The following is a 56909-nucleotide window of genomic DNA, read 5'->3' as shown; positions in this document are numbered from 1 at the left end:
ACACGGAACTGAGCATGTGCGCCGCACCGAAAGTGCCGCAGGCGCGTGCCACGCTCGCTGCACCATCCGGATCGAAGATCTCGAGCGCGCCGACGGGGGCGAGCACCACCGGCAGGCGCATCTTGCGGCCGAACTGCTCGACCGAACCTGTAACCGTGCGGACATCGCGCAGCACGCGCGGGCGGAAGGCGATCTCGTCCAGCGCCATGCGGTTGCGACGCATCGTGGTCTCGGTCTCGGCCGCGCCGACGATATAGTCCCAGGCATTCTGGTTGAGGTTGGCGCGGGCTTTCCGGATGAATTCATGCAGATTCTGGAACGGCTCGGTGCTTGCGCCGAGCTCGACGTTCCTGTCTGGTTGGATGCGGGGTGCTTCGTTCATTGTTATCCTCCCGAGAATTTGAAGCCTTCCCTCATCGCCTAACCCGTCCGGGGCGCCAAAACCATCCTAAAATGGCATGGCTGCGAGGCGTGGGCCGGCCGGCCGACCCCCGCTGCGCACGAACCGGGTCCTGCAACGTTGCCGAAAGTTTAGGTCCGGACGAAGCGATTTTTACGGTGTACCCGCCGGCGTGGCATCCCGGCCTTGAAGAAACCAGAATGGTATTGTGAGAAGCAGGCTGGATCGCCATTTGCATGGCGGCTCCCAGCCCCACCGAACCGCGAAGCAAGAAGGCCAGCCTATCCATGCGGAAAACCCTGCTGTTTCCACTGGGCGCGCTCACCGGAGCGTGTCTGACCCTTTTGGCAGCCAGTCCGCACGGCGGCGTATGGGCGGCACGGGCGGCAGCGAGCGCGGATGACGCCTATTCCAAGCTCAATTTGTTCGGCGAAGTGTTCGAGCGGGTGAAGGCGAGCTATGTCGAGAAGCCCGACAATGCCAAGCTGATCGAAGGCGCGATCACCGGCATGGTGACCTCGCTCGATCCGCACTCGCGCTACATGAACGACAAGGCCTGGACCGAGATGCAGGAGACCACCTCCGGCGAGTTCGGCGGGCTCGGCATCGAGGTCACGATGGAGGAGGGGCTGGTCAAGGTCGTCTCGCCGATCGACGACACGCCGGCGTCCAAGGCCGGCATCATGTCGGGCGACCTCATCAGCAAGATCGACGGCGATGCCGTGCAGGGCATGACGCTCGAGCAGGCCGTCAACAAGATGAAGGGGCCGGTCGACACCCAGACCAAGCTCACGATCATGCGCAAGGGCGCCGACGCCCCGCTCGACGTCGCGATCAAGCGCGAGATCATCCATGTGCGCCCCGTGCGCTTCCATGTCGAGAACGGGGATATCGGCTATATCCGCGTCACCTCGTTCAACGAGCAGACCACCGATGGCCTGAAGAAGGCGATCGCATCGATCTCCAAGGACGTTCCGCCGGAGAAGCTGGTGGGCTACGTGATGGACCTGCGCAACAATCCGGGCGGATTGCTCGACCAGGCCGTGTCGGTGTCGAGCGCGTTCCTGCAGCGTGGCGAGGTCGTCTCGACCCGCGGCCGCAATCCTGAAGAGACCCAGCGCTTCACCGCGCATGGTGGCGACCTCACCAAGGGCAAGCCGCTGGTGGTTCTCGTCAACGGCGGCTCCGCCTCAGCCTCGGAGATCGTGGCCGGCGCGCTGCATGACCACAAGCGCGCCACGCTGATCGGCACGCGCTCGTTCGGCAAGGGCTCGGTGCAGACCATCATTCCGCTCGGCACCGGCAACGGCGCGCTCGCGCTGACCACGGCGCGCTACTACACGCCCTCGGGCCGCTCGATCCAGGCCCAGGGCATCGCGCCCGACATCGAGATCCTCCAGGACGTGCCGACCGAGCTGAAGGGCCGGATGGACACCATGGCGGAGTCCCAGATGCGCGGTCATCTCCAGGCGGCCGATGGCACCGAGCAGACCGGATCGCAATCCTATGTCCCGCCGGAAGCGAAAGACGACAAGGCCCTGCATACGGCCTACGACTTCCTGCACGGCCAAACCGCGAACGCGGTCGCCGCCAAGCCGGCGCCGAAGGCTGCGGTGCCGAACTAGGCGCTCGCGACGGTAAGGTGTTGATCGCCCGGGAGCGGATAGCCGTTCCCGGGCGAACTTGTTTCGGGGCGCTGTGTCAGTGCGGGTTCATGGCCGCGAAGGTGGCCTCGTAGCAGCCGTCGTGCTCGGCCCAGCGGCGGGCGCGATCGCGCTCGACCAGCACCTCGCCGCCGGGATGGACACTTTGGCCTGATCTCACCGTCAAGCTGGACGGGCGGATCCTGGCCCTAGCTTGCCTCGCGGCGGCGGCTTTCGTTGCCGCCGCGCCGGGCGAGACGGCTGCGATGGAGCGCGAACAGCTCCAGCACCTTGTCGGCGGGTTTTGCGGCGCTGAACAGATAGCCCTGCATCTCGGAGCAGCCGAGTGCGCGCAGCAGACGCTGCTGCTCCTCGGTCTCGACACCCTCGGCCGTGGTGGTCATGCGGCGGGCGGCCGCCAGATTGACGACGGCCTGCACGATGCTGGCGGAGCCGTCGGGGCCGGCGATGTCGTTGACGAAGCAGCGGTCGATCTTGATCTTGTCGAACGGGAAGCGGTGCAGATAACTCAGCGAGGAGTAGCCGGTACCGAAATCGTCGAGCGCGATGCGAACGCCGATAGCGCGGAGTTGGTGCAGGATCGCAAGCGCGGTGTCGTCGTCGCGGATCAGTACCGCCTCGGTGATCTCGAGCTCGAGCCGGCTCGCCGGCAAATTGGAGGCGGCAAGCGCCGCCATGATCTTCAGCGCCAGCGTGCCGCTCTTGAACTGCACCGGCGAGACGTTGACGGCGAGTCGGATGTCGTCGGGCCACTTCGCCGCATCCCGGCAGGCGGTCGCCAGCACCCATTCGCCGATCTCGTTGATCAGGCCGGTGTCCTCGGCGATCGGGATGAACTCGGCCGGCGAGACCGTGCCGCGCTCGGGATGGCGCCAGCGCACCAGCGCCTCGCAGCCGGTGATGCGGTCGTCCTTCAGGCTGAGGCAGGGCTGGTAATACACCTCGAGGCCGCCTTCGAGCCCGCCTTGGGCGATGGCTTGGCGCAGGTCGATCTCGAGCTGCCGCCGCTCGTGGATCTTGGCGTCCATCTCCGGCTCGAAAAAGCGATAGGTGCGGCGCCCTGCGGCTTTGGCGGCGTACATCGCCATATCTGCGTTCTTCAGGATCTGGTCCAGCGCCGTTCCATGTTGCGGCGCCAGCGCGATGCCGATACTGGCGTCGGTGGCAAGATGATGTCCCATGCAGTCGAACGGCGCCCGGATGGCCTCAAACACCCGCGCGACGAGCTCGTTGACCTGATCCAGCGATGTCACAGCGCTCTGGACGATGGCAAATTCGTCGCCGCCGAGGCGCGCCACGAAGTCCGTCGGACCCGCACACCGGTGGAGGCTCTGCGCGACCGACTTCAGGAGCTCGTCGCCGACGAGATGTCCGAGCGCGTCGTTGACGCCCTTGAACTCGTCGATGTCGATGTAGTGCACCGCGAGTTGTTCGCCGCCGGCGACCAGATCGAGTTCCTGACGCAGATGCTCGTGGAACAGGGTGCGGTTGGGCAGGTCGGTCAGCGCGTCGTAATGAGCAAGATGGGTGATGCGCTCCTCGATACGCCGGCGCTCCGTGATGTCCTCATGCGTCGCCACCCAGCCGCCGTCCGTGAGCGGTTCGTTGACGATCTGGATCGAGCGACCGTCGGAGGTCTCGACCACCATGGAATTGCGCACATGGATGTCGCGCAGGACCCGTGCGACATATTGGTCCGCATCGCCGGTGAACGAGCCGGTGGCTCTGCGGTGCGCAATGATGTCGCGGAAGCTGCAGCCGGGCCTCACGATTTCGGACGACAGCCCGTACATCTCGATGTAGCGCTGGTTGCAGATCACGAGCTGCTGCGAGGCGTCGAACAGCAGCAGGCCCTGGGTCATGTTGTTGACGGCGCGGTCGAGACGCTGCTTTTCCAGCGTCAGCCGTTCCCGCGAAAGACGATGCTGCTCCAGGAGCTTGCGTACGATCGCGATCAGCACGCCCGCGATGGCGAGCGCGGAAGAGGCGGCGACCGAGATCAGGATTCCGATCTGCTCGCGCCAGTCCGTCAGGGCCGTCGCGCGTGTCGTGGTGGCCATCATCAGGATCGGGAAGTGAGGCAGGGCGTGCGAGGAAATCAGCCGGTCCTCGCCGTCGACGGGGCTCATGAAGCGGCCAGTAAAATGGTCGAGCCCGAAAATCCTTTGATGCGCGAACGGACCGTTCTTGAAATTCCGTCCCATCAATTCGCTGGAATGGGGATAACGAGCGAGCATCGTGCCGTCCCGGTGCAGCATCGAGATCGTGGTGCCTTCGCCGAGCACGGCGGACTCGAAGAATTTTTCGAAGTTTGCCGGCTCGATGCCGCGTCCGACCACACCCATGAATTCGCCGTTCGGTCCGACGATCTTGCGCACGATCAGGATGGTCCACGCGCCGGAGATGCGGCTGTAGAGTGGCTCGATCAGGACGTCTGGAGCGTCGGGATCGTACCGGAACGTCCGAAAATAGGCGCGATCGGCAACGTTCACGTTCGGGGCCGGCCATGCCGTCGACGAATTGATCAAATTGCCTTCGGCATCGATGATGTTGACGCCGCCCATGTAGGGCAGTGCCTCGATCTTCGAGCGCAGCATCCGGTGGAGGTCCTGGCCGGCGAGGCGCTTGCGATAGTCCGCCGCACTGATGATGCCGCTCGCACGGACGTAGTCGACGAAATCCTTCTGGATGACCGCGAAATCCTGCAATTGCTGGTCGAAATGATGGGCCAGCATCAGCACGGTGTTTTCCAGCTCGCGGCCGGAACTGCGCAGCGCGCGTTCGCGGAAATTCTGCGCCATCAGCGTCGCGCCGACGGCGATCGCAGCGATCAGCAGCGTGCCGCCCACCACCAGCCAGCGGATCGGTCCGCTGCGCACGAAGGCCTGGTCAAAAAGGCGACTGCCGAATCCCGTCATCATGATCGATCGTTGTGTGCACACGTCAGGGTCAATTCCTGGCCCCGTAAACATCCGTTGGTTTACGGGAACGGAGTGGAGGCGAAGTTAGCAAGCTGGGTTAACGCGCCGTGAACGGACGGTCGCAAAAGCAATCAATATGCGAGCGAGTATGGCCTGATCGCCGCCGGCATATTGCCGTGGTGAACGCCTGCGCAGCAAGCTCAATTCAAAATTCGGGTCGATCAGCGCGTCCCTGAAGTAGCAGCCGCAATCAGACGCGGTAATGGCCGGACTTGCCGCCGAGCTTCTCGACCAGGTGGATGCCTTCGATGCGCACGCCGCGTTCCACCGCCTTGATCATGTCGTAGATGGTGAGGCAGGCGACCGAGACGGCGGTGAGCGCTTCCATCTCGACGCCGGTCGGGCCGGTGACCTTCACGCTGGCGCGGACGAGGCAGCCCGGCAGCGTCGCGTCGGGCTCGATCTCGACCGTCACTTTCGACAGCGCGAGCGGATGGCAGAGCGGGATCAGCTCCGCGGTGCGCTTGGCGGCCATGATGCCGGCGATGCGGGCGGTGCCGAGCACGTCGCCCTTTTTGGCGTTGCCGGACACGATCAGGTCAAGCGTCGCCCTGGTCATGACGACGCGTCCTTCCGCGACCGCGAGCCGCTCGCTCGCGGGCTTGTCCGACACGTCAACCATCCGCGCCTCGCCGGAGGCGCCGATATGGGTGAGGGCAGGGCCGGACTTGGTCGGTTTGGCCTTTGCGGGCTTACGCGCCATCAGTTCGTGCCTGTGGCGCGCGCGGTCTCGCGCGCCAGCAGCGTGCGGGTCGCAGCGGTAACGTCGGCTTGCCGCATCAGGCTCTCGCCGACCAGGAAGGTCGACATGCCGACGCGCTCGAGGAGGGCGAGATCGGCGGGCGTGAAGATGCCGCTCTCGCCGACCATCAGTCGATCCCGGGGGATCAGCGGCGCCAACGTTTCGCTGGTCGCAAGCGTGGTTTCGAAGGTGCGCAGATTGCGATTGTTGACGCCGATCATCGGCGAACGCAGCTTCAGCGCGCGGTCAAGCTCGGCGCGGTCGTGGATCTCGATCAGCACGTCCATGCCATGGGCGATGGCGGCGTCCTCGAGCTCGTTGGCCGTGGCATCATCGAGCGCCGCCATGATGATCAGGATGCAGTCGGCGCCGTGCGCGCGGGCCTCCGCCACCTGATAAGTATCGAACATGAAATCCTTGCGCAGCACCGGCAGTGACGTTGCCGCGCGGGCCGCCACCATAAAGTCGAGATGGCCCTGGAACGAGGGCGTGTCCGTCAGCACCGACAGGCAGGCAGCGCCGCCGGCCTCATAGGCCCTGGCCAGCAGCGGCGGATCGAAATCGGCGCGGATCAGGCCCTTTGACGGCGAGGCCTTCTTGACCTCCGCGATCAGCGCGAAGTCGCCATTGGCGTGCTTGGCCTTGATCGCACGCACGAAGCCGCGCGGTGCCGCTTGCGCCTTGGCCTTCGCCTCCACCGCCGATAGCGGCTGCGCGCGCTTGGCCGCCGCGATTTCCTCGCGCTTGTAGGCTTCGATCTTGGTCAAGATGTCCGACATGTCAGGCTCAGCCGTTCGAGACCGCGATCAAATGTTTCAGCCGCGCGCTCGCCGCGCCGCTGTCGAGCGATTTTGCGCCGATCACGACTCCTTCCTTGAGATCCCTGGCACGCCCCGCCACGACCAATGCGGCAGCGGCGTTGATCAACGCGACGTCACGATAGGGGCTCGGCTTGCCGTCGAGCACGCCCTGCAAGGCGATCGCGTTGGCGTCGGCGTCGCCGCCTTTGAGTGCACCGGCCTCGCAGCGCGGCAGGCCCGCGTCCTCCGGCGTCACCTCGAAATTCCGGATCTCGCCATTGTGGAGCGCGGAGACGAAGGTCGGGCCTGTGAGGGTGATCTCGTCGAGGCCGTCGGAACCGTGCACGACCCAGGCGGATTCGGAGCCGAGGTTCTTGAGCACTTGCGCCAGCGGCTGCACCCATTGCCGGGAGAACACGCCGACCATCTGCCGCTTCACGCCGGCGGGATTGGACAATGGGCCGAGCAGGTTGAAGATCGTGCGTGTCGCAAGCTCCACCCGGGTCGGGCCGACGTTCTTCATGGCGGGATGATGGGCGGGGGCGAACATGAAGCCGATGCCGCATTCGCGTATGCAGCGGCCGACCTGCTCCGGCCTCAGATCGATCTTCACCCCGAGCGAAGCCAGCACGTCGGCGGCGCCCGAGCGCGACGACAGCGCGCGGTTGCCGTGCTTGGCCACCGGCAGACCGGCGCCCGCAACGATGAAGGAGGCACAGGTCGAGACATTGACCGAGCCGGAGCCGTCGCCGCCGGTGCCGACGATGTCGACGGCGTCCGCGGGCGCATCGACCGTGAGCATCTTGGAGCGCATGGCCGAGACCGCGCCGGTGATCTCGTCCACGGTCTCGCCGCGCACCCGCAACGCCATCAGCAGGCCGCCCATTTGCGAGGGCGTAGCCTCGCCGGACATCATGGCGTCGAAGGCGGAAGCCGCTTCGTCACGCGACAGGCTGGCGCCGGTCGCCACTTTTCCAATGATCGATTTCAGGTCGTCCATCGCGTGCTTTCAACTCACTGGTTCGCGCCGGTCACCTGCGCGAAGGCGGCCTGATTGATGCTGGTTCCGATGTCTGTTTCAAGCCTGTTGACGTAGGACGCGACCTGCTCCTCGGTCTGCGCGCGGTCGAGAGTGTCCTTCAGCTTCTTGACCGCCTCGGAAGCGGCATCGACCGTGGGATCGACGATCTCGGTGACGCGGAACACGATCACCTCGGTGCCGCCGGTCACCGGCGACTGCCCGACGCCGTCCTTGGCGACGCGGAAGGCGGCCGAGACGACGGTTGCGGGCACGCTGGCGGGCGAGTCGTCGCGCTTGAAGCCGGTGGCGGTCTCGACCTTGGCGCCGATCGCGGCTGCTTCGTCGGCGAGCTTGCCGCCGGATTCGAGCTTCTGCACCATCTCGGTCGCCTTGGCCTTCAGCTTGGTCGCGATCTGGTCCTGGCGCCAGCGCGCCTCGACCTGGTCGCGGACCTCGTCGAGATTGCGGTCGCGCGACGGCGTGATGGCAAGCACGTCGTACCAGACATAGCCGCCCTTGAACGAGATCGAGTCATTGTCGACGCCGACATCGGTGTTGAAGGCCTGTGACACCACGTCGAGGCCCTGCGGAATGCCGGAGACCGGCTGGCCGCTCGGGGCGCGGCCGGAACGGTCGACGGCGTCGATCGTGACGGCGGTGAGGCCGAGCTTCTGCGCCGCATCGATCACGCTGGCACCGCCGCCGCGCTCGTCTTCCATCTTGTCGCGGAGATCGGCGACCTTGACGCGCGCACGCTCGGTGGCGATCTCGCGCTTGATGTCGGCGGCAACGCTCGCGTAGTTCGCCTCAACGCCCGGCTCGATCTTTTCGACCTTGACGATCGATGTGCCGAGCCGGCCCTGGATCGGCTGGCTGATTTCACCGGCGGGAAGCGCGAAGACGGCGTCTCCAACTGCGGGATCGAGCGAGGATTTGGTCACGAGCCCGAGATCGACGTCGGACGCGCTCAGTCCGCGCTCCTTGCCGAGGTCCTCGAACGACGTCCCGCTGGTGAGCCGCTCGCGTGCGGCCTGCGCCTCGGCGGCGTTGGGAAATACGATCTGCTGGATCTGGCGCTTCTCCGGCGTGCCGAGCCGGTCCTTGCGCTGGTCGAACACCTTCTTGGCGTCCTCGTCCGACACCTCGCTCCACTTGCCGATCTCCTCCGGCGAGACCACGACGAACGCGATCTTGCGATATTCGGGCGCGCGGAACTGAACCTTGTGATCCTCGAAATAGGCGGCGAGCGCCTCGGGCGACGGCGCGTCGATGGTGCCTGCCTGGGCTGCGTCGAGCCTGACGAATTCAATGGCGCGCTGCTCGTTCTGGAAGCGCGTCAGCACGTCGAGCATCGCCTTCGGCGGCTCGAGGCCGGCACCGATCGTGCCGGTGATCTGCCGGCGCAGCGAGACCTTGCGCTGCTCCGAGACGTAGCGCTGCTCGGTATAGCCGAAATTGCGGATCACGGACTGGAAGCGGTTCGGATCGAAGCTGCCGCCGACGCCCTTGAAGTTCGGATCGTTCATGATGAGCTGGCGGATCTGGTCGTCGGACTGGCCGAGCCCGAGCCGGCGCGCCTCTTCGTCGAGGGCGGCTTCCGCGATCGTCTGCTGCAGCACCTGACGGTCGAGGCCGAAGGCGCGCGCCTGTTCAGGCGACAGCGGGCGGCCGAACTGGCGGCTGATCTGCTGGAGGCGATCGGTGTAAATCTGGCGGAACTCGTTCAGGGAAATCTCGGTGCCGCCGACCTTGGCCACGGTGGATTGCCCAAAGCCCTTGAAGATGTCGGCAATGCCCCAAACGCCGAAACTGATGATCAGCACGCCCATCACAACGGCCATAATGGTCTTGCCGAGCCAGTTTGATGAGGCCTTGCGCATTCCTCGAAGCATTTGGTCCAACTTGTTTGGCAGGAGGGGAACGGGAGCGCGTCTTAATGCAGATTCCGCAAAAGCGCGTCACCAAATTGATCAATCATCATAAAGTGGTGGCTTTCCCCCCGCAACCTCGGGTCCGGCAGGCTTTCGATCCCTGCGGTTAAAAGCCCCTGGTCTCTGGAACTGCCACGGGACCTCTGCTAGCGCATGAACAAACGAATTTTGCTGGAATTTGACATGACCGATGCCATCCGCCCCCTGATCGCCGGCAACTGGAAAATGAACGGCCTGAAGGCCTCGACTGCCGAATTCGACGCCATGCTCAATGGCGCGGCAGAGGTGGCCGGCAAAGCCGACCTGCTGGTTTGCCCGCCGGCGACCCTGATCGCAGCTTTCGCCGAGAAGGCGCGCGGCAGGAAGGTCGCGGTGGGGGCCCAGGATTGCCATCCCAAGGCCTCCGGCGCCCATACCGGCGACATCGCCGCCGAAATGCTGGCGGATTCGGGTGCGACCGCGATCATCGTCGGCCATTCCGAGCGCCGCGCCGACCATGGCGAGGGCGATGCCCTGATCCGGCAGAAGGCCGAGGCCGCCTGGCGCGCCGGGGTGACGGCGATCGTGTGCATCGGAGAGACGCAAGCGCAGCGCGATGCCGGCCAGACCCTGGATATCCTGCGCGGCCAGCTCAACGGTTCGCTGCCGGATGGCTCGACGGCCGCCAATCTGGTCGTGGCCTACGAGCCGGTCTGGGCGATCGGCACCGGCCTGACCCCGACGTCCGGGGATGTCGAGCAGATTCATGGCTTTATACGGGAATTCCTGACCTCCAGGTTCAAGTCCGACGGCGCCGGGATGCGCATCCTCTATGGCGGCTCGGTCAAGCCCTCAAACGCGGCCGAGCTGATGGCCGTGAAGAACGTCAATGGCGCGCTGGTCGGCGGTGCCAGCCTGAAGGCGGCCGATTTCCTTGCGATTGCGCAGGGCTGTCCCTAGCTAACTCCAAACCTTAGGACCCGGCTGATCGGGGGTGGCAATGCCCCGTCCGATCGTGTAACACCGCGCAACTTCAGGAAAACCCCGCGAAGCACGATTGGCCGCCGTCTCGGCGCTGTCGGCTTGTGACGGAAGGACACTATGCAGACTGTTGTCATCGTCATTCACCTCATGATCGTCACTGTCATGATCGGCGCCGTCCTGCTCCAGAAGTCGGAAGGCGGGGGCCTGGGCATGGGAGGCGGCGCAGGCTTCATGTCGAGCCGCGGCACCGCGAACCTTCTGACGCGGACCACCGCGATCCTGGCCGTCGGCTTCTTCCTCACCAGCCTGTTCCTGTCCTGGTATGCCGGCTACGACCGCAAGCCGTCGTCGATCATCGGCGCGCCGGCGTCGCAGACCCAGCCGGCCGGTGGCGGACCGATCGCGCCGCCGACCTCGGGCGGCATCCTGGATTCGCTGAAGAAGGCCGACGAGCAGCAGCAGGCTCCGGCACCGAGCGGCCCGCAGGTACCGCGTTCGCAATAAAGCAGGGGGGCCATGCAGGGGCGGCTTCTACCGTCCTGCATCAACAATCCCCATCAAGGCTCTGTCACCACTCTCAGTTCTGGCTCACCCACAGCCCCGCAAAATGTTTGGGGCGGAATACGAATCGCTTTGGCGAATCGAATTCGAGGGATTAGAGGTTAAGCCCCATGGCGCGGTACATATTCATCACCGGCGGCGTGGTTTCTTCGCTCGGCAAGGGTCTGGCTTCGGCGGCACTCGGTGCCCTGTTGCAAGCCCGGGGCTACAAGGTCCGCCTCCGCAAGCTCGATCCCTATCTCAACCTCGATCCCGGAACGATGTCGCCGTATCAGCACGGCGAAGTGTTCGTGACCGATGACGGCGCGGAGACCGACCTCGATCTCGGTCACTATGAGCGCTTCACCGGGCGGCCGGCGACCAAGGCCGACAACATCACGACCGGGCGCATCTACCAGGACATCATCTCCAAGGAGCGGCGCGGCGATTATCTCGGCGCCACCATCCAGGTGGTTCCGCATGTCACCAACGCCATCAAGGATTTCGTCCTCGACGGCAACGACGATTACGACTTCGTGCTGGTCGAGATCGGCGGCACCGTCGGCGACATCGAGGGTCTGCCGTTCTTCGAGGCGATCCGCCAGCTCAAGAACGAGCTGCCGCGCGATCACGCCATCTACATTCATCTGACGCTGCTGCCTTACATCCCGAGCGCCGGTGAGCTGAAGACAAAGCCGACGCAGCACTCCGTCAAGGAGCTGCGCTCGATCGGCATCCAGCCGGACATCCTGCTCTGCCGTACCGATCGCGAGATCCCGAAGGAGGAACGGCGCAAGCTCGGGCTGTTCTGTAACGTGCGCGAGAGCGCCGTCATCGAGGCGCGCGACGCCGACAGCATCTACGCTGTCCCTCAGGCTTACCACGCCGCAGGCCTCGACGACGAAGTGCTTGCGGCCTTCGGCATCGGCTCGCGGATTCCGCCCGAGCTGCGGAGCTGGCAGCAGATCAACGAGCGCATCCGCAATCCCGAGGGCAACGTCACCATCGCCATCGTCGGTAAGTATACCGGTATGAAGGATGCGTATAAGTCGCTGATCGAGGCGCTCTCGCATGGCGGCATCGCCAACAAGGTGAAGGTCAATCTCGACTGGATCGAAAGCGAGATCTTCGAGAAGGAAGATCCCGCGCCGTTCCTCGAGCACGTCAACGGCATTCTGGTGCCTGGTGGCTTCGGCCAGCGCGGCGCCGAAGGCAAGATCCGCGCGGCGCAGTTCGCGCGCGAGCGCAACGTGCCGTATTTCGGCATCTGTTTCGGCATGCAGATGGCCGTGATCGAGGCCGCGCGAAACCTTGTCGGGATCGAGGAGGCCAACTCCACCGAGTTCGGCCCGACCAAGGAGCCCTTGGTCGGCCTGATGACGGAATGGCTGCGCGGTAACGAGCTCGAGAAGCGCACCAACGCCGGCGATCTCGGCGGCACGATGCGCCTGGGTGCCTATCCGGCGGCGCTCAATCGCGGCAGCCGCGTCTCGGAGGTGTACGGCGGCGCGACCGAGATTTCCGAGCGCCACCGCCATCGCTACGAGGTCAATACCGCCTACAAGGATCGCCTCGAGCAGCACGGGCTGAAATTCTCGGGCCTGTCGCCCGACGGCGTGCTGCCGGAGATCGTCGAGTACGAGGATCACCCCTGGTTCATCGGCGTCCAGTTCCACCCCGAGCTGAAGTCGCGGCCGTTCGAGCCGCATCCGCTGTTCGCCTCGTTCATTCAGGCGGCGATGGTGCAGTCGCGGCTCGTGTAATTAAGACTTAGGCGGAACGATTGAATCGTTCACGCCGGAAAATCAACGGCTAGTCTCAGATTCAGCGGAGCAGGGCGCTCACACCTCGCCTGACATCTGGTGGGTCGATCTGAATATCTAGCTTGTCCAAGCCAAAGATGTCGCAAAGGCCGGTCTGGCCAGCAGTTGTCAATTGCACGGCCCGTGTATCAGTCACGCGAACCAGCCAATTCAGCTCCATGCAGCATCGTTGGATCTCGGCTCCGACATGGCCGGCGATGTGATATCGGCGCTCGCTCCAGTCGAGGCACGGCTTGCAAAAGATGCGTTTGTTTTGGCGCTTTCGATTCAGGTCGACGCCAAATTCTGTCAGTAATTTTGCGCCGGCATCGGTCACGTCCCCACCATCCTCACCCAGAACGATGTAGCCGCCGGCGGCCAAAGAGTCTGCAATCGCAACGCCCAATCGACCCGCCAAATGATCGTAGCAAGTCCGGCCGAACCGCAACGCCGAGTCACGCGCCGATCGAGGTTGATATCGCTGAGGAACCTCGAGAGCAGCCACTAGCTTGATGCTCTCAAGCATGCTGGCAACCAGCGGTGAGGAAATTCGGTAGTACCGATAGCTGCGCTTCCTGGTCACTGAGATAAGCCGGGCGTCGACCAGCTTGGACAAGTGCTCGCTGGCCGTCGGTCGCGAAATTCGCGCGAGAAACGCCAGCTCACTTCCGGTCAAGGATTGTCCACCCATGAGGGCTGCCAACATGGTCGCGCGCGCGGTATCGCCAACGAGCGCTGCAACCTCGACCATGTTCGCCGCTGCGACCATTGCCCCCTCTACCATCGTCGCCATCGGGTCAACAAGCGACATGAGTTCGGTATGCACCAAACTCATGAATGGAGACAATGGGCGCCTCGGATGCGACAGCCGGGCCGTGTTGAGTCCACTTCATCGATAGTGACCTGCAGGAGCCGGCCGTGAAGCGCGAACCAGTCAGAGTTGAACCCATTTCCACCTATTTGGAGCAACGGCGGAAGGGGCCGATCTGCCCAATCATTGTCGCCGGTGAGACGGTTTATGTGTCAGGCCTTCCGCCATTTGATCCGGTCACCGGTGAGGTTAAGCGATTGCCGTTCGTGCAGCAGAGCGAGATCGTGCTCGACCAACTGAAACTTTGCCTGGAGGCTGCCGGCTCGTCGTTGCGGGATGTCGTGAAATGTAATGTCTACTGTACGCCTGAAAGTTCAAATTTCGATGCGTTCAATGATGTCTACCAACGCTATTTCCCGGTTTCGCCTCCTGCGCGGATCTATTTAACGGTCCCTTCCTGGCCGGGTGAGTTTGATGTTGAGGTCGATTGTGTTGCGATCAAATCCGATCTGGAAGATCGGCCGGCGACCGCAAGGGACATGAACCAACTAAAGCATCTCAATGCCGGCTATATGCGCTCGGTCGCCTTGAAGGATGTCGATTGGTTTCGCGAAAATCTGAGCGATGATTTCGTCAACAGCAACCCTGACGGATCGATGGTTGATCGTGCCGGGTTCATTGAACAAATTGCCAAGCCTGCAGCCATATCGAATTTGGGATACGAGGACGAGCGGATCCGGATTATGGGTGATATGGCGATTATCCATGCGAGGACCACCTATACCAAAGCCGATGGCTCGGCCGGACTCGGACGATATACCGACAGTTGGGCGCGTCGCGAGGGCGTCTGGGTTTGTGTTGCCGCCCACGTGACCCGGGGGTGAGCAAAGGCAGGATTTGCGGCAACCTGAGTTCGTGGTTGTCGTGCTGCCGGAGATCGTCGCGTCGGAGGATCACCGTGGTCCACCGGCGCACAGTTCCCGCCGAGCTGAAGTCGCGGCCTTCGAGCCGCACCCGCTATTGGCCTCGCTCGTCCAAGCTGCGATGGATGCAGAGCCGGCTGGTCTGACTTCCCACCTTTACGATCGCGTCATTTGTTGCGACAACTCCCTGCCGCAAGAACAACAATACAGGGATTGAACTCCGATGATCTACGAAATGCGCATCTATCGCTGCGTGCCCGGCCGCCTGCCGGCACTGCTCAAGCGGTTCGAGACCGTCACGCTGAAGGTGTGGGAAAAGCACGGCATCAAGCAGGCCGGGTTCTTCACGACGCTGATCGGTGAATCCAACCAGGAGCTGACCTATTTCCTGGCCTGGGAGTCGCTCGCCGAACGCGAGAAGAAGTGGGCCGCCTTCATGACCGATCCGGACTGGATGAATGGGCGCGCCGAGAGCGAGGCGGACGGCCAGATCGTCGGCAACATCGTCAGCCAGATCCTGGCGCCGACCGCCTTCTCGGCGGTGAAGTAGAGGGTGCCGGTGCGAGGCGTCGCGGGGGCCTGGGCGCAACCCTGATATTCTGGGAGCCCAGGCCGAATGGGGTTGATCCGCCCTTCATCGCGGCTATGGTCGCGCCGAAACGAGGGATTTGCCTTGAGCTCTTCGACGTCAGCGGCGCCGGTCGTTACCATTGGCAAGGTCAAATTCGGCAATGATCTGCCGATCTCGATCATTGCCGGGCCGTGTCAGCTCGAAAGCCGCCAGCATGCGCTGGAGGTGGCCTCCGCGCTGAAGGAGATCGCCGCGCGGCTGCAGATCGGCCTCGTCTACAAGACCTCGTTCGATAAGGCCAATCGCACCAGCGCGTCGGCTGCGCGTGGCCTCGGGCTTGCCCAGTCGCTGCCGATCTTCGCCGAAATCCGATCGTCGCTCGGCCTGCCGGTCCTGACCGATGTGCATGACGCCGCGCAGTGCGCCGAGGTGGCGCAGGCGGTGGACATCCTGCAGATCCCGGCGTTCCTGTGCCGGCAGACCGATCTGCTGCTGGCGGCGGCCGCGACCGGCAAGGTCGTCAACGTCAAGAAGGGGCAATTTCTCGCGCCCTGGGACATGGCGAACGTCGTGTCCAAGATCACGAGCGCGAACAATCCCAACGTGCTCGTCACCGAGCGCGGTGCGTCCTTCGGCTACAACACGCTGGTCTCCGACATGCGCGCCTTGCCGATCTTGGCGCGCACCACCGGCGCACCCGTTATCTTTGACGCCACTCATTCCGTGCAACAGCCGGGCGGGAAGGGGACGTCTTCCGGAGGCGAGCGCGAATTCGTGCCGGTGCTCGCACGCGCAGCCGTCTCCGTCGGTGTTGCCGGTGTCTTCATCGAGACCCATCCCGACCCTGACAGCGCGCCGTCGGACGGTCCGAACATGGTGCCGTTGCGCGAGTTCGAGGCGCTGATCCGAAGGCTGATGGCGTTCGACGCGCTCGCCAAAGATTCGACCAAAGCCGACCCGCGCTGATGCAGCAAGGCGAGGCGCGGCCGCACGATCACGGCCTGCCGGCCGCGCTCTACGTCATCTCCGGTGCAAGCTTTGCCGCGGCGCTCTCCGCGCGCGCGCTCGATCCGGTGCTGCCGCACGTCGCGGAAGACTTTGGCGTCAGCATCGCGACCGCGGCCGGTTTTGCCGCGGTGTTTGCCTTCACCTTCTCGATCATCCAGCCGATCGTCGGCGCCGCCGCCGATCTGTTCGGCAAGACGCGGCTGATGATCGGCTGCCTCGCGCTGCTCGGCCTTGCCAACATCCTGGGGGCGCTCTCGAGCTCGTTCTCGGTTCTGTTCGCGACCCGTATCCTCGCCGGCATCGGCTCCGGCGGCGTATTTCCGGTGGCGTTGAGCCTGACCAGCGATCTCGTCGGCCCGGAGAAGCGCCAGGTCGCGATCAGCCGCACGCTCGCCGGCGCGATGACGGGCAATCTCCTCGGCGCCTCGGCCTCCGGCCTGATCGGCGATTTCCTCGGCTGGCGTGGCGTGCTGGCGGTGCTCGGCGCGCTCGTGATCGTTGCGTCGATCGCGGTCGCCGCCGGTTTTCGTGGCGCCAAGGTCAAGCATCCGCCGAAGACGAGCCTGTCGGCGCTGAAGGCCGGCTATCGCACCATCTTCACCAACCCGAACGCCTATGTCTGTTATTCGGCGGTGTTCATCGAAGGCTGCTGCGTGCTCGGCCTGTTTCCCTACATCGCTTCGTTCCTGTTCGAGCTCGGCCAGACCTCGCTCTCGATCGCGGGCATCGTCATCGCGGGTTTTGCGGTCGGCGGCCTGTTCTACACGCTGACAGTGTCGCGCCTGCTGCCATGGCTAGGCATGAAGCGAATGATGATCGCGGGCATGACGCTGGTGGCCTCGCAGCTCGTTGTCGTCGCCTTCGGCCTGCGCTGGGAAGTGCAGGCCCTCAATCTCATCGTGATGGGATGGGGCTTCTACATCGCCCATGGCTGCCTCCAGATGTTTGCCAGCGAGCTCTCGGTCGAAGCACGCGCGACCGCGCTGTCGCTGCACTCGTTCTTCTTCTTCATGGGGCAGACGGTCGGGCCGCTCGCCTATGGTCTTGGCCTCCAGCATGGCGGCAAAATGCCGACCCTGTTCGCGAGCGCCGCGATCATGGTGGTATTGGGCCTTGTCTGCGCGCGCCTGCTGAAACAGCGCGCGCCGTCCGACGCGCGCTGAGGCTATTCGGTCCCTCAAGGGGGATCGGCCCCACCAAGACACCGTCGGCCCCGTATACATGGCACACGAATTGCTTCGATTTTGGGCAAATCGAGGTGTGAGATCGTGGACGCCCAGACCAGCCGTTCGCCCAACGCAGCCAGCGTGCCCCGATCGACGGGATATCCCACCAAACCCCCGCTCCGGCGCTTCCTGACCGCGTGTTACGAAGAATTCCGGGCCGACAATTCGGGCGAACTTGCCGACTACATCCCCGAGTTGAAGCGCGCCAACCCCGACCACTTCGGCATCGCGCTCGTCACGATCGATGGCCACGTCTACGAGGTCGGCGACAGCGCGGTGCCATTCACGATCCAGTCGGTCTCGAAGGCCTTCGTGTTCGCCCTGGCGCTGGAGACGGTGGGCGAGGAGCGCGTCGCGGCCACCATCGGAGTCGAGCCGAGCGGCGAAGCCTTCAATTCGATCCGGCTCACCAACGACAACCGCCCCTTCAATCCCATGGTCAACGCCGGTGCGATCGCCTGCTCGGGCCTGATCTACGAGGTGGATGGGAAGGGCGCCTTCGAGCGCGTCCGCTCAAAGCTCAGCCAGTTCGCCGGCCGCGAGCTTGGCGTCGACGAGGCCGTGCACGCCTCGGAGACCGCGACCGGCAATCGCAATCGTGCGATCGCGTGGCTGTTGCGCAATTACGCGGTGCTACCTGACGACGTCGATGCGGTGCTTGACGTGTATTTCCGTCAATGCGCGATCCTGGTGACTGCGCGCGATCTGGCGGTGATGGCGGCAACGCTCGCCAATCGCGGCATCAACCCGGTGACGGGTGCGCAGGTGATCACGCCGCACATCGTCGCCCGCACGTTGTCGGTCATGACGAGCTCGGGCATGTACGACTATGCCGGCGAGTGGACTTATCGTGTCGGCATCCCCGCCAAGAGCGGCGTCGGCGGTGGCATCGTCGCGGCGCTGCCTTCGCAACTTGGGCTCGGCACCTTTTCGCCGCTGCTGGACAATCATTTCAACAGCGTGCGCGGCCTCAAGGTCTGCGAGGCGCTGTCGGCGCGGTTCGACCTGCACATGCTCAACCGCAACGCCGACGTACGCAGCAGCGTCATGGCCGACTATGATATCTACGGCATCTCGTCGCGTCGCAGCCGCCAGCCGCACGAGCAGCAGATTCTCGACGATCGCCACAGCGATATTCGCATCCTCGAGCTCGTCGGCGCGCTCAATTTCGGCACCATTGACTACGTCACACGAAGACTCACCAGTGAGCCGCCGAACGCGCCGCTCCTGATAATCGATTTCCGCCGCGTCCCCGACATCACCGCAGCCGGCGCAGAGCTTCTGGGTGAGACGCTGACGGCGCTCAACAATGCAGGCATCACCACGGTTCTATCAGGCATCGAGGAGACGTCCGCGGTATGGGCCGCGATTTCCGCGCGCACGGCGGATCCGCGAAGGCTGCGGCGCTTTGCGCTGCTCGACGATGCGATCGAATGGGCCGAGGACCAGGTGATCTATCGCTTCGGCGGCTTTACCGACATGAAGGAGAGCGTGCATCTCGGCGATCAAGCGCTGCTGGCCGAGCTCGACGCCGACGAGATCGCGGCCATCGTCAAGCTCTCGACCACGCGCCACTACTATGCCGGCCAGCGCATCGTCGCGGCCGGCACGCTCGCCAATTCGCTGTTCTTCCTCCAGAGCGGCATGGTCAGCGTCAAATTGCGAAGCGGCGTGCGGCTGGCCTCGCTCGGCCCCGGCATGGAGTTCGGCGAGATGGCAATCCTCGAGAGAAGCCGCAGCGCCGATGTCTTCGCCGATACGCTCGTGACCTGCCTCGAACTGCCGCTCGACAGTTTTGCCGACTACCGCCGGCTGCATCCCGAGACCGCGCTGAAGATCATGCGCAACCTCGCCGCGATCCTGGCACGGCGGCTGGTGGCGGCCAACGCCAAGGTGGACCTGCTCAGCGCTTATTAGCCGGAACGCACTGCTTCCTGGAGACTGGAAACGTTCAGCCCCGCCCGCGATAGGGCGCGACACCCTGTTCGGGCACCCACAATCCCTTCGGCGGGCGGCCGGTCTGCCAGAACACGTCGATCGGGATGCCGCCGCGCGGATACCAGTAGCCGCCGATGCGCAGGAACTTCGGCTTGATCTCGCTAGCGATGCGCTTGCCGATCATCACGGTGCAGTCCTCGTGGAAGGCGCCGTGATTGCGGAAGCTCGCGATGTAGAGCTTGAGCGACTTCGACTCCAGCAGCCATTGGCCGGGCGCGTAGTCGATCATCAGATGCGCGAAATCCGGCTGTCCCGTGACCGGACAGAGCGAGGTGAACTCGGGCACGGTGAAACGGACCAGATAGTCGGTGCCTCCTTGCGGATTGGGCACGCGATCGAGTTTCGCCTTCTCGGGCGCATCCGGCCATTCCACGGCGCGGCCAAGCTGCAGGGCAGCTGAATCCGAGCTTGAGTTCTTCGATTTGCTGGGCTTTTTCGACATCAGTCCGCCTCCGTGGCGCCCTCTTAGCCAATCATCGTGCGGCCGTCACCCGGCCTTTTCCGCTTCGATGCATTGCGGTAGAAGCACCCCAACTGACCGCTTAGTCCCCCGAAAAGAGGCCCTCATGACCGCCATCATCGACATCATCGGACGCGAAATCCTGGATAGCCGGGGCAATCCCACCGTCGAGGTCGACGTCGTGCTGGAAGATGGTGCGCTCGGCCGTGCTGCCGTGCCGTCCGGCGCCTCCACCGGCGCCCATGAGGCGGTGGAACTGCGCGACGGCGACAAAGCCCGTTATCTCGGCAAAGGCGTCACCAAGGCGGTCGGCGCCGTCAACGGCGAGATCTTCGAGGCGTTGAGCGGCCTCGATGTCGAGCAGCAGGCCCAGCTCGACCAGATCATGATCGACCTCGACGGCACGCCGAACAAGAGCCGGCTGGGCGCCAACGCCATCCTCGGCGTGTCGCTCGCCTGCGCCAAGGCGGCCGCGAACTCGCTCGACATGCCGCTCTACCGTTATGTCGGCGGCACCTCGGCGCGTCTCTTGCCGGTGCCGATGATGAACATCATCAATGGCGGCATGCACGCCGACAACCCGATCGATTTCCAGGAGTTCATGATCCTGCCGGTTGGCGCGTCGTCCTTTGCCGAGGGCCTGCGCTACGGCGCGGAGGTCTTCCACACCCTGAAGTCCGAATTGAAGAAGGCGGGCCACAACACCAATGTCGGCGACGAGGGCGGCTTTGCCCCGAACCTGCCATCGGCGGACGCCGCGCTCGAATTCGTCATGAACGCGATCGGCAAGGCCGGCTACAAGGCGGGCTCCGACATCGTCATCGGCCTCGACTGCGCCTCGACCGAGTTCTTCAAGGACGGCAAGTACGTCTACGAAGGCGAGGGCAAGACCCGCTCGATCTCCGAACAGGCCAAGTACCTTGCTGACCTCGTCTCGCGTTATCCGATCGTGACCATCGAGGACGGCATGTCGGAAGACGACATGGACGGCTGGAAAGAGCTGACCGACCTCATCGGCAAGAAGTGCCAGCTCGTCGGCGACGATCTCTTCGTCACCAACGTCAAGCGCCTCGCCGAAGGCATCAAGGCCGGACGGGCCAATTCGATCCTGATCAAGGTCAACCAGATCGGCACGCTGACCGAGACGCTCGCCGCCGTCGAGATGGCGCACAAGGCCGGCTACACCTCGGTGATGTCGCATCGCTCCGGCGAAACCGAGGATTCCACCATCGCCGACCTCGCGGTCGCCACCAATTGCGGACAGATCAAGACCGGCTCCCTTGCGCGCTCCGATCGCACCGCCAAATACAACCAGCTCCTGCGCATCGAGCAGCAGCTCGGCAAGCAGGCGCTCTACGCGGGCAAGGCGGCACTGAAGGCGCTGGCATAAGCCAGCGCTCGGACAAAAACAGGGGAGGATCGACATGAGCGACGGCAAGACCGGCCTGCAACTGCGTTCGCGGATCAAGACGAGCGGTGAGCTCGAAATCTCGCTGCTCGACATGCCGACCCCCGAGCCCGCCGCGGACGAGGTTGTCGTCCGCGTCGAGGCGGCGCCGATCAATCCGTCTGATCTCAGGCTCCTCATCGGCGCGGCGGATATGAGCACGGCAAAGGCTTCCGGCACCAAAGACGCGCCCGTCATCACCGCGAACGTGCCGGAAGGCGCGATGCGGGCGATGGCAGGCCGGCTCGATGAGTCCATGCCGGTCGGTAACGAAGGCGCGGGCGTCGTAATCAGGACCGGCTCGTCGGATGCCGCGAAGGCGCTGATGGGCAAGACCGTAGCCATGATCGGCGGCGCGATGTATACTCAGTATCGCACGTTGAAAGTGCGCGAGTGCCTGCCGCTGCCGGAAGGCACCACGCCGGCCGAAGGTGCCTCCTGCTTCGTCAATCCGTTGACCGCGCTCGGCATGACCGAGACCATGCGGCGCGAGGGTCACAAGGCGCTGGTGCACACTGCGGCCGCCTCCAATCTCGGCCAGATGCTGAACAAGATCTGCATCAAGGACGGCATCCCGCTGGTCAACATCGTGCGCAGCAAGGAGCAGGCCGACATCCTGCACAAGATCGGCGCCAAATATGTCATCGATTCCACTGCGCCGAGCTTCCTCGATGATCTCACCAACGCGCTGGTCGAGACCGGCGCCACCATCGCATTCGACGCCATCGGCGGCGGCAAGCTCGCCGGCGACATCCTCAACTGCATGGAAGTCGCGATCAACAGGACCGCGAAGGAATACAGCCGCTACGGCTCCAACGTGCACAAGCAGGTCTACGTCTATGGCGCGCTCGATGTCCGCCCGATCGAGCTGCCGCGCGGCTTCGGCATGGCCTGGGGCGTCGGCGGCTGGCTGCTGTTTCCGTTCCTGATGAAGATCGGGCAGGCGGACGGGGCCAGGCTGCGCCAGCGCGTGGTCGACGAACTGAAGACCACGTTTGCCAGCCACTACACCAAGGTGGTGTCGCTTTCCGAGGCGCTCGATCCCGCCAACATCGCGGTCTACGCCAAACGCGCCACCGGCGAAAAATTCCTCATCAACCCAAATAAATAATCGCCACGTGCGACGGCACGTCACCCAAAGAAGGACTTGCCTTCTGAGCGAGGCGGGAGATTATTCCGCCGCCATTGAAAGCGGAAAACCGCAAGGCGCGCTCAGAAGGGGACTTCTCCATGACCGATCTCAACCGCCGCCATTTGCTCGCAGGCGCCGCCGCCCTCAGTGCGGCTGCGATTACCAAGCTTGGATCGACCACCGCCAATGCCGCGGTGCCGCAAGCCGGCACCCAGGCGCCTGGCTTCTACCGCTACAAGGTCGGCAGCTACGAGTGCACCTCGATCAATGACGGCGCGCGCACTTTCCCGATGCCGGACAAGTTCGTCGTCAACGCGCCGAAGGAGGAAGCGCTGGCCGCGGGCGAGGCGGCCTACATGCCGAAGGGCATGGTCACGGTGCCGTTCAACCCGCAGCTCATCAACACCGGCTCCAAGCTCGTGCTGATCGATACCGGCAACGGTGTCGCCAATCTCGAGTCCAGCAAGGGGGCTGTCGGCCGCACGCTGCAGAACCTCCAGGCCGCCGGCGTCGACCCCAAGAGCATCGATATCGTGCTGCTCTCGCATCTGCATCCCGACCACACCAACGGCATTCGTCTCGCCGACGGCGCGCTTGCCTTCCCCAATGCGGAGATCATGGTGCCGGGCAAGGACTGGGAGTTCTGGACCAGCGAGGACAACGCCGCCAAGGCCGAGTCGAACGGGATGATGAAGAACTATTTCGCCAATGTGAAGAAGACCTTTGCCGGCCTCGAATCCAAGGTGACGAAGTACGAGTGGGGCAAGGAGGTCGCGCCGGGCATCACGTCGATCGCGACGCCCGGCCACACCCCGGGCCACACCTCGTTCGCGGTCGCCTCTGGCGATGCCAAGGTGCTGATCCAGTCCGACGTCACCAACATCCCCGAGTTCTTCCTGCGCAATCCGGACTGGCATGTGGTGTTCGACACCGATGCTGCGCTGGCGCAGGAGACCCGCCACAAATTCTACGACATGGCGGCGGCCGAGAAGGCGACCGTGATCGGCTTCCACTTCACCTTCCCCTCGGTCGGCCATGTCGAGAAGGACGGCGCCAAATATCGCCTGATCCCGTCGGCGTGGAATCCGACGATCTGAGCCGATTTGCGGATTTGTACCAAGGAGTCAGGCCGCCACTTGGCGGCCTGATTGTTTGGGCAACCGTTAAGAAACCCAGCGTTTCCAAATCCGACCGGTCCATGCACTTGCATCCATCACTCGGGATCGCTTAAGTGCCGCCCCGGCACTCCCGCTGAAGATTTCGAGGACACTCCATGGCCTATAACATCGTCACGATCGCCGGCAGCCTGCGCAAGGACAGCTTTTCGCTGAAGATCGCCAATGCGCTCGCCAAGCTCGCGCCGGCCTCGCTCAAGCTCGAGGTCGTCACGCCGGCCGGCATCTCGTTCTTCAACCAGGACCTCGAGGGCGCGCCGCCGGCCGACTGGCTGTCCTTCCGCGAAAAACTTCAGAAGTCAGACGGCGTCATCTTCGTCACGCCGGAATACAATCGCGCGATCCCGGGCGTGCTGAAGAACGCCATCGACGTCGCCTCGCGGCCCTATGGCAAGAGCTCGTTCAACGGCAAGCCGGTCGGCATCATCGCGAACTCGCCGGGCCCCCTCGGCGGCGTCAGCGCCGCCAAGACGCTCCAGAACATCCTGCCGGGCATTTCCGGCCCGATCATGCAGCAGCCGGAGGCCTATCTGAACGGGGTGGGCGACGCCTTCGATGCCGACGGCAATTTGATCAAGGAGTCCCTGAAGCCCGTGCTCCAGGCCTATATCGACGCGTTTGCGGTGCACGTCGCGAAGCATCACGGCTGAGGCTAAATCGTCCGCAGCCACAGCGTGGGCCCTCATCCTGAGGAGACCGCGAGGCGTTCGTCTCGAAGGATGGCTCCGGGAAATTGCCGGGCCTTCATGGTTCTCGCGGCGATGCGAAGCATCGTCCGCTAGACGGCGCTTTGCGCCTCCTCACCATGAGGGTCCGCTAGCGTCGCGCGCGGGGCCCAGCCGCCCGAAATTAGCACGCCCTTAACCAACCTGTCCCATCTTCCCAGGATGGTCTCCCGCGCGCGCCTGAAATCGATCCTGACCGGTCTTGCCCTCTATGCGATGGCGGCCGCCATCGTCGGCTATTTCGGCGTCAACGCATATACCGGCAAGTACGGCCTCAACGCCCGCCAGGAACTCGACCAGGAGATCGTGGCGCTGACCAGCGAGTTGGCCCAGCTCAAGCGCGAGCGCGCCAGGAGCGAGCAGCGCGTTTCGCTGCTGCGCTCCGCGAAGATCGACCCCGACATGCTGGACGAGCGGGCGCGCTTCCAGCTCGACTACGTCAATCCGCGTGATCTCGTCCGGACGATCCCGGCGAACTGACAACTCTTCCTCAAGCTGAAGGACTGGAACCGGATTGCCGCCTTGACGGGATCGTGGCAACCGGCTCATGGCTTCCAGCGCCATGGCCAGGGTTGACGCAGATCAACCGGGCCGTGCCGGCACGCTCTAAATTGCCACCCGGAGGAAACAGTGATGAATGGGCAATCCCCCCGGCATCACGCGGCCCGTGTCGAGGCCGCCATTACGTCGGGCCAGGCGGCACGCTCGTCGCTCGTGGCCTCGTGGCGCCGTTCATCCCGATTGCATCGTCTCGATCCCGCCGGCCGTAGCTCGCCGAACCGGCTGAGCGAAGCCGAGCTGCACCGCGCGCGGGAGCGCGTCGCGCCGCTGCTCGCCGCTGCGCGAGGTGCGATGGACCGGCTCTACCAGGCGGTCGGCGCCAGCGGCTGCTGCGTGCTTCTCGCTGACGGCGAGGGCGTGCCGGTCGATCGCCGCGGCACCCCGGCGGACGACGCGACTTTTCAGTCCTGGGGCCTCTGGACCGGCGCGCTCTGGAGCGAAGAGCATGAGGGCACCAACGGCATCGGTACTTGCCTCGTCGAGCAGCGTCCGCTGACGATCGACCGCGACCAGCATTTCTTCACCCGCAACACGCTTCTGAGCTGCACTGCCGTTCCGATCTACGACCATGAGGCTGCGTTCGCGGGCGTGCTCGACGTCTCCTCCTGCCGCGCCGACCGCACCGACGTGTTTTCCAGTCTGATCGCGCTCGCGGCCGGCGAGGCGGCCAGGCGTATCGAGGCCGATCTGTTTCGCAGGGCCTTCGCCCATGCCCGCATCGTGCTGACGCAAGCTGCGGACGGCCAGTGCGGCGGCCTCGTTGCGGTCGATGCGGACGATCTCGTGATCGGTGCGACCCGGTTCGCCCGAGCGGGACTCGGGATTGCGCCCGGCCGGGCGTTGCAGCCGATGCCCGCCGCCGATCTTCTCGGCGGCGACACCGCGCGCGACCATCTTGCCGGCGGTCAGCGCGCAGTGTTGCAGCGGGCGCTCTTGCGCGCGGGCGGCAATGTCTCGGCGGCCGCCAAGGCCCTCGGCGTCAGCCGCGCCACGCTGCACAGGAAGCTCAAGCGGTTCGAGCTGAACGCGCATTGAGCTGCTGATAGACCCTCATGGTGAGGATCGCGAAGCGGTCATCTCGAACCACAAGATGCCCTGCCGTCATCCCCAGCCATCCTTCGAGACGCGCGCAAGAGCGCGCTCCTCAGGATGAGGTCAGTATGTGCGGCGGCATCATTACGTGCGGCGGCACGACGTGCAGCCTCGTCACCTGTCGCAGAACTGCGACAGGTCGGTGCCGTCATCGCGCCTATCAGGGCTGACAGAAGCCGCCTCCCGCGACATCGTCGGCCCAAGTCGCGACCACGCGACGAATTGCGCAAACAGCAAACATCGGGAGTGATCAATGAACAAGGTAGAATTCCTCAGCGTCACCAAAATTCCCTTCGCCGAACGCTACGACAATTTCATCGGCGGCAAATTCGTCGCGCCGATCTCCGGCAAGTATTTCGACAACGCCTCGCCGGTGACGGGCCAGATCGTCTGCAAGATCGCGCGCTCCGACGCGCAGGACGTCGAGGCAGCTCTCGACGCAGCGCATGCCGCGAAGGCCGCCTGGGGCCGCACCAGCGTCGCAGAGCGCGCCGCGATGCTGAACCGGATCGCCGACCGCATGGAAGACAATCTCGAGCGTCTCGCCATCGCCGAGACCTGGGACAACGGCAAGCCGATCCGCGAGACCCGCGCCGCCGACCTCCCGCTCGCCATCGATCATTTCCGCTATTTCGCCGGCGCCATCCGCGCCCAGGAAGGCTCGATCGGCGAGATCGATCACGACACCGTCGCCTACCATTTCCACGAACCGCTCGGCGTAGTCGGCCAGATCATCCCCTGGAACTTCCCGCTGCTGATGGCCTGCTGGAAGCTCGCGCCCGCGCTCGCCGCCGGCAATTGCGTCGTGCTCAAGCCGGCCGAGCAGACCCCGGCCTCGATCATGGTCTGGGCCGAGATCATCGGCGACATTCTGCCGCCCGGCGTCCTCAATATCGTCAACGGCTTTGGCCTGGAAGCCGGCAAGCCGCTCGCGTCCAGCCCGCGCATCGCCAAGATCGCCTTCACCGGCGAGACCACGACGGGCCGGTTGATCATGCAATATGCCAGCCAGAACCTCATTCCCGTCACGCTCGAACTCGGCGGCAAGTCGCCCAACATCTTCTTCAGCGACGTCACCGCCGAAGACGACGACTTCTTCGACAAGGCGATCGAAGGTTTCGTCATGTTCGCGCTGAACCAGGGCGAGGTTTGCACCTGTCCGAGCCGGGCGCTGGTCCATGCCGACATCTATGACCGCTTCATGGAGCGGGCGCTGAAGCGCGTCGCCGCGATCAAGCAGGGCGACCCGCGCGCGGCCGACACCATGATCGGCGCGCAGGCTTCCGGCGAGCAGCTCGCGAAAATCCTCTCCTACATCGACATCGGCAAGCAGGAGGGAGCAAAGGTGCTGGCCGGCGGCGGACGCGCCGAGCTCGGCGGCGATCTCGCCGGCGGCTTCTACGTCCAGCCGACCGTGTTCGAGGGCCACAACAAGATGCGCGTCTTCCAAGAGGAGATCTTCGGCCCGGTCGTTTCGGTCACGACCTTCAAGAGCGACGAAGAGGCGCTCGAGATCGCCAACGACACACTCTATGGCCTGGGGGCCGGCGTCTGGAGCCGCGACGCCAACCGCTGCTATCGCTTCGGCCGCGCGATCCAGGCCGGCCGGGTCTGGACCAACTGCTACCATGCCTATCCCGCGCATGCGGCCTTCGGCGGCTACAAGCAGTCGGGCGTCGGGCGCGAGACCCACAAGATGATGCTCGATCACTACCAGCAGACCAAGAACCTGCTGGTCAGCTACAGCCCCAAGAAGCTCGGCTTCTTCTGATCGGGCGGGCGGGCGAAGAGGGCGGCGCTGTTCTGCGCCGCCCGTTCCAAATGTCGGGACCGCGTTGGCAACGTTGCTTGACGCGGTCACGAATCTGCGCGTGCGGCGACCGTGTCGATTTGTTGCCCGATCCGCGTCAAAGATTTTGCAATATTACGATCACGTTGCAGTGCGGCATAATGAAAGTCGTGGCATGCCGCCGCGGTGCTTTCCAAGGGCGTTTGACTTGGGTTAGAGAGGGCTGAAGTTTTCTCTGACCCGGAATTCCCATGGCCGCACCCAAGAAAGCCGCCGCAAGCACTGCACAGGACAAGACCGACGGCGGTTCGCCCCCGGAATTCACCAGAGAGCAGGAGCTCAAGGCGCTCCGCGACATGCTCCTGATCCGGCGGTTCGAGGAAAAGGCCGGCCAGCTCTACGGCATGGGCGCGATCGGCGGCTTCTGTCACCTTTATATCGGCCAGGAGGCCGTGGTGGTCGGGATGCAGATGGCCCTGAAGCCGGGCGATCAGGTCATCACCGGCTATCGCGATCACGGCCATATGCTCGCCACCGGCATGGAGGCCAACGGCGTCATGGCCGAGCTCACTGGCCGTCGCGGCGGCTATTCCAAGGGCAAGGGCGGCTCCATGCACATGTTCAGCAAGGAGAAGCACTTTTACGGCGGTCACGGCATCGTCGGCGCCCAGGTCTCGCTCGGCACCGGGCTCGCTTTCGCCAATCACTATCGCGACAACGACAATGTCAGCGTCACCTATTTCGGCGACGGTGCGGCCAACCAGGGCCAGGTCTATGAGAGCTTCAACATGGCGGAGCTCTGGAAGCTCCCGGTGATCTACGTCATCGAGAACAACCGCTACGCCATGGGCACCTCGGTTTCGCGCGCCTCGGCGCAGCAGGATTTCTCCAAGCGCGGCGCCTCTTTCAACATTCCCGGCCAGCAGGTCGACGGCATGGACGTCCGTGCCGTCAAGGCCGCCGGCGACGAGGCGGCGGCGTGGTGCCGCGCCGGCAAGGGACCCTTCATCCTGGAGATGCAGACCTACCGTTATCGCGGCCACTCGATGTCCGATCCCGCAAAGTACAGAACGCGCGAGGAGGTCGAAAAAGTCCGCCACGACCAGGATCCGATCGAGCAGGTGCGCAACCGCCTGTTGGCCGCCAAGGTCAGTGAGCAGGATCTGAAGGCGATCGACGCCGAGGTGCGCGACATCGTCAACGCGTCCGCCGATTTCGCCCAGCATGATCCCGAGCCGGATGCCGCCGAGCTCTGGACCGATATTTACCGCTGAACGCGCGCAAGCTTTCTTTTGGAGTCGATATGCCAATTCAAGTGCTGATGCCCGCGTTGTCGCCCACGATGGAGAAGGGCAACCTCTCCAAATGGCTGAAAAAAGAGGGTGAGACGATCAAGTCCGGCGACGTCATCGCCGAGATCGAGACCGACAAGGCGACCATGGAAGTCGAGGCGACCGATGAAGGTACGCTCGGCAAGATCCTGATCCCCGAGGGCACCGCCGACGTGGCCGTGAACACGCCGATCGCGACGATTCTGGCCGATGGCGAGAGTGCCGCCGATCTCGCCAAGGCGCCCGCGCCTGCCCAGCAGCAGAAGGCGGCCGAATCCGCAGCTCCTGCCGCCGCGAAGGCCGAGGCTCCAGCTCCCAAAGCTGCGCCGGCACCGCAGGCCGTCGCAGAGCCCGATCCGGAAGTGCCTGCCGGCACCGAAATGGTGACGCAGACCATCCGCGAAGCCCTCCGCGATGCCATGGCCGAAGAGATGCGCCGCGACGCCGACGTCTTCGTGATGGGCGAAGAGGTCGCCGAATACCAAGGCGCCTACAAGGTGACGCAAGGGCTGCTTCAGGAATTTGGCGCCAAGCGCGTCATCGACACGCCGATCACCGAGCACGGCTTTGCCGGCATCGGCGTCGGCGCCGCGATGAGCGGGTTGAAGCCGATCGTCGAGTTCATGACCTTCAACTTCGCCATGCAGGCGATCGACCAGATCATCAACTCCGCGGCCAAGACGCTCTACATGTCCGGCGGCCAGATGGGCTGCTCAATCGTGTTCCGCGGGCCCAACGGTGCCGCTTCTCGCGTGGCCGCTCAGCACAGCCAGGATTATTCGTCCTGGTATTCGAACGTCCCAGGCCTCAAGGTCGTCGCGCCGTTCTCGGCCGCTGATTACAAGGGCCTGCTCAAGGCTGCGATCCGCGATCCCAATCCGGTGATCTTCCTTGAGAACGAGATGCTCTACGGTCACACCGGCGAGGTGCCGAAGCTCGACGATTTCGTGATTCCGATCGGCAAGGCGCGCATCGTGCGCTCGGGCAGCCATGTCACCATCATCTCGTGGTCGAACGGCATGAGCTACGCGTTGAAGGCCGCCGACGAACTCGCCAAGGACGGCATCGAGGCCGAAGTGATCGACCTGCGCACGCTGCGTCCGATGGACACCGAGACGATCGTCAACTCGGTCAAGAAAACCGGCCGCGCCGTTACGGTGGAAGAGGGCTGGGCCCAGAGCGGCGTCGGCGCCGAGATCGCCGCGCGGATCATGGAGCATGCCTTCGACTATCTGGATGCGCCTGTAACCCGCGTCTCCGGCAAGGACGTGCCGATGCCCTATGCCGCGAACCTGGAAAAGCTCGCGCTGCCTTCGGCTGCCGAAGTGGTCGAGGCCGCCAAAGCCGTCTGCTACAGGTAGACCATGGCGGGCCCGAAGGAGCAGCCATTGCCACCCGACGTCCTCGTCCGCGATGATGCGGTCGAGATCCTGCGCGTCTTCGTGCTGGACGGCGGGCTGTCGATGGCGTTCCAGCGGGCTTTCGACGAGCCCGACATGTGGGGCCTGCTGCTCGTCGATCTCGCCCGTCATGCCGCGCGCGCCTATGCGCGCGAGAGCGAATACACCGAGGAGGACGCGCTGAACCGGATCATCGAGATGTTCCAGGCCGAGATCGAGCGTCCCACCGACACCGGCACCACGACGCCGCGCGGGAAGGGGCACTGACCGTGGCGATCGAATCCTATCATTTCGATTTCATGCTGGAGGCGATCCGCGAGGCGGAAGCCTCGATCGCGCAAGGCGGCCTGCCGATCGGCGCCGTGCTGACCCGCGACAACAAGGTGATTGCCCGCGGCCACAACAATCGCGTGCAGGAGAACAACCCGATCCTGCACGGCGAGATGAGTTGCCTGCGCGAGGCGGGTGCGATTTCGTTCCACGATACCGTCATGTACACCACGCTGTCGCCATGCGCGATGTGTGCCGGTGCGCTCGCGCTGTTCAAGGTCAAGCTCGTGGTGATCGGAGAGTCCGTCACCTTCCCGGGCTCCAAGGACATCCTCGACAAGTTCGGCATCCCCTGGATCGACCTTGCCGACGACCGCTCCATCACCATGATGAAGAATTGGCGTTCCATCCCTGCCAATGAGCGCCTGTGGCAGGGCGACATCGGCAACTAACCTGGTCTGTCCGTCTTCGGTCCGGAGACGGATTTTTGCAAAGTTCTTCTTGAGGTCAGCATGCCCATCAACATCCTGATGCCCGCTCTTTCGCCGACGATGGAGAAGGGCAACCTCGCCAAGTGGCTGAAGAAGGAAGGCGACAAGGTCAAATCCGGCGACGTCATCGCCGAGATCGAGACCGACAAGGCGACCATGGAGGTCGAGGCGATCGACGAGGGCACGATCGCCAGGATCCTCGTGCCCGAGGGCACGCAGGACGTCCCGGTCAACGACGTGATCGCAGTGCTGGCCGGCGAGGGCGAGGACGTGAAGGCGGCAGGTGCCGCCAAGCCCAGCGCTTCGGCTGTGCCTCCGAAAGCCGCTGAAGCTACTGCTGCTGCACCGGCTCCAGCGCCTGCCGCGCCCAAGGCCGCGCCGGCGCCCGCCGCCGCACCTGCACCGCAGGCTGCAGCACCGGCTGCGCAGAGCAACGGCCATGCCGGCCGCGTGTTCTCCTCGCCGCTGGCGCGCCGGCTCGCCAAGGAAGCTGGCGTCGATGTTGCGATGGTGACCGGCACCGGCCCGCATGGCCGCGTAGTGGCCCGCGACGTCGAGCAGGCCAAGTCCGGCAAGGGCCTCAAGGCGCCCGCCGCGGCGCCGTCAGGCGCGCCCGCGAGCGCGCCGACCATGTCGGACAAGCAGATCCTGTCGCTGTTCGAGCCGGGTTCTTACGAGGTCGTCCCCCATGACGGCATGCGCCGCACGATCGCGCAGCGCCTGACCGCGTCGATCCAGAACGTTCCGCACTTCTACCTCACCATCGACTGTGACATCGGCAAGCTGCTCGCCGCGCGCGAGGAGATCAATGCGGCTGCTCCCAAGGACAAGGAGAAGAAGCCCCTCTACAAGATCTCGGTCAACGACTTCGTCATCAAGGCGATGGCGGTCGCGCTGCAGAAGATCCCGAACTGCAATGTGAGCTGGACCGAATCCGGCATGGTCAAGCACCACCATTCGGACGTCGGCGTCGCGGTGGCGATGCCCGGCGGCCTGATCACGCCGATCATCCGCAAGGCGGAGACCAAGACCCTGTCGACCATCTCCAACGAGATGAAGGATTTTGCGACACGCGCCCGCTCGCGCAAGCTGAAGCCCGAAGAGTACCAGGGCGGCACGACGGCCGTCTCGAACCTCGGCATGTTCGGCATCAGCCACTTCACCGCCGTGATCAATCCGCCGCATGCCACCATCCTCGCGGTCGGCACCAGCGAGGAGCGGCCTGTGGTCCGCGGCGGCAAGATCGAGATCGCGAACATGATGAGCGTGACCCTGTCCTGCGATCACCGCGCCATCGACGGCGCGCTCGGCGCCGAACTGATCGGTGCCTTCAAGCAGTTGATCGAAAACCCTGTGATGATGATGGTGTAGCCCGGGGGAGGCGCGGGGTGAATGCGAACGCGCTGGCCCTGGATCTCCTTGTTGCTCTCGGCTGTGGTTGCACTCAATCCGGTCGGGCTCGATATTCTGCATTCCGCGTTCTTTGCCGGCGAGCAGCTGGCACGGAGCATCGGCCAGGCGGTCATTATGATCGCGCTGGCTATCATGGCCGGCGCGATCCTGCTCGAATGGCTGGTCAGGGTTTTGATTTCCAGGCGCCGCGCCCGCGGCGCCACTTGAGTTGAACGGGAGCCGCCATGGCCGATACATCCTTCGACATCATCATCATCGGCTCCGGTCCGGGCGGCTATGTCACCGCGATCCGCGCCGCCCAGCTCGGCTTCAAGGTCGCGATCGTCGAGAAATCCTATCTCGGCGGCATCTGCCTGAACTGGGGCTGCATCCCGACCAAAGCGCTGCTGCGCTCGGCCGAAATTTACCACTACATGCAGCACGCCAAGGATTACGGGCTGTCCGCCGATAACATCTCGTTCGATCCCAAGGCCGTGGTGCAGCGCTCGCGCGGCGTCTCGAAGCGGCTGAACGACGGCGTCGGCTTCCTGATGAAGAAGAACAAGGTCAGCGTGATCTGGGGCGCGGCTTCGATCGACGCGCCCGGTAAGGTGACGGTGAAGAAGTCCGACGTCGAGGGACCCAAGGGCACGCTCGGCGAGGGGGCTTATCAGGCCAAGCACATCATCGTCGCGACCGGCGCGCGGCCGCGGGTGCTGCCGGGGCTCGAGCCCGACAAGAAGCTGATCTGGACCTACTTCGAGGCGATGGTGCCGGAGCGGATGCCGAAATCGCTGCTGGTGATGGGCTCGGGCGCGATCGGGATCGAGTTCGCATCGTTCTTCAAGACGATGGGCTCCGACGTCACGGTGGTCGAGGTGCTGCCGCAGATCCTGCCGGTCGAGGACGCCGAGATTGCCGCTCTTGCCCGCAAGCGCCTCGAGAAGCAGGGCATCAAGATCCTCACCAACACGGGCGTGACGAAGCTGGAGAAGAAGAGCGACAGCGTGGTCGCGACGCTCGATGACGGCAAGGCGAAGCAGACCGCCGAGTTCGAGCGCGTGATCTCGGCCGTCGGCGTGGTCGGCAATATCGAGAATCTCGGTCTCGAAAAGCTCGGTGTCAAAACCGAGCGCGGCTGCATCGTGATCGACGGCTACGGCAAGACCAACGTTCCCGGCATCTATGCCATCGGTGACGTCGCGGGTCCCCCGATGCTGGCTCACAAGGCCGAGCATGAGGGCGTGATCTGCGTCGAGGCGATCAAGGGCCTGCATCCGCACCCCATGGACAAGCTGATGATCCCCGGCTGCACCTATTGCAACCCGCAGGTCGCCTCGGTCGGTCTGACCGAAGCCAAGGCCAAGGAGAACGGCCGCGAGATCCGCGTCGGCCGCTTCCCCTTCGTCGGCAACGGCAAGGCCATCGCGCTCGGCGAGGACCAGGGCCTGGTCAAGGTCATCTTCGACAAGAAGACCGGTCAGCTGCTCGGCGCGCACATGGTCGGCGCGGAGGTCACCGAGCTGATCCAGGGCTACGTCGTCGCCATGAACCTTGAGACGACGGAAGAGGAGCTGATGCACACGGTCTTCCCGCATCCGACGCTGTCGGAGATGATGAAGGAAGCCGTGCTGGATGCTTATGGAAGGGTGCTGAATATTTGACATCAGACCCGTCATCCTGAGGTGCGAGCGCAGCGAGCCTCGAAGGATGCACGGCCGAGATACAGCAGCCGGGCTCGTCGCCCTTCGAGGCCTCCGCTTCGCTCCGGCACCTCAGGGTGACGGGATAGACATTGAGAACACCAGAACAAGAAGGAAACCACCCCATGCAGGACAACGACAACCTCACCATCGAACGCCCGAGCTTCGTCACCCATCTCGAATGCGCGATGGAGGGCGACCATTATCCCGCCGACCAGGTCCACAACCTCTCCAAGGCAGGCAAGCCGCTGCTGGTGCGCTACGACCTCGCGGGCGTGAGAAAGGCGCTGACCAAGGACGCGCTGGCGCAGCGGCCTGCCGACATGTGGCGCTACCGCGAGCTGTTGCCGGTGCGCAAATGCAAGGACATCGTCTCGCTCGGCGAGGTCACCACGCCGCTGATCCGGCTGCCCAAGCTCGGCGCCAAGCTCGGCGGCGGCGAGATTATCGTCAAGGACGAGGGGCGGCTGCCGACCGGCTCGTTCAAGGCGCGCGGCCTCGTGATGGCGGTGTCGATGGGCAAGGCGCTCGGCATCAAGCACATGGCGATGCCGACCAACGGCAATGCCGGCGCCGCGCTTGCGGCCTATGCGACCTCCTGCGGCATCAAGACCACAATCTTCTGCCCGGCCGATACGCCCGAGGTGAATGTCAGCGAGATCGAGCTGCAGGGCGCCACCGTCTACCGCGTCAACGGTTATATCGACGATTGCGGCAAGATCGTCGGCGAGGGCAAGGCAAAAGTCGGCTGGTTCGACACCTCGACCTTGAAGGAGCCGTACCGGATCGAAGGCAAGAAGACGATGGGGCTCGAGCTCGCCGAGCAGCTCGGCTGGGACGTGCCCGACGTGATCTTCTATCCGACCGGCGGGGGCACCGGCCTGATCGGGATGTGGAAGGCCTTCGACGAACTGGAGAAGATCGGCTTCATCGGCAGCAAGCGCCCGCGCATGGTCGCGGTGCAGGCCTCGGGCTGCGCGCCGATGGTGCGCGCGTACGAAGCCGGCACCGAGCATGCGACGCGCTGGGAGGACGCTCACACCATCGCGTCAGGCATTCGCGTGCCGCAGGCGATCGGCGACTTTCTCATTTTGCGCGCGGTGCGGCAGAGCAACGGTTTTGCCATTGCAGTCGACGACGACAAGATCTCGTCGGCGCTGAACGAGGTCGCGCGCGAGGAGGGGCTGTTGCTGTGCCCCGAAGGTGCCGCAACCTACGCCGCCTACAAGGACAGCCTCGCCGACGGCCGCGTCTCGAAGGGTGACCGCGTGATGCTGTTCAACTGCGCCACGGGCCTGAAATACCCGCTGCCGCCGGTCACCCGGACGCTCGATCGCCACAAGCCGATCGACTATTCGCAGTTCTAGCGCGTCATTTCGCCTCTTCACGAACGATCCCTCTTCCCGTACGCGGGAAGAGACAAAAGCAACAATGACACCGTTGGGAGAAGACAATGAAGGCCGCCTGGGCTGCGCTGATTGCTATTCTCGCTGTTGCAGGCGCCGCGCGCGCCGACGACTATCCCTCGCGTCCGATCACCATCATCGTGCCCTTCGCCGCCGGCGGTCCGTCGGATGCGATGGCACGGGTGCTTGCCGAGCGGATGCGCACGGCGCTCGGCCAGCCGCTGGTGATCGAGAACGTCACTGGCGCGGGCGGCTCGATTGGCGTCGGCCGTGCCCTGCATTCGGCCCCCGACGGCTACACGATCTCGTTCGGCCATCTCGGCACCCACGTCGCCAACGGCGCCGTCTACAAGCTCAATTACGACCTGGTTGCGGACCTGGAGCCGGTGGTGCTGCTGCCGAGCAATCCCATGATCGTCGTCAGCAAGAACGCGGTGCCCGCGACCTCGCTGAAGGAGCTGCTGGATTGGCTGAAGTCGCGGCCATCGCCGCCGACCGCCGGCACCGCCGGCGCGGGCTCGGGCAGCCACATCGCCGGGGTCTATTTCGAGAGCATCAGCGGCATCAAGCTGCAATACGTTCCGTATCGCGGCACCGCGCCCGCCCTGAACGATCTGATCGCCGGCCAGATCGACGTCATCGTCGACCAGACCTCGAACTCCATCAACCAGGTCCGCGCCGGCACCATTCGCGCTTACGCCATCACCGACGACAAGCGCCTGTCCTCGGCGCCCGACATCCCGACGGCGGCGGAGGCCGGCCTGAAGGGTTTCAACATGACGCTCTGGTCCGGCATGTGGGTGCCAAAGGGCACGCCGAAGGCGATCGTCGCCAAACTCAATGCCGCAGCCGTGGAAGCGCTGAACGATCCCGGCGTGAAGAAGCAGCTCGAAAGCCAGGGGCTGGAGATGACACCCCAGGATCAGCTCACGCCCGAAGCGCTTGGCGCGCGCCAGAAGGCGGAGATCGCGAAGTGGTGGCCGATGATCAAGGCGGCCAACATCAAGGTGGATTGAGGCGGCGCGGCGCTTGTGCGCCACGCCTTCCGACCTCGTCCTGAGGAGGCCGCAAAGCGGCCGTCTCGAAGGATGGCCACGGGGCAGCTGGGCCTTCATCCTTCGAGACGCCTGCTTCGCAGGCTCCTCAGGATGAGGGGATAGAGCGGATGTAAGCGGCTACTCCGTTCCCATAAATCCCACCGGCGTCGCCACGGCCGCCGCGTCCTTGGTCACGACGCGCTGGTCGCTCTTGCCGGCGATCATGCCGCTGCCCTCGAACCGGGCGCGGTAGACCAGCACGTTCTCGATCACGCGCTGGACGTAGTTGCGCGTCTCCGACAGCGGGATGCGCTCGACCCAGTCGACCGGATCGACCTTGGGATCCCTGGGGTCGCCGCGCGCCTGCACCCATTCGCGCACGCGGCCACGGCCGGCATTGTAGCCGGCGAAGGTCATGATCTGGTTGCCGCGGTATTCCGACATCAGTGCGCTGAGCTCGGCCGCGCCCATCTGCGTGTTGTAGACGGGATCGGAGACCATCTTGTCCCAATCATAGGTCAGGCCGAAGCGCTTTGCGGTGTCGCGGCCCGCTTCCGGCGTCACCTGCATCAACCCGACTGCATTGGCGGCCGATTTGTCGCGCTGGTCGAACGAGCTTTCGGTGCGTGCCACCGAATAGATCACGCTGGGGTCGATCGCGGGCGCGACCTGCTTATGTTCAGGAATACCGATGGTCGGGAACGCGTAGTGATCGAGCGCGAGCCCGCGCGCCAGTGCCGACTTGCCGACCTCCAGCATCACCCGCGCATCGTTGCGCCGGCCGGCGAGCTCGCCGAGCGCTTCGAGTGCCGCGACGTCGGTGCTCTCCTTGGCGAAATCCTCGGCGAAGTAAAACACCATGTCGCGCTCACCGACGCCGTAGAGCATGTCGGCGGCGCGCACACGCTCGTCCGCCGGGGGCGTGTCGATTGCTGCCAGCACGGGCGAGGGCGCGCGCAGCTCGATGCGGTCGAGACCGAGCCTGGCGCGGGCGAGTTGGCCGTAATAGGCAGTCGGATAGCGCGCCGCCGCCTGATAGCTCAGGCGCGCATCCGCGGTTGCGTTCATCGCCTCGGCCGCGCGGCCGCGCCAATAATGCGCGCGCGACAGCGCGATCGGGTTGGCCGAGCCTTCGTCGATCGCGGCGAAGTGCCTCATCGCCGCCTTGGGATCGTCGAGATAGCGCAGCGCGATCCAGCCGCACATGAAGTGATAGTCGACGCGATAGACCTCCATCGCGGGCACGGCCGCCGAGCGCACCAAATCGTAGGCGGTTTTGGACTTGCCCTGGTCGAGCAGCTTTCGCGCCAGCAGGCGGCGCTCGCGCCACCAGGCGTCGGTGTCTTGCGCCGCCATCGTATCGGGCGCGGCGGCCAGGATCACCTCGGCCGCGTCGTCGATGCGGTCATTCTGGAGATGCCATTGCGCGCGGCACAGCACATAGCCGAGGTCGCGCCGCGCCTCGGCCGAGACGTCCTCGAGGTAATCCTTGGCCTTGCTGGCCTTGCCGGTGACGGCGGCACAGGCCTTGACGATCGCGAGCGCATCTTCGCCGAGCCGCTTGGCCGCGCGCCGCGCGCCTGCGTAGTCCTTGGCGCCGAGGCGCTTGTCCATGCGGGCGCGATGATCCTCGGCGGTCAGGAGATCGTGAAACGTTTCGTAGGAATCTTCCTCGCTGCGTTCGGACAATTCGTCCGTGCGCCAGGCATCGCGCACCAGGCGCGCGGCCCTGTCGCTGTCGCCCTCGGTCATCAGCACGCGGGCAAGTGCGAACTTGCCCTTGGCGCTGGTCGGCCGGTCCATGGTGAATTTGTGCACGGTCGCCGCGTCGGCCTTCTCCTGCCACAGCCGCGCCTCGGCACGGCGGCGGAGCAGCGCGCTGCTCGGCCAGTCCGGATTGGCGGCGAGGAAGGCGGCGTAGCGCTTGAAATTCGCCGTGCTTTCGGAATGGCGCAGCATGAACCAGTCGGCGAGCTTCTGTCCGGCTGGGTCGGCAATGCGGTCGCGCGCCGCGCTTGCATCCTCGGTCTTGCCCTTCCGCGCGAGATCGATGGCATCCTTCAGCGCGGCGAGATCGCCGGTCAGGGGCGGGGCCGCCGGCTTGTCCCAGGGCGCGTCGTCCTGCTTCTTCGACTTGCGCTTGACCTCGGCATGCTTGCCGTGCCGCGCTTTGCCGGTGGAGGTGTGGCGCTGCTTGCCGGCTTTCGCCTCATGCGTCTTCTTCGGCGCTGACGATTTGTGACTGCTCTTCGCTGCCAGCTCGGTAGGGATGAAGGCCAAAGCGGCCACGGCAACGACGCACGCGAGCGAGCGTAGGCACTGGTTCATTCCGTGGTCCCCCTGCGAAACCAGTACAAACCAAAGTCCGCGACGAGATGCGGCTCGAGAATCAAAACGGCGTCAAAAACGGTGACACGACGTCGTTTCGCATCCTCAAGCTGTTCCAACAATGCGGCGAAATACGGATGGAGCGAGGGAACCTGTGCAACGGCGGGTCGAGCGGGTCTCTTAACCTTCATTAACGAACAAGGCTCGCGCGACGGTTGCGGGCGGCTCTCGGCGTCACACGGGGCGGATTGTGCGTATTCCCTCGGCCAAATAGCGTGTATTGGGTTCCATAGTAGTTCCTTCAGCCCCTTTTGCCGCACATCCCATGCCGCTCTTCAACCAGTCGATCCGGCGCAAGATCGTCGGCATCGCCCTCGGATTGATCGTCCTGATGCTGGTCACCTCGATCCTGTCGATGGTGATGTCGAGCCAGGTCGGCGTCCTGCTGGACGAGCTGACCAACCGTTACATCCCGGCGTACAGCCATCTCGCCCGCGCCAATATCCGCTCGCTGGAGCGGGCGCTGGCGCTGCGGCGCATGGTCATGACGAAGATGCAGTTGCCGTCGGACGAGGAGGGCTACGCGGCGCGGCTTCGCGATTTCGAGGCATTGGACCACAAGTTCGAGGAGGAGGCCGAGACCGCGCGCAAGCTCATCAACGCCATCATCGACGACCCCAGGACCTATTCCGACAACGCCGCACTGGCACGGCTCGACGTTCGTATCGAAAGCGCTGTCGCCGAGCTGCGGCGCAATCTGGACGAGGGCAATATGAAGCTGCTCAAGCAGATCGAGGCCAAGGACATGGCCGAGGCCCGCGGGACGCTCGAACAGCTCGATTCGCTGCGCGATGCGTTCAACCGGAAGGTCGACGCGATCCGCGGCGACATGCTGACGCAGGTCTTCTTCTCGACGTCGCAGGTGATCAGCCGACAATACCAGGCGATTATCGTGTCGGGAGTCGTGACCTTGCTGGCAGCGGTGCTCGGATTTGCCTTTGCGCTCCTGGTATCCAGCGGCATTACGCGCCCAGTGCGGCTGCTGCTCGCCGGCACGCGCGAGGTCGAGGCCGGCCGCTTCGACAAGACCATCACCGTCTCCACCCAGGACGAGATCGGCGAGCTGGCCGCAGCCTTCAACCGCATGACCGAGCAGCTCAGGCACAATGAGCGCGTCCGCGAGACATTCGGTCGCTACATCGATCCCAAGGTGGTGCAAGGGCTGATCGACCGGCCGGAGGTCGCGATCGATGGCGAACGCCGGGTGATGACCATCATGTTCTGCGACATGAGCGGCTTCACCGCGATGAGCGAGGGTATGACTCCGCGCGGGCTGGTCAGGGTGATGAACCACTATTTCACCGTCATGTCCGGTCCGATCAGGAGCAACCGCGGCATCATCGACAAATATATCGGCGATGCCATCATGTCCTATTGGGGCCCGCCCTTCATCGAGGAGGAGGAGCAGGCTCAGCTTGCCTGCTTCGCCGCGCTCGACATGGCCGAGCAGTTGCCGGCACTGCAGAAGCAGTTGCCTGACCTGCTCGGGATCCGCGCCATGCCCGCGCCCTGCGACCTGCGCATCGGCATCGCCACCGGCGAGGTCCTGACCGGCAGCATCGGCTCCGAGCTGATGATGAGCTTCACCGTGATGGGCGATGCCGTGAACCTCGCCTCGCGGCTGGAGGCCGTCAACAAGGCCTATGGCACCCGTATCCTGATCTCGCAGGCGACGGCGGATGCGACCGGCTCGCACTTCGAATTGCGCGAGGTCGATCGTCTTGCAGTCGCTGGCCAGAGCGCGGCGCAAACAATCTTCGAGGTGATGGGCCGGGCAGGCGCACTCACGGCCGCGCATGAGAGCCTGCGTTCGCACTACGCTGGAGGCCTCGCCGCCTATCGCTCCCGCCGTTTCGACGAGGCCCGCGCCGGCTTCAACGCGGCACTTGAAGCCGTCCCGGGCGACGGCCCCTCGCGCGCAATGCTTGCCCGTATTGCGCAATTCGAGGCCAATCCGCCGGGCGAGGGCTGGGACGGCGCCTGGCGGCTGGAGCAGAAATAGCCGCCGCCGCGGGAAAAATTGATTCTACTCGATAACGATGTTCGCCGTGACCTATTTCCCGGGCTTAGGTTTGGTGTCCTTGAGGCGTTTGACGGGGACACGCCGATGACAGAACTTGAGAACAGGCTCGAACGGTTCGAGACGCTCACCGCCGAATGCGAGCTGATCGCCAGGCTCGCCACCGATAGCACCAAGCGTGAGTTTTATCTGAAGCTCTCGGAGCAGTATCGCCAGCTGGCGGTGGACATGCGGCAGGCGATCGCGAGCAAAGCTGCGGCCTGACGCCGGCAATCCGTTCTTAACATTTGGCGCGCATCCTCAATGCAGATGCGGGGACGCTTGCTGTGCTTCTCCGCTGTGGGAATGCCGGGGCACGTTGCGGTGCAACGCGCCTCGCGAGATTGTTTCGTCGTGCCTTACAGGGCGATCCCATGCGCCTCCTTGCGGTCATCATATTTGGACTCATGACGGCAGCCTGCAACCAGGAGCAGGACATCACCGGCACGACCCCGGTCTGCGCGATACGGAACTACACCTCCTTCAATCCCCGCGACATGACCCAGTGCGTTGCCGCCTGCAAGGCGTGCGACCATGGCAACACGGTCACCTGCACCACGTCGTGCACGCTCAAGGGCGCCCATTGATCCGTTCCGCCTCCTGGTGACGGCCCAGGGCGCCTTGACGGTGTCGCAACGGTGTTTTGGCGCCGGAACGATTCACATGGATTAATCATTGGAGGGATGGCAGGACGCGGAGTCCTTTGGAATGGGTATGCTCGATCCCGGTCGGTTCCTGGTGTCATGCTCGCATTGCGCGGCCTGGCCGATGGCGGCCAATGTGAAACGTTCGAGCTGGTCGGCTTCGCCAAACGAGGTCCGCTTCGTGTGCCCGCGCTGCCGTCGCGAGGAGACTGCGATCATCTCCGCCTCCGGCGAGTTGACGCCGATCCGGCGCGTCGACGTCCCGCCGCGCGACGTCACCGCGGCCTGGGCTCAGGCTCAGCGTCCGAGGGGGCGGGCGTAGCCCGCCCGTTTAAGGAGAAGAGGGCGAGGCGCCTAGGTTAAGTCGCTGAGGTCCAGTCATGGCTATGACCGGACCCAGCGCCGCAAGGCGACCGCTGTCCAAACCGTCTCGACAAACCCGACGGCCAGGCGCCACGAAGCCGTCGCGGTTGCCCGTCGGGCAAAACATCTGACCATTTCTCGATACGCCCGTGTCAATCCACTCGGGCAAAATATTCCGCTTTACCGAAATTCGGTTTTGACGTATGTGTCGGTCATCCCGGCTCATCCTTGAGGGGCGATCTCGTTGTCGTCTTGATTGCGAGCCGGGCTTGCGGTGGACGCGGCAGCGTCGGCATGAGAGGTGCGGACAGGGCGGGTAGTCCCTGTGAGCCCGCAACCGCCTGCGGACGAGCGGCGCTGTGAAGTTCGTCTCGTCGGTATTTCGATGGCCACGTGCACAAGGCGGTCGAACCCTGCGGCGAAATGGCGAATGCGCGTACGGCAAAACCGTGTGGTCCTGGCCGTCGTTGCTACGGTCAAGTTTTCGCGGAGGTGTGTGCGAGCCCAACCGGGCGGACAGCATCATCCAAATTCGCGAGGCGAGGGAGGCCAGAAGGAAAGTTCGGCTCCCGGGAGAGCACGGCATAAGCCGTCCGACCATCGCGCAGGGAAGGCCGAGTGATTGGCACCACCTGTATGCTGCTGTGCGGTTTTCCTGCGTGTGCTTTTCGCGCAGCGGACCGCGGGTGCGAGGTCAGCACCCGGCCTTCCCTGCGCCCTCTTGGACAAGAGGGTGGAATGACCAAGCAAAGCTCGGGCGAAACGCGCCGCGAGGCTGCGAATCCGTGTCTGCAAGTTAGATACGAATGCGACGATGGATTTCACTCTCGTGCCCCGGACGCAGCGCAGCGCCCTTGCGGCGCGCTGCAGAGCCGGGGCCCATGTCGCGACATTGGACCGTGTCGTCATCTGGATCCCGGCTCTGCGCTGCAACGCTTCGCGCTGCAGCTTGTCCGGGACACGAGAGACGAAATTGTCCGCAAGTTCAGCGCAAGCTCGGCCTGCGGAATCTACGCGTGCCTCACCTCTGGTTCGCCACGCGCGCGCGGTCGAGATGCTCCTCGATCTTGGGACGGTCGCGGGTGCGCTCGAAACTGGTGCAGAGCAGTTCGGTTTCCTCCAGCGAAACCGGGGCGCGATACAGCCGGCACATGAATTCGGCCGTTGCGCGTCCCTTGCCGGTACCCGGCCCGCGTTCGGCGAGAAACATGCAGTCTCGGCAGATGCTGGCATCGAGCCGCTGATGTGCCGCGTCGAGGTGGTTGAGGATCTCGCGCAGCGAATCGCGCAGCCTGACGCACTCGTCTGGTCCGAGCGCCGTGACCGCGTTCAGCACGTGATTGATCGGATCGTGCTGGTTCAGGCACTTTTCGCCCTGCGCCGTGACGTGCAGCACGACAGAACGCTTGTCCTCGTGCGACGGCTTTCGCACCAGGAAAGACTTGCTCTCCAGCGTCTTCACGATCTGCGATGCGGTCGCCCTGGTGGCGCCGATGAAGCCGGCGAGCGCGGACGGCGTGCGTGAAAACCTGTTCGCCCGGCCGAGAAAGCGCAGCGCCATCCATTCCCGGTCGCGCAACCCATGCTGATTGCCTTCGAAATACCAAGCCCTCGCCGCCTGAACCAGCAGCTCGACGGCTTCTCTTGCCAATGGCATGAATTCCTACCTTGCCCCGGGAATCACGTTTGCGGCGCCCCGGAGCCGCCTTCCGTCGTTGCGCACCAGCCGTTTGCGAGAAGCCGTACTGACCGCAACGCCCGACATATGCACCGTGCTCTTCTCTGGCGTGAAGGCACGGCCTGCCCGGCGCCCGACCTGGACTGATGAGCACTGCAAGCTATGGCGCGGGAGGTGATGTTGCTGTTGGTATGCCATTCGCGGCGTCGTCGTACGGGAGCCCGAATAGCCGTCGCCAGCAGACGATGGATCGGAGTAGTTCAACCGAAGCCCCTAAGGTTCAAGTCATACGCAGACGTTTCTTATCTTCGACGAAACGATGAATGAGCTTCTCAACAAAATCAAGTAGAGACCCTCTCGGAGACTGGATGTCGTCGCAGGCGAATGTAACGTTCAAGACAATCTCGCGCTTCGGGGACACATGATGGTGAACGCAATGTCCCACCAGCAACATGCACGCGACTATGCGACAGTTTCATTGCACGGCACGTTGTTGGCCGTCGTTGATGCAAGTTGATCGAAGCTTGTGCATGACGACGATGTGCGTCGGCATGTCATCCACAACTTGTGCGTTCTGCCAAGGATTGTCCGAGGGAACTCACAGGAATTGCACGCGGCGGTTGTCCAGCCCCTATCGAGGGATCGCCGGTTCAGTCGCATTCGGCGCGGCTGCGCAATTTTCCTCACCCGAACGGTGGAGGCGATCACGGTGGAAACCGGAGAAGGGCGCGTATGCGCATGCGCTGGAAGCGTGGCGGCATGCGCAATCGCCTGTCGAAAACAAGGAGCCAGTGATCGCGGGGCGCCTCGCGCCCCGACTCATGCTGAGACTTGCTAGTCGCCCTTGAGCATGTCCCGCAACTCGCGGAACGGATCGGCGCTTGGCGGAGCCGAGGCGTCCTGCCGCATCGCGCCGTAGATCCTCGGGACCATGTCGACCGCCTGGTCCAGACCCGAATCACGTCCCGCCTGGTATCCACCCATCAGGCGAAGGTCGCGCGTGTCCTCGTATTTGGCGATCATGGCGCGCAGCTTGCTCACCAATTCGCGCTCTTCGGGGTCCCAGACATTATGGGCGAGGCGCGAGACCGAACCCAGAACGTCCACCGCCGGGTAACGCGCCTGGTCGGCGATGTGCCTGGAGAGCACGATGTGTCCATCGAGTGTGCTGCGGATGGTATCGGCGATCGGCTCGTTGTGATCGTCGCCGTCCACCAGCACGGAGAAAATCCCGGTGATCGTCCCGGACCCCTCCTCGCCGGGTCCGGCGCGCTCCAGAAGGCGCGGCAGATCGGTGAAGACGGTGGGTGCGTAGCCGCGCGCGACCGCGGGCTCACCGGCGGCGAGCGCCACTTCACGGGCGGCGTGGGCGAAGCGGGTGATCGAATCGACCATGAGCAGGACCGATTCGCCCCGGTCTCGGAAATATTCGGCGACCGCCATGGCCGTCTTCGGCGCCAGTCGCCGCATCATCGGGCTCTCGTCTCCCGTCGACACGATCGTGACAGCGCGGTGACGATCGGCGCCCAGCACGTCCTCGATGAACTCGCGCACCTCGCGGCCGCGCTCGCCCACCAGGGCCAGCACGACCGTGTCAAAACCCTGACTGCGGGCGAGCATCGCAAGCAGTGTCGATTTACCGACACCGGAGCCGGCAAAGATGCCGACGCGCTGGCCGGCACAGATCGGGGCGAACAGGTCGATGACGCGTACGCCGGTGCGCAGCGGCTTGTGGACCCGCGCGCGCTTCATGGCCGAAGGCGCCTCCGCCTCGGCCGAGACCGGACGCGATCCGGGGGTGAGAGGGCCCTGTCCGTCCAGCGGCGCCCCGAGCGCGTTGATGACGCGACCCTTCCAGCTTGGATCGGGCGCGAAGGACAGGGGGGGCATCCGGTAGGCGACCGAGCCGAGGCCGCCAGCGAACTGCCGGTCGAACGGCTTGGCGATGATGCCCTCGCTGTCGATCCGCACCACCTCGCCGATCTGGGGCCTGCCGCCGGAGTTGACGCCGATCAGTTCGCCGAGCCTGACGAAGCGCGACAGGCCGGAGACGCGGAAATGCGTCGAAGCGATCTCGGAGATCGCGCCGCTGACGCTTGCCAGGGGAGTGCTCTGCTGAAGCTCCAGCAGCGCCCACTCAAGTTGCCGAAGAGCGTTCAAGGAAACCGTCCAACTTCAATGCGCGCGGGGCGCAGTCTATTTGCTGGGTTCGCCCAGCGTCCGGATTGCGTTCTGGAGCGAGCTCTCGGTGCCTTCGATCATCGAATTGGTGCCGTCGAAGGCGCGCGAGGCCGCGATCAGCTTCGTCAATTCCATCATCGGATTGGCCCCGGAGCCCTCGACATAGCCCTGCTTGAAGCCGTCGCGGGAGAAGTCGGCGATGGCGGTCGCAGGCCGGTTGGGCGTGACGCCCGAATTGCCGTAGCGGTCGAGATTGGCGTCGGCGGGAATGTTGAACAGGCCGATAGTGCCGATCTCGTTGTTGTCCTGGGTGATCGCGCCGCTGCGCGCGATCGAGACCGGTCCGCCGTTCGGATCGAGGGTGATCTGCGCGCCGCCGGAATCGATGACGGGGAAGCCGGACACGGTCTGAAGGTCGCCGTTGGCGGCGATCTGGAGACGGCCGTCGCGCGTATAGACCGTGCCGTTCGGACCGGCGAATGCGATCCAGCCCTGTCCGACCACGGCGACGTCGAGCGGGTTGCCGCTCTCCGTGATGCTGCCCATCTCGCGCGAGATGATGTTGTCGCCGGGCGAGGAAAAAGCGACCGGGTTCGCGCCTGCCTTGGACAGCACGGTCTCGAACTTCACCACGTCGGTGCGGAACGCCGCCGTGTTGACGTTGGCGACGTTGTTGGCGATCGTCTGGAGGCGTTTTTCGAGGGCGACCTGCGCCGACAATCCTACATAGAGGGCCGATTGCATGACTTACCTGTTGAACTTGATGTTCTGAAGTGTCGTGAGCACGTTGGTGTCCATGCCGATCGACGGTGCGGCGCCGCCGATCAGGACCAGCGCCGGGTTGGTCGAGGCGTCGCTCTGGGCCTGGGTCGCATCCCACATCGCCGCGAAGCGCTGCACGAATTTGGTGACCTTGGCCGGATCCTGGAAATCGGTGAGCTTGATCTTGCTCGTGATCATCTTGGCTTGGGCATCGATATCAGCCGAACTGATCGTCGACGGCAGGCCGAGCGCCGTCTGGACCACTTGCGTCATCGCCTTGTCCGCGAGGATCTGGTAGGAATTGGTGATCGTGGAGGCCTTGCGCGTGAAATAGAGCGCCAGCCGGAGGCCCTCGTTCTGGTCGCCGGCCTTCTCTTCCATCGTCTGCGTGACGTATTGGGTCGCCGTGCCGGTCGTGGCCGCGGCGGTTTGGGTGGCCTTGTCGCCGAGTGCTGCGAAATTGAACGCGGCGGCGAATTGCCGGTAGCGGGTGTCGGTCAGCTTGTTGGCGAAGGTCTTGTTGTCGGCGATACCCTCGGTCAGCACCTTGCGCATGAACGCCTTGGCATAGGCCATGTCGCTGAGGCCATATGCCTTCATCGCGTAGGAATAGAGGCGATAGTCCTTCAGGAAGTCGTCGATGGACTTCACGTTGCCGATGTGGCTGAGGAAATAATCGGTGTCGCGGCTGACGTCCGGCTGCGTCGCGACCTGTGTCAGCGACTTGCCCATGTCCTTGGTCAGTCTGGTGTAGTCCGCGATGGTGGATAGCATGACCCGCGCCCCTCTGGCCGCTCTCGCGACGTCGTCCCAAGCTGCCGTGAATTGCTTGCGCGAGGCTGGCGAGGGGGAAGCCAGCCTCGCGCAAGGCTCGCCGACTAGATATTCCCGATGGGATCGGTGATGGAGCGGCGCGTTGGGCAGTTTCGTGGGGATCGTCATCACGGTAGCGGCACTGCTGGGCGGATTCGCCGCCATGGGCGGGCATCTGGGCGTGCTGATGCAGCCATGGGAGTTCGTGATCATCATGGGCACCGCGGCCGGCACCTTCATCATGGCCAATCCCTGGAAGACGGTCGCGGATACCGGGCTTGCCTGCGTGCAGGCAGTGACGGGGGCGGTGCCAGGTCAGCGCTACTATCTCGATCTGCTCGGCGCGCTGCACGCGCTGATGCGGGAGCTGCGGGGCAAGGGCCGCAACGAGGTCGAGGCGCATATCGACGATCCCGCGTCCTCCGAGATCTTCAAGGCGTTCCCGAGCGTGCTCGGAGATCCGTCGCTGCTGCAGTTCATCTGCGACTACGTCCGCCTCATCATCATGGGTAACGCGCGAACGCACGAGATCGAAGCGCTGATGGACGAGGAGATCCACACCATCGTGAAGAGCAAGCTGGCGCCCTACCACGCGCTGGTGGTGGTCTCGGAAGCTCTGCCTGCGCTCGGCATCGTCGCCGCGGTGCTCGGCGTCATCAAGGCCATGGGCGCGCTTGACCAGTCGCCGAAGCTGCTGGGCGGCTTCATCGGCGCCGCCCTCGTCGGCACTTTCGCCGGCATTTTCCTGTCCTACGGCATCATTTCGCCCTTCGCGATGAAGGTGAAGATGACGCGGGAGAAGCGTTGCCGGCCCTACATCATCGTCAAGCAGACGCTGCTGGCGTTCATGAACGGCGCCATGCCGCAGATCGCCGTCGAGCACGGCCGCAAGATGATCGCGAGCCCCGAGCGGCCCTCGATCGACGTCGTCGAGAACGAGACGATCGCGGGCCCCAAGGCGGTCGTGACCGAGGTTGAACCGAAGGCTGCGCGCGCATCATGATGGAAGCCCTCGACGTCGATCAGCGCAAGCCGCTGCCGAACTATCTGCTGGACGCCGCCGGCATCTCGATCGAACGCATGCCGATGCTCAATGTGATCTTCGATCGCATGGCAGCATCGTGCACGGACAGCCTGCAGCCGATGGCTGGAACGCCATGCTATTTCTCGGTCAACGGCATCACCAACGATCGTGTCGGCGACATCATCAAGGACTACGAGGCCAACGCGGTTGCGGCCGTGCTCTATGCCGAGCAGTGGGACTCCCGCATCATCATCATGCTCGACCGCGACTTCGTGTTCACGATGGTCGAGGCGATGTTCGGCTCCGATGGCGCCGAACCGCCGCTCGACGTCGAGCGCAGCTTCTCGAACATCGAGATCCGCCTGGTCCAGGCGCTATTCGAGCGGTTCGCCAAGGCGTTGCAATCCGCTTTCGCGGGCACCTCCAACGTCACCTTCCGCGTGGAGCGGGTCGAGACCGCCATGGCCTCGCTGGCGATCGGGCGGAGCGGCAACATGTCGATCTGCGCGAACATCATGCTGCAGGCGCTCTACCGCGGCGGTCAGATGTTCCTCATCATTCCGCACTCCGCGCTCAACCCGCTCAGGCAGAAGCTCGCGACCGTCGTCGTCAGCGACGGCCGCGCCGCCGATCCGCGCTGGCGCGAGCAGATGGAGACCGAGGTTCACCGCACCGAGGTGACGCTGAGCGCCGTGCTGGACGAGAAGATGATTTCGCTCGGCGACGTCGTGAAGTTCCAGGTCGGACAGGTGCTCGAGCTCGAAGCCACGCCGCGCACGCTGGCTCGACTCGAGAGCAACAACCAGGTGCTGTTCTGGTGTCAGATCGGCCAGCTTGATGGCTATTACGCCATGCAGGTGGCAGATCCCGTCGATCAGAAACGGGAGTTCGTCGATGATATCCTATCTCGTTGATGCCGTGCTGCTGATAGCGCTCGCCTTCACCAGCATGCGGGTGACCCGGATGCATCGCGAGCTGGCGCGGTTGCGCAGCTACCAGGGCGAGTTCTCGACCATCGTCCAGGAGACGGCGGGCGCGTTCGACACGGTCATCACCGCGGCGCATGATTCCACCGCAAATCTCGGGCGGCTCGCCAACGTGCTCAGCACGAAGATCGATCAGGCCCACGAGGCGATCGCGGCGCTCGATGCGAGGAGCGGGCTCGCATCCGCGGCGACCGCGGGCGGCGCCGACGTGAACAAGCATTGAAGTCGAAGCCGGCGGAATAAATACGATCGGAACGTCGCGGCGCTCCGTGAGCGGAAATACCAAGAGGCGATACCAGATGGCGCAATCCTTCGACTATGAGTCAGCATCGGCGTCCGACGACGGGCATACCGAGACATCTCCGCTGGAGCGGCTGGCGGAGATCGCCGCGCGCACTGCGGAGGAGACTGGCAAATTCGCCAATGTCGATGCCATCCTGCGCATTCCCGTGACCATGCAGGTGGTGCTGGGATCGGCGACCATTCCGGTGGCAAACCTGATGAAGCTCGGCCGCGGCGCGGTGGTTCCGCTCGACCACCGGGTCGGCGAACCCGTCGACGTCGTCGTCAACGGCCGCGTGGTCGCCCGCGGCGAGGTGGTCGTGGTCGAAGAAGACAATTCCCGCTTCGGCGTCTCACTCACCGAAATTGTCGGGCCGTTGGGACAGGGTGATACCTGACCATGGCGGCACAGGTCGGCATGGCCCCTATCAAGCAGCGAGGCGTCGCCACGCTGGGCGGAACGGAGAAGGTCGCGGCACTCCTGCTCGCCATGGGCCGGCAGGCGGCCGCGAGCGTGCTCGCGCAGTTCGAGCCGCAGGATATCCGCACCGTTACAAAAGCCGCGGCCGAGCTGCGGCCGATCACGGCGCAGGAACTCGAAGCGATCGTCGAGGAGTTCGCCCAGCAATTCTCGATGGGCGCCAATATTCTCGGCACCCTCGGTGGCCTGGAAGCGGTGCTCGGGGACGTACTTCCGGCAGACCAGGTCTCGGCCATCATGTCGGACCTGCTCGGCAATTCGAGCCGGTCCGTGTGGGACCGCGTCTCGTCGGTGTCGGAAAACTCGCTGGCAAGCTATCTCTCCAAGGAGCATCCGCAGACCGCGGCGCTGATCCTGTCCAAGGTCAAGCCGTCCTGCGCCGCCAAGGTCATGAGCCAGCTGCCGTCGAGCCTGCGCAACGAGCTGATGCGGCGCGTGCTCAGCCTCAAGCCGATCGTCGACGACGCCATGAGGGTCCTCGAGAAGACGCTGCATGAGGATTTGACGCTGAACTTCGCCCGCAACCTCGGCGCGGACACCTATGCCCGCGTCGCCGACATCATCAACAAGATGGAGCGCGGACATATCGAGGACATGCTGAAGAGCCTGTCGGAGAAGCGGCCGAAGTCGGCCGAAGTGCTGAAGGAGCTGCTCTTCACCTTCGACGACGTGACCAACCTGACGCCGAAGGCGCGCACCATGATCTTCGACCAGGTGCCGACCGATCGCATCGTCATCGCGCTGAAGGGCACCGACAAGCACTTCCGCGAGATGATCCTGTCCTCGGTCGCCTCGCGCGTCCGCCGGGTCGTCGAGCACGAACTCGCCATCGGCGAACCGTCGAACCAGCGCGACGTGCTGGAGGCGCGGCGCGTGATCACGGACCTCGCGCTCGACCTTGCGGAAAAGGGCGAAATCGAGCTCAACCCCGAGCAGGAGGATGAGCTGGTCTTTCGCTGACCGCTGAACGGGCATGGCAGAAACAACCGATCAGGAGAGCAAGACAGAAGAGCCGACCGAGAAGAAAGTCCGCGATGCGCTCGAACAGGGCAAAATCCCGGTCTCTCGGGAGGCTTCCATCTTCGCCTCGATGGCCGCGCTGATGGTGATCCAGGCGTTCCTGATCGGCCAGGGCGTGCAGCAATTGACGCCGATGCTGACGGGCTTCCTCGACGATCCCGACGGCTTCCCTCTCAGCACCGGGGCTGACGCCCAGAATCTCCTCATCGTGGTCGGTCTTCAGGGATTGCGGTTCCTGACGCCGCTGGTCGTCACGTTGGCGGCGTTCGGGCTCGCAGCCTCGCTGTTGCAAAATGCTCCCAGCCTGGTGCTCCAGCGCATCACGCCGGACCTTTCGAGAATCTCTCCGCTCAGTGGCTGGAGCCGGCTGTTTGGATCGCAGGGCCTCGTCGAGTTCGCCAAGTCGCTGTTCAAGCTCGCCGCGGTGACTATCGTCGTCGCGTTCGTGCTGCGCTCGTCGGAAGCGAAGGCGTTCGAGGCGATGTACACCGATCCGGTCGCCCTGCCGGAGATGATTCTCAGCATCGCCATGCGAATCGTCTCGGCGATCTGCATCGCGACCATCGTTCTGGTCGCGGTCGATCTGGCCTGGGCGCGCTTCCACTGGCGGCGCGAGCTGCGTATGACGCGGCAGGAGATCAAGGACGAGCACAAGCAGGCCGAAGGCGATCCGCTGATCAAGGCGCGCCTGCGCTCGCTGGCGCGCGACCGCTCGCGCCAGCGCATGATCGCCTCCGCATCGCGCGCGACGCTGGTGATCGCGAACCCGACGCACTTCGCGATCGCGCTGCGCTACAATCGCGAAGAAAATCCGGCGCCGATCGTCGTGGCGAAGGGCATGGACGTGATTGCGCTGAAGATCCGCGAAGTCGCCGAGCAGAACCGGATTCCGGTGATCGAGAACAAGGCGCTGGCGCGCGCGCTCTACGAGGCGGTTCAGGTCGACCAGGTGATTCCGGCGGAGTTCTTCCGGCCAGTCGCCGAGATCATCTACTTCCTGCAGTCCAAGCAGACGCCGCGGTCCGAGAAGGTCCAGTAGAATTCCGAGGACGGCGTCCCTTCCATCAGCCTGACGAAAGCTTGCGACCCTAAGGTTACACCGTCTGAACCAGAATGGTGCTGCCGTGGGACCGCTCTATCTCTTCGAACTCGCATCGTCGCAGGCGCGATACCTCGAGCTCCGCCAATCGACGATCGCCACCAACGTGGCCAACGCCAACACGCCGGGCTTCAAGGCGCGCGACGTCGAGCCCTTCAACAAGGTGCTCGACAACACGCCGGTGAGACTGGCGACCACGTCGCCGTCGCACCTGCAGCTCTCCCCGACCGAGAGCGACACGCGGGCGACCGCGAAGAAGGACAGCTGGGATGTGGTTCACTCCGGCAACTCCGTCAGTCTCGAGCAGGAAATGATCAAGGGTAGCGACGTCAGTCGCGATTACTCGATGAACTCGGCTATCGTGCGGTCTTTTCACCGCATGCTGCTGTCGAGCGCGAAGACCTGAGGTGAACTGACATGCTGGACTCATTGCAATCCTCGTTGACGGTCGCGAGCTCCGGGCTCGAAGCGCAGTCAACGCGCATGCGCATCGTCTCGGAGAACCTCGCCAACGCGACGTCGACGGGGCGCGTCGCCGGCGCCGATCCCTATCAACGCAAGACGATCACCTTCGATGCCGCGATGGACCGCGCGTCGGGCGCACAGCTGGCGAAGGTCAAGGAAATCGGGGTCGACACCACGCCGTACCGCGTGGAGTACGACCCGGGGCATCCCGCCGCCGACAAGGCCGGCTACGTCAAATTGCCGAACGTCAACATGATGATCGAGATGGCGGACATGCGGGAAGTCAACCGGTCCTATGAAGCCAATCTCCAGGTCGTGAAACAGGTGAGGTCGATGCTGGGCATGACCATCGACCTGCTGAGGAGCTGATAATGCTTGAAGCGATTTCATCTACAGCGATTTCGGCCGGGCAGGCGGCAAGCCGCGCGACCGAGACGCTGGCCATCTCGCCGGCGGCCACGCCCACGATCCAGTCCGGCGGCGACGTCGGATTCGAATCCGTCATGAAGCAGGTGACGACGGACGCGATCGGGACGCTGAAGGCGGGCGAGGCGGCTTCGATCTCGGCGATGCAGGGCAAGGAATCGACGCGGCGCGTCGTGGAGGCGCTGATGTCGGCCGAGCAGGCCTTGCAGACCGCGGTCGCAGTTCGCGACAAGGTCGTGCAGGCCTATCAAGAAGTCGTTCGGATGTCGATCTGATCAAGGAGTGACGCTGTGAAATCGCTTGCCATCGCGGCCACGGGCATGAACGCCCAGCAGACCAACATCGAAGTCATCGCGAACAATATCGCCAACATCAACTCGACCTCGTACAAGCGAGCGCGTGCCGAATTCACCGATCTGTTCTACCAGATGGACCGCATGCAGGGCGTCGCCAACACCAGCGGCTCGTCGCCGATCCCGGAAGGCGCCAATCTCGGCCTCGGCGTCAAGTCGGCGGCGATCCGCAAGCTGCACATCCAGGGCGCGCTCACCCAGACCGGCAATCCCTACGACATGGCGATCAACGGACGCGGCTGGTTTCAGGTGCTGGGCCCGAACAACGAGGTGCAATACACCCGCGCAGGTTCGTTCAATACCAATGCCAACGGCCAGCTCGTCACGATCGATGGCTACCTGCTGGACCCGGCCATCACGGTGCCGCAGGGGACAGTTCAGGTCACGGTCAACCAGACCGGACAGATGTTCGCCAAGCTGGACACCGAAGTGAACCCGCGGCAGATCGGCCAGCTCAATCTCGCCAATTTCGCCAACGAGGCCGGCCTCGAACCGCTGGGCAGCAATCTCTATCGCGAGACCACGGCGTCGGGCACGCCGGTCGTCGGGCTGCCCGGCGATTCCGGCTACGGCAAGATCAACCAGCAATATCTCGAAGCCTCGAACGTCGACCCGGTCAAGGAAATCACCGAGTTGATCTCTGCCCAGCGCGCCTACGAAATGAATGCCAAGGTCATCCAGGCCTCGGATGAAATGGCCCAGACGGTCTCGAAGGGCATGCGCTAGTTCCGGTGTATCCATGTTGAACAGGATGGGCTCGATCATGCGCGGGTTGGCCGCCGTGCTGCTGGTTCTCGTCTCGGCGCGTCTCGCCGCGGCCGAGGAGAAGCGGCTTCCCGTGCCGGCCGTTTCGATCCGCGCCGGTGAGCTGATCCGGGACGACATGATCACCGAGCGCGCCTTCGCGCCGAACGTGCTCGGCGTCGCCATGTTCATCGAAGGACGCCAGGTCCTGGTCGGCCGCATGGCGCGCCGCGCGCTGCTGCCCGGCCAGCCGATCCCGACCAACTCGGTGGAGGATCCCTGGACGGTCGCCCGCGGCGCGATGGTCAAGGTCGTGGTCGAAGACAGCGGCCTGTCGATCGTGACCTATGGCGCAGCGATGCAGTCGGGTGCGCCCGGCGCGCTGATCCCGATACGAAATACCGATACGGGCGTGATCATCAGGGGCGTCGTCCAGCCGGACGGCACCGTCAAGGTCTTGGACGGGTCATGACCAGAGTCCTGCTTGCGCTCGTCCTGCTCGTTTCCGCCGCCAGCGCCCAGGCCGCCGTCCGCATCAAGGACATCGCGGACATCAAGGGATTGCGCGAGAACCAGATCGTCGGCTACGGCCTCGTCATCGGCCTGAACGGCACCGGCGACACGCTCCGCAATGCGCCGTTCACGGAGCAGTCCCTGCAATCGATGCTCGAGAACATGGGCATCAATGTCAGGAACGAGACCACGAGCACCAACAATCCCCCGCGTCCGACGACGCTGCGCACGCGCAACGTCGCGGCCGTGATGGTGACCGCGGACCTGCAGCCCTCGATCGGTGCGGGCGAGCGCATGGACGTGGCCGTGTCGTCGCTCGGCGATGCGACCTCGCTGCTCGGCGGCACACTGGTGATGACGTCGCTGCGCGCGGCGGACGGCGCGGTCTATGCAGTGGCGCAAGGCGCGGTCACGGTCGCCGGCTACAGCGTCGGGGGCCAGGCCCAGAACGTCAGCCAGGGCACGCCGACCGCGGGCCGCATCCCGAACGGCGCGCTGGTCGAGCGCGAGGTGCAGGGTAGTCTCCATGAAATGGAGTACCTGGTGCTGGAGCTCAAGAACCCCGACTTCGTCACCGCAACACGAATCCTCGACGCCATCAATCGCTACGCGGGTGGACGCTACCGCGCCCAGATCGCCTTCGAGCGCGACTACCGCACCATCGTGCTGTCGAAGCCGCGCCACATCGGCCCGGTCCGCTTCCTCGCCGAAATCGGCGAGCTGACGGTCGAGCCGGACACGCCGGCGCGGGTCGTGATCAACGAACGTACCGGCACGGTGGTGATCGGACGCGACGTACGGATATCGACCGTTGCAGTGACGCACGGCAATCTGACGGTCCGCGTCACCGAGCTTCCCGTGGTGTCGCAACCGGCGCCCTTCTCGAAAGGGCAGACGGTGGTCGTGCCCCAGACCGCGGTCGAGGCCAACGAGGCCGGATCGCAGGTGGCGATCCTGAGCGGCGTCGATCTCCAGCGCTTGGTGCGCGGCCTGAACCAGATCGGCCTGAAACCATCCGGCATCATCGCGATCCTCCAGGCGATCAAGACGGCCGGCGCCCTCCAGGCGGATGTCATCGTGCAATGACGCGTAAGCGCCGTGCAAGCTTGGTCGCTCAATGCTCTCTCGACCGAGAATCGCACGCGGGCCGATGTTGAAGCTGGATCATAAAGCCAAACTCCTCCTCCTGGTCGCGGCCTCCGCGCTCGCGAGCGCTTCGCCCGTTCTGGCGCTGGATGAAGCCAAGCCGTCGAAGCCGCTCAACCTGCTGTCCTTCGCGCGCGCCCGCACGCCTGCCCCGCAGAAGCCGATCTCATCGATCCCGAGCGACAATGCGTCGATGCGGGCGACGGCGTGGGCAGCCGAAGATTCGGGACCAGTGACCACGGGTGCCGTGCCGGCCTCCGAGAAGCCCGCGCCGGCACCCACAGCCGCGCCGCGACCGGCCAAGCCCGGCAGCGTCACGGCGCCGCCGAAGCCGGTACCGCCCCAGGCCGCTGCAACCGCGGACAACGAAGTCGCCCTGTTCTGCAGCAATGTCGCCGACCCCGCCGTCGATGCAAGGTTGGCCTGGCAGCTCAAGGAGCTGGAGAAGGCCGAGATCCAGCTTCGCGAGCGGATCGCCGAGGTCGAGGCCAAGCGCGCGGAATATGAGAAGTGGATGGCGTTGCGCGACGACTTCCTGAAGAAGGCCGAAGCGAGCGTCGTTGAGATCTACTCGCGCATGAAGCCGGACGCCGCCGCAACCCAGATCGCCGGGATGGCGGACGAGACGGCCGCGGCCGTGCTCGCAAAGCTCAGCCCGAGGAGCTCAAGCGCAATCTTCAACGAGATGGA

Annotated in this window: 56 protein-coding genes (2 of these 56 only partly in view); 42 read left to right on the top strand and 14 right to left on the bottom strand. The window is 64.5% G+C overall.

Annotation, left to right across the window (positions count from 1 at the left end):
• Positions 1-382: the beginning of an alpha-hydroxy acid oxidase gene (locus AC0L2F_RS06670; protein ID WP_473247896.1), read on the bottom strand. It extends 752 nt beyond the left edge of the window; only the first 382 of its 1134 coding nucleotides appear in the window; it begins with the start codon at positions 380-382; its stop codon lies off the left edge, out of view.
• Positions 383-687: 305 nt separating this feature from the next.
• Between AC0L2F_RS06670 and AC0L2F_RS06665 the strand changes: the two genes are divergently transcribed.
• Positions 688-2025: a S41 family peptidase gene (locus tag AC0L2F_RS06665; RefSeq protein ID WP_063996947.1), complete on the top strand. Its 1338-nt coding sequence runs from the start codon at positions 688-690 to the stop codon at positions 2023-2025.
• A gap of 76 nt (positions 2026-2101) precedes the next feature.
• Here AC0L2F_RS06665 and AC0L2F_RS06660 read toward each other — a convergent pair whose 3' ends face one another.
• The 6 genes from AC0L2F_RS06660 to AC0L2F_RS06635 form a co-directional block, all read right to left on the bottom strand.
• Positions 2102-2230 (bottom strand): hypothetical protein, encoded by a 129-nt coding sequence (locus AC0L2F_RS06660; protein WP_473247894.1) that lies wholly within the window; start codon positions 2228-2230, stop codon positions 2102-2104.
• 22 nt (positions 2231-2252) lie between these two features.
• Positions 2253-4985 carry a bifunctional diguanylate cyclase/phosphodiesterase gene (locus AC0L2F_RS06655; protein WP_473247892.1) on the bottom strand — a complete coding sequence of 911 codons (2733 nt, stop codon included), beginning with the start codon at positions 4983-4985 and terminating at the stop codon, positions 2253-2255.
• Between the two features lie 250 nt (positions 4986-5235).
• Positions 5236-5748: a cyclic pyranopterin monophosphate synthase MoaC gene (moaC, locus tag AC0L2F_RS06650; RefSeq protein ID WP_007610802.1), complete on the bottom strand. Its 513-nt coding sequence runs from the start codon at positions 5746-5748 to the stop codon at positions 5236-5238.
• Positions 5748-6566, bottom strand: coding sequence for an indole-3-glycerol phosphate synthase TrpC (gene trpC, locus AC0L2F_RS06645; protein ID WP_007610799.1), 819 nt, complete (start codon positions 6564-6566; stop codon positions 5748-5750). Before trpC ends, moaC begins: the two co-directional genes overlap by 1 nt.
• 7 nt (positions 6567-6573) lie before the next feature.
• Positions 6574-7587 carry an anthranilate phosphoribosyltransferase gene (trpD, locus tag AC0L2F_RS06640; RefSeq protein WP_007610798.1) on the bottom strand — a complete coding sequence of 338 codons (1014 nt, stop codon included), beginning with the start codon at positions 7585-7587 and terminating at the stop codon, positions 6574-6576.
• 14 nt (positions 7588-7601) lie between these two features.
• On the bottom strand, positions 7602-9500 hold the full coding sequence (locus AC0L2F_RS06635; RefSeq protein WP_063996195.1) for a peptidylprolyl isomerase: 1899 nt from the start codon (positions 9498-9500) through the stop codon (positions 7602-7604).
• Positions 9501-9722: 222 nt separating this feature from the next.
• Here AC0L2F_RS06635 and tpiA point away from each other — a divergent pair, with 222 nt between their 5' ends.
• The 3 genes from tpiA to AC0L2F_RS06620 all read left to right on the top strand — a co-directional run bounded on the left by tpiA (position 9723) and on the right by AC0L2F_RS06620 (position 12805).
• Positions 9723-10478 carry a triose-phosphate isomerase gene (gene tpiA / locus AC0L2F_RS06630; RefSeq protein ID WP_473247891.1) on the top strand — a complete coding sequence of 252 codons (756 nt, stop codon included), beginning with the start codon at positions 9723-9725 and terminating at the stop codon, positions 10476-10478.
• Between the two features lie 141 nt (positions 10479-10619).
• The gene (secG, locus tag AC0L2F_RS06625; RefSeq protein ID WP_007590603.1) at positions 10620-11006 is read left to right on the top strand and encodes a preprotein translocase subunit SecG; all 387 of its coding nucleotides are present in this window, start codon (positions 10620-10622) and stop codon (positions 11004-11006) included.
• Between the two features lie 167 nt (positions 11007-11173).
• Positions 11174-12805 (top strand): CTP synthase, encoded by a 1632-nt coding sequence (locus AC0L2F_RS06620; RefSeq protein ID WP_007610793.1) that lies wholly within the window; start codon positions 11174-11176, stop codon positions 12803-12805.
• Between the two features lie 61 nt (positions 12806-12866).
• Here the strand turns inward: AC0L2F_RS06620 and AC0L2F_RS06615 are convergent, their stop codons facing one another.
• Positions 12867-13691, bottom strand: a complete 825-nt coding sequence (locus tag AC0L2F_RS06615; protein WP_473247890.1) for an ArsR/SmtB family transcription factor — start codon at positions 13689-13691, stop codon at positions 12867-12869.
• Positions 13692-13762: 71 nt separating this feature from the next.
• Here AC0L2F_RS06615 and AC0L2F_RS06610 point away from each other — a divergent pair, with 71 nt between their 5' ends.
• From AC0L2F_RS06610 to glsA, 5 genes are all read left to right on the top strand, one after another.
• Positions 13763-14539, top strand: a complete 777-nt coding sequence (locus AC0L2F_RS06610) for a Rid family hydrolase (RefSeq protein ID WP_473247888.1) — start codon at positions 13763-13765, stop codon at positions 14537-14539.
• 262 nt (positions 14540-14801) lie between these two features.
• Positions 14802-15128 carry an NIPSNAP family protein gene (locus tag AC0L2F_RS06605; RefSeq protein ID WP_473247886.1) on the top strand — a complete coding sequence of 109 codons (327 nt, stop codon included), beginning with the start codon at positions 14802-14804 and terminating at the stop codon, positions 15126-15128.
• 123 nt (positions 15129-15251) lie between these two features.
• Complete coding sequence (gene kdsA / locus AC0L2F_RS06600) at positions 15252-16115, top strand: 3-deoxy-8-phosphooctulonate synthase (protein ID WP_156527154.1); 864 nt, start codon at positions 15252-15254, stop codon at positions 16113-16115.
• Positions 16115-17320, top strand: a complete 1206-nt coding sequence (locus tag AC0L2F_RS06595) for an MFS transporter (protein WP_063996198.1) — start codon at positions 16115-16117, stop codon at positions 17318-17320. Before kdsA ends, AC0L2F_RS06595 begins: the two co-directional genes overlap by 1 nt.
• A gap of 105 nt (positions 17321-17425) precedes the next feature.
• Positions 17426-19300, top strand: a complete 1875-nt coding sequence (gene glsA, locus AC0L2F_RS06590; RefSeq protein ID WP_473247884.1) for a glutaminase A — start codon at positions 17426-17428, stop codon at positions 19298-19300.
• Positions 19301-19334: 34 nt separating this feature from the next.
• On the opposite strand, the gene queF is transcribed toward glsA, so the two are convergent.
• The gene (queF, locus tag AC0L2F_RS06585; protein ID WP_473247882.1) at positions 19335-19823 is read right to left on the bottom strand and encodes a preQ(1) synthase; all 489 of its coding nucleotides are present in this window, start codon (positions 19821-19823) and stop codon (positions 19335-19337) included.
• Positions 19824-19947: 124 nt separating this feature from the next.
• Here queF and eno point away from each other — a divergent pair, with 124 nt between their 5' ends.
• The 16 genes from eno (at position 19948) to AC0L2F_RS06505 (ending at position 36771) form a co-directional block, all read left to right on the top strand.
• Entirely contained in the window at positions 19948-21231 is a 1284-nt protein-coding gene (eno, locus tag AC0L2F_RS06580) for a phosphopyruvate hydratase (RefSeq protein ID WP_473247881.1), read from the top strand.
• Between the two features lie 34 nt (positions 21232-21265).
• On the top strand, positions 21266-22399 hold the full coding sequence (locus AC0L2F_RS06575) for a zinc-binding dehydrogenase (RefSeq protein ID WP_473247879.1): 1134 nt from the start codon (positions 21266-21268) through the stop codon (positions 22397-22399).
• 119 nt (positions 22400-22518) lie between these two features.
• Positions 22519-23517: an MBL fold metallo-hydrolase gene (locus AC0L2F_RS06570; RefSeq protein WP_473247878.1), complete on the top strand. Its 999-nt coding sequence runs from the start codon at positions 22519-22521 to the stop codon at positions 23515-23517.
• Between the two features lie 176 nt (positions 23518-23693).
• The gene (locus AC0L2F_RS06565; protein ID WP_007610777.1) at positions 23694-24245 is read left to right on the top strand and encodes an NADPH-dependent FMN reductase; all 552 of its coding nucleotides are present in this window, start codon (positions 23694-23696) and stop codon (positions 24243-24245) included.
• Positions 24246-24482: 237 nt separating this feature from the next.
• Entirely contained in the window at positions 24483-24800 is a 318-nt protein-coding gene (locus AC0L2F_RS06560; protein ID WP_007590617.1) for an FtsB family cell division protein, read from the top strand.
• A gap of 153 nt (positions 24801-24953) precedes the next feature.
• The gene (locus AC0L2F_RS06555; RefSeq protein WP_473247877.1) at positions 24954-25916 is read left to right on the top strand and encodes a helix-turn-helix domain-containing protein; all 963 of its coding nucleotides are present in this window, start codon (positions 24954-24956) and stop codon (positions 25914-25916) included.
• A 310-nt stretch (positions 25917-26226) separates the two neighbouring features.
• The gene (gene adh / locus AC0L2F_RS06550; protein ID WP_063996203.1) at positions 26227-27744 is read left to right on the top strand and encodes an aldehyde dehydrogenase; all 1518 of its coding nucleotides are present in this window, start codon (positions 26227-26229) and stop codon (positions 27742-27744) included.
• Positions 27745-28013: 269 nt separating this feature from the next.
• The gene (gene pdhA, locus AC0L2F_RS06545; protein WP_007590620.1) at positions 28014-29036 is read left to right on the top strand and encodes a pyruvate dehydrogenase (acetyl-transferring) E1 component subunit alpha; all 1023 of its coding nucleotides are present in this window, start codon (positions 28014-28016) and stop codon (positions 29034-29036) included.
• 29 nt (positions 29037-29065) lie between these two features.
• Complete coding sequence (locus AC0L2F_RS06540) at positions 29066-30454, top strand: pyruvate dehydrogenase complex E1 component subunit beta (protein ID WP_007610773.1); 1389 nt, start codon at positions 29066-29068, stop codon at positions 30452-30454.
• 3 nt (positions 30455-30457) lie between these two features.
• A complete protein-coding gene (locus AC0L2F_RS06535) occupies positions 30458-30760 on the top strand; it encodes a DUF5076 domain-containing protein (protein WP_007590623.1) in 303 nt (100 codons plus the stop codon).
• A 2-nt stretch (positions 30761-30762) separates the two neighbouring features.
• The gene (locus AC0L2F_RS06530; protein ID WP_007610771.1) at positions 30763-31215 is read left to right on the top strand and encodes a nucleoside deaminase; all 453 of its coding nucleotides are present in this window, start codon (positions 30763-30765) and stop codon (positions 31213-31215) included.
• A 60-nt stretch (positions 31216-31275) separates the two neighbouring features.
• Positions 31276-32625 carry a pyruvate dehydrogenase complex dihydrolipoamide acetyltransferase gene (locus tag AC0L2F_RS06525; RefSeq protein ID WP_473247876.1) on the top strand — a complete coding sequence of 450 codons (1350 nt, stop codon included), beginning with the start codon at positions 31276-31278 and terminating at the stop codon, positions 32623-32625.
• 21 nt (positions 32626-32646) lie between these two features.
• Positions 32647-32874: a hypothetical protein gene (locus AC0L2F_RS06520; protein WP_007610765.1), complete on the top strand. Its 228-nt coding sequence runs from the start codon at positions 32647-32649 to the stop codon at positions 32872-32874.
• A 17-nt stretch (positions 32875-32891) separates the two neighbouring features.
• The gene (gene lpdA / locus AC0L2F_RS06515) at positions 32892-34310 is read left to right on the top strand and encodes a dihydrolipoyl dehydrogenase (RefSeq protein WP_473247875.1); all 1419 of its coding nucleotides are present in this window, start codon (positions 32892-32894) and stop codon (positions 34308-34310) included.
• A 164-nt stretch (positions 34311-34474) separates the two neighbouring features.
• A complete protein-coding gene (locus AC0L2F_RS06510; protein WP_473247874.1) occupies positions 34475-35716 on the top strand; it encodes a threonine synthase in 1242 nt (413 codons plus the stop codon).
• A gap of 86 nt (positions 35717-35802) precedes the next feature.
• Complete coding sequence (locus AC0L2F_RS06505) at positions 35803-36771, top strand: tripartite tricarboxylate transporter substrate binding protein BugD (RefSeq protein WP_063996207.1); 969 nt, start codon at positions 35803-35805, stop codon at positions 36769-36771.
• 159 nt (positions 36772-36930) lie between these two features.
• Here AC0L2F_RS06505 and AC0L2F_RS06500 read toward each other — a convergent pair whose 3' ends face one another.
• Positions 36931-39120, bottom strand: a complete 2190-nt coding sequence (locus tag AC0L2F_RS06500) for a lytic transglycosylase domain-containing protein (protein WP_473247873.1) — start codon at positions 39118-39120, stop codon at positions 36931-36933.
• A gap of 325 nt (positions 39121-39445) precedes the next feature.
• On the opposite strand from AC0L2F_RS06500, the gene AC0L2F_RS06495 reads away from it, so the two are divergent.
• From AC0L2F_RS06495 to AC0L2F_RS06480, 4 genes are all read left to right on the top strand, one after another.
• A complete protein-coding gene (locus tag AC0L2F_RS06495) occupies positions 39446-41182 on the top strand; it encodes an adenylate/guanylate cyclase domain-containing protein (RefSeq protein ID WP_473247872.1) in 1737 nt (578 codons plus the stop codon).
• A 105-nt stretch (positions 41183-41287) separates the two neighbouring features.
• Positions 41288-41464, top strand: a complete 177-nt coding sequence (locus AC0L2F_RS06490) for a hypothetical protein (protein WP_007590638.1) — start codon at positions 41288-41290, stop codon at positions 41462-41464.
• A 149-nt stretch (positions 41465-41613) separates the two neighbouring features.
• Entirely contained in the window at positions 41614-41826 is a 213-nt protein-coding gene (locus AC0L2F_RS06485; protein ID WP_063996211.1) for a hypothetical protein, read from the top strand.
• 121 nt (positions 41827-41947) lie between these two features.
• Positions 41948-42205, top strand: a complete 258-nt coding sequence (locus AC0L2F_RS06480) for a hypothetical protein (RefSeq protein WP_007610742.1) — start codon at positions 41948-41950, stop codon at positions 42203-42205.
• A 1062-nt stretch (positions 42206-43267) separates the two neighbouring features.
• Here the strand turns inward: AC0L2F_RS06480 and AC0L2F_RS06475 are convergent.
• From AC0L2F_RS06475 to AC0L2F_RS06460, 4 genes are all read right to left on the bottom strand, one after another.
• Positions 43268-43903, bottom strand: a complete 636-nt coding sequence (locus AC0L2F_RS06475) for a MarR family winged helix-turn-helix transcriptional regulator (protein ID WP_007613976.1) — start codon at positions 43901-43903, stop codon at positions 43268-43270.
• Positions 43904-44758: 855 nt separating this feature from the next.
• Complete coding sequence (gene fliI, locus AC0L2F_RS06470; protein ID WP_063995053.1) at positions 44759-46084, bottom strand: flagellar protein export ATPase FliI; 1326 nt, start codon at positions 46082-46084, stop codon at positions 44759-44761.
• Positions 46085-46120: 36 nt separating this feature from the next.
• On the bottom strand, positions 46121-46849 hold the full coding sequence (flgF, locus tag AC0L2F_RS06465; protein WP_473247871.1) for a flagellar basal-body rod protein FlgF: 729 nt from the start codon (positions 46847-46849) through the stop codon (positions 46121-46123).
• Between the two features lie 3 nt (positions 46850-46852).
• Complete coding sequence (locus tag AC0L2F_RS06460; protein ID WP_473247870.1) at positions 46853-47641, bottom strand: DUF1217 domain-containing protein; 789 nt, start codon at positions 47639-47641, stop codon at positions 46853-46855.
• 142 nt (positions 47642-47783) lie between these two features.
• Here AC0L2F_RS06460 and motA point away from each other — a divergent pair, with 142 nt between their 5' ends.
• The 13 genes from motA to AC0L2F_RS06395 form a co-directional block, all read left to right on the top strand.
• Positions 47784-48683 (top strand): flagellar motor stator protein MotA, encoded by a 900-nt coding sequence (gene motA / locus AC0L2F_RS06455; protein WP_007613972.1) that lies wholly within the window; start codon positions 47784-47786, stop codon positions 48681-48683.
• Positions 48680-49618, top strand: a complete 939-nt coding sequence (locus tag AC0L2F_RS06450) for a flagellar motor switch protein FliM (RefSeq protein ID WP_007613971.1) — start codon at positions 48680-48682, stop codon at positions 49616-49618. Before motA ends, AC0L2F_RS06450 begins: the two co-directional genes overlap by 4 nt.
• On the top strand, positions 49599-49913 hold the full coding sequence (locus tag AC0L2F_RS06445) for a hypothetical protein (RefSeq protein ID WP_018453958.1): 315 nt from the start codon (positions 49599-49601) through the stop codon (positions 49911-49913). Before AC0L2F_RS06450 ends, AC0L2F_RS06445 begins: the two co-directional genes overlap by 20 nt.
• Before the next feature lie 76 nt (positions 49914-49989).
• The gene (gene fliN, locus AC0L2F_RS06440; RefSeq protein ID WP_007613969.1) at positions 49990-50370 is read left to right on the top strand and encodes a flagellar motor switch protein FliN; all 381 of its coding nucleotides are present in this window, start codon (positions 49990-49992) and stop codon (positions 50368-50370) included.
• 2 nt (positions 50371-50372) lie between these two features.
• Positions 50373-51413, top strand: a complete 1041-nt coding sequence (locus AC0L2F_RS06435; protein ID WP_027570476.1) for a flagellar motor switch protein FliG — start codon at positions 50373-50375, stop codon at positions 51411-51413.
• A gap of 13 nt (positions 51414-51426) precedes the next feature.
• The gene (gene flhB / locus AC0L2F_RS06430; RefSeq protein WP_007613967.1) at positions 51427-52512 is read left to right on the top strand and encodes a flagellar biosynthesis protein FlhB; all 1086 of its coding nucleotides are present in this window, start codon (positions 51427-51429) and stop codon (positions 52510-52512) included.
• Positions 52513-52597: 85 nt separating this feature from the next.
• Positions 52598-52978: a flagellar basal body rod protein FlgB gene (gene flgB, locus AC0L2F_RS06425; RefSeq protein WP_007613964.1), complete on the top strand. Its 381-nt coding sequence runs from the start codon at positions 52598-52600 to the stop codon at positions 52976-52978.
• An 11-nt stretch (positions 52979-52989) separates the two neighbouring features.
• Positions 52990-53406: a flagellar basal body rod protein FlgC gene (flgC, locus tag AC0L2F_RS06420; RefSeq protein WP_063995056.1), complete on the top strand. Its 417-nt coding sequence runs from the start codon at positions 52990-52992 to the stop codon at positions 53404-53406.
• Between the two features lie 2 nt (positions 53407-53408).
• On the top strand, positions 53409-53738 hold the full coding sequence (fliE, locus tag AC0L2F_RS06415) for a flagellar hook-basal body complex protein FliE (protein ID WP_063995057.1): 330 nt from the start codon (positions 53409-53411) through the stop codon (positions 53736-53738).
• Between the two features lie 15 nt (positions 53739-53753).
• Positions 53754-54542 (top strand): flagellar basal-body rod protein FlgG, encoded by a 789-nt coding sequence (gene flgG / locus AC0L2F_RS06410; protein ID WP_007613959.1) that lies wholly within the window; start codon positions 53754-53756, stop codon positions 54540-54542.
• A 13-nt stretch (positions 54543-54555) separates the two neighbouring features.
• Positions 54556-55032, top strand: coding sequence for a flagellar basal body P-ring formation chaperone FlgA (flgA, locus tag AC0L2F_RS06405; RefSeq protein WP_083843280.1), 477 nt, complete (start codon positions 54556-54558; stop codon positions 55030-55032).
• Positions 55029-56159 carry a flagellar basal body P-ring protein FlgI gene (gene flgI / locus AC0L2F_RS06400; protein WP_473247869.1) on the top strand — a complete coding sequence of 377 codons (1131 nt, stop codon included), beginning with the start codon at positions 55029-55031 and terminating at the stop codon, positions 56157-56159. Before flgA ends, flgI begins: the two co-directional genes overlap by 4 nt.
• 64 nt (positions 56160-56223) lie before the next feature.
• Positions 56224-56909 carry the 5' portion of a MotE family protein gene (locus tag AC0L2F_RS06395; RefSeq protein ID WP_007613951.1) on the top strand. The gene runs 73 nt beyond the window's last position, so 686 of the gene's 759 nt are visible here — the first part of the coding sequence; the start codon lies at positions 56224-56226; its stop codon lies off the right edge, out of view.

This window comes from Bradyrhizobium sp. Ken64 (assembly GCF_055807555.1).
The sequence above is the reverse complement of the archived record's forward strand: the minus strand, read 5'-3'. Positions and strand labels throughout refer to the sequence as shown.

Coding starts and splice junctions, on each gene's coding strand:
- AC0L2F_RS06665 (WP_063996947.1), top strand. CDS start 688: ATGCGGAAAACCCTGCTGTTTCCACTGGGCGCGCTCACCGGAGCGTGT.
- AC0L2F_RS06655 (WP_473247892.1), bottom strand. CDS start 4,985: ATGATGACGGGATTCGGCAGTCGCCTTTTTGACCAGGCCTTCGTGCGC.
- moaC (WP_007610802.1), bottom strand. CDS start 5,748: ATGGCGCGTAAGCCCGCAAAGGCCAAACCGACCAAGTCCGGCCCTGCC.
- trpC (WP_007610799.1), bottom strand. CDS start 6,566: ATGTCGGACATCTTGACCAAGATCGAAGCCTACAAGCGCGAGGAAATC.
- trpD (WP_007610798.1), bottom strand. CDS start 7,587: ATGGACGACCTGAAATCGATCATTGGAAAAGTGGCGACCGGCGCCAGC.
- AC0L2F_RS06635 (WP_063996195.1), bottom strand. CDS start 9,500: ATGCTTCGAGGAATGCGCAAGGCCTCATCAAACTGGCTCGGCAAGACC.
- tpiA (WP_473247891.1), top strand. CDS start 9,723: ATGACCGATGCCATCCGCCCCCTGATCGCCGGCAACTGGAAAATGAAC.
- secG (WP_007590603.1), top strand. CDS start 10,620: ATGCAGACTGTTGTCATCGTCATTCACCTCATGATCGTCACTGTCATG.
- AC0L2F_RS06620 (WP_007610793.1), top strand. CDS start 11,174: ATGGCGCGGTACATATTCATCACCGGCGGCGTGGTTTCTTCGCTCGGC.
- AC0L2F_RS06605 (WP_473247886.1), top strand. CDS start 14,802: ATGATCTACGAAATGCGCATCTATCGCTGCGTGCCCGGCCGCCTGCCG.
- AC0L2F_RS06595 (WP_063996198.1), top strand. CDS start 16,115: ATGCAGCAAGGCGAGGCGCGGCCGCACGATCACGGCCTGCCGGCCGCG.
- queF (WP_473247882.1), bottom strand. CDS start 19,823: ATGTCGAAAAAGCCCAGCAAATCGAAGAACTCAAGCTCGGATTCAGCT.
- eno (WP_473247881.1), top strand. CDS start 19,948: ATGACCGCCATCATCGACATCATCGGACGCGAAATCCTGGATAGCCGG.
- AC0L2F_RS06575 (WP_473247879.1), top strand. CDS start 21,266: ATGAGCGACGGCAAGACCGGCCTGCAACTGCGTTCGCGGATCAAGACG.
- AC0L2F_RS06570 (WP_473247878.1), top strand. CDS start 22,519: ATGACCGATCTCAACCGCCGCCATTTGCTCGCAGGCGCCGCCGCCCTC.
- AC0L2F_RS06565 (WP_007610777.1), top strand. CDS start 23,694: ATGGCCTATAACATCGTCACGATCGCCGGCAGCCTGCGCAAGGACAGC.
- AC0L2F_RS06560 (WP_007590617.1), top strand. CDS start 24,483: ATGGTCTCCCGCGCGCGCCTGAAATCGATCCTGACCGGTCTTGCCCTC.
- AC0L2F_RS06555 (WP_473247877.1), top strand. CDS start 24,954: ATGAATGGGCAATCCCCCCGGCATCACGCGGCCCGTGTCGAGGCCGCC.
- adh (WP_063996203.1), top strand. CDS start 26,227: ATGAACAAGGTAGAATTCCTCAGCGTCACCAAAATTCCCTTCGCCGAA.
- pdhA (WP_007590620.1), top strand. CDS start 28,014: ATGGCCGCACCCAAGAAAGCCGCCGCAAGCACTGCACAGGACAAGACC.
- AC0L2F_RS06540 (WP_007610773.1), top strand. CDS start 29,066: ATGCCAATTCAAGTGCTGATGCCCGCGTTGTCGCCCACGATGGAGAAG.
- AC0L2F_RS06535 (WP_007590623.1), top strand. CDS start 30,458: ATGGCGGGCCCGAAGGAGCAGCCATTGCCACCCGACGTCCTCGTCCGC.
- AC0L2F_RS06525 (WP_473247876.1), top strand. CDS start 31,276: ATGCCCATCAACATCCTGATGCCCGCTCTTTCGCCGACGATGGAGAAG.
- AC0L2F_RS06520 (WP_007610765.1), top strand. CDS start 32,647: ATGCGAACGCGCTGGCCCTGGATCTCCTTGTTGCTCTCGGCTGTGGTT.
- lpdA (WP_473247875.1), top strand. CDS start 32,892: ATGGCCGATACATCCTTCGACATCATCATCATCGGCTCCGGTCCGGGC.
- AC0L2F_RS06510 (WP_473247874.1), top strand. CDS start 34,475: ATGCAGGACAACGACAACCTCACCATCGAACGCCCGAGCTTCGTCACC.
- AC0L2F_RS06505 (WP_063996207.1), top strand. CDS start 35,803: ATGAAGGCCGCCTGGGCTGCGCTGATTGCTATTCTCGCTGTTGCAGGC.
- AC0L2F_RS06500 (WP_473247873.1), bottom strand. CDS start 39,120: ATGAACCAGTGCCTACGCTCGCTCGCGTGCGTCGTTGCCGTGGCCGCT.
- AC0L2F_RS06495 (WP_473247872.1), top strand. CDS start 39,446: ATGCCGCTCTTCAACCAGTCGATCCGGCGCAAGATCGTCGGCATCGCC.
- AC0L2F_RS06490 (WP_007590638.1), top strand. CDS start 41,288: ATGACAGAACTTGAGAACAGGCTCGAACGGTTCGAGACGCTCACCGCC.
- AC0L2F_RS06485 (WP_063996211.1), top strand. CDS start 41,614: ATGCGCCTCCTTGCGGTCATCATATTTGGACTCATGACGGCAGCCTGC.
- AC0L2F_RS06480 (WP_007610742.1), top strand. CDS start 41,948: ATGGGTATGCTCGATCCCGGTCGGTTCCTGGTGTCATGCTCGCATTGC.
- AC0L2F_RS06475 (WP_007613976.1), bottom strand. CDS start 43,903: ATGCCATTGGCAAGAGAAGCCGTCGAGCTGCTGGTTCAGGCGGCGAGG.
- flgF (WP_473247871.1), bottom strand. CDS start 46,849: ATGCAATCGGCCCTCTATGTAGGATTGTCGGCGCAGGTCGCCCTCGAA.
- AC0L2F_RS06460 (WP_473247870.1), bottom strand. CDS start 47,641: ATGCTATCCACCATCGCGGACTACACCAGACTGACCAAGGACATGGGC.
- AC0L2F_RS06450 (WP_007613971.1), top strand. CDS start 48,680: ATGATGGAAGCCCTCGACGTCGATCAGCGCAAGCCGCTGCCGAACTAT.
- AC0L2F_RS06445 (WP_018453958.1), top strand. CDS start 49,599: ATGATATCCTATCTCGTTGATGCCGTGCTGCTGATAGCGCTCGCCTTC.
- fliN (WP_007613969.1), top strand. CDS start 49,990: ATGGCGCAATCCTTCGACTATGAGTCAGCATCGGCGTCCGACGACGGG.
- AC0L2F_RS06435 (WP_027570476.1), top strand. CDS start 50,373: ATGGCGGCACAGGTCGGCATGGCCCCTATCAAGCAGCGAGGCGTCGCC.
- flhB (WP_007613967.1), top strand. CDS start 51,427: ATGGCAGAAACAACCGATCAGGAGAGCAAGACAGAAGAGCCGACCGAG.
- flgC (WP_063995056.1), top strand. CDS start 52,990: ATGCTGGACTCATTGCAATCCTCGTTGACGGTCGCGAGCTCCGGGCTC.
- fliE (WP_063995057.1), top strand. CDS start 53,409: ATGCTTGAAGCGATTTCATCTACAGCGATTTCGGCCGGGCAGGCGGCA.
- flgA (WP_083843280.1), top strand. CDS start 54,556: ATGTTGAACAGGATGGGCTCGATCATGCGCGGGTTGGCCGCCGTGCTG.
- flgI (WP_473247869.1), top strand. CDS start 55,029: ATGACCAGAGTCCTGCTTGCGCTCGTCCTGCTCGTTTCCGCCGCCAGC.